General features: G+C 45.8%; 29 protein-coding genes (1 of these 29 running past the window's edge). 2 read left to right on the forward strand and 27 right to left on the reverse strand.

What is annotated here, in order from left to right:
* Positions 1-246 precede the first annotated feature (246 nt).
* From cobO to EPO18_RS17790, 10 genes are all read right to left on the reverse strand, one after another.
* Positions 247-783, reverse strand: coding sequence for a cob(I)yrinic acid a,c-diamide adenosyltransferase (gene cobO / locus EPO18_RS17745; protein ID WP_292435650.1), 537 nt, complete (start codon positions 781-783; stop codon positions 247-249).
* Positions 784-1,275: 492 nt separating this feature from the next.
* Complete coding sequence (locus tag EPO18_RS17750; RefSeq protein WP_292435652.1) at positions 1,276-1,572, reverse strand: hypothetical protein; 297 nt, start codon at positions 1,570-1,572, stop codon at positions 1,276-1,278.
* Positions 1,573-1,644: 72 nt separating this feature from the next.
* A complete protein-coding gene (locus EPO18_RS17755) occupies positions 1,645-3,987 on the reverse strand; it encodes a methyl-accepting chemotaxis protein (RefSeq protein WP_292435653.1) in 2,343 nt (780 codons plus the stop codon).
* A gap of 133 nt (positions 3,988-4,120) precedes the next feature.
* The gene (locus tag EPO18_RS17760; protein ID WP_363331525.1) at positions 4,121-4,312 is read right to left on the reverse strand and encodes a (2Fe-2S)-binding protein; all 192 of its coding nucleotides are present in this window, start codon (positions 4,310-4,312) and stop codon (positions 4,121-4,123) included.
* Between the two features lie 496 nt (positions 4,313-4,808).
* On the reverse strand, positions 4,809-5,441 hold the full coding sequence (locus EPO18_RS17765; protein ID WP_292435656.1) for a response regulator: 633 nt from the start codon (positions 5,439-5,441) through the stop codon (positions 4,809-4,811).
* Positions 5,434-7,674 carry a hybrid sensor histidine kinase/response regulator gene (locus tag EPO18_RS17770; protein WP_292435658.1) on the reverse strand — a complete coding sequence of 747 codons (2,241 nt, stop codon included), beginning with the start codon at positions 7,672-7,674 and terminating at the stop codon, positions 5,434-5,436. Before EPO18_RS17770 ends, EPO18_RS17765 begins: the two co-directional genes overlap by 8 nt.
* Positions 7,675-8,083: 409 nt before the next feature.
* Positions 8,084-8,596, reverse strand: a complete 513-nt coding sequence (gene fae / locus EPO18_RS17775) for a formaldehyde-activating enzyme (protein ID WP_292435732.1) — start codon at positions 8,594-8,596, stop codon at positions 8,084-8,086.
* 229 nt (positions 8,597-8,825) lie between these two features.
* Entirely contained in the window at positions 8,826-9,194 is a 369-nt protein-coding gene (locus EPO18_RS17780; protein ID WP_292435661.1) for a hypothetical protein, read from the reverse strand.
* Positions 9,195-9,546: 352 nt separating this feature from the next.
* Positions 9,547-9,864: a hypothetical protein gene (locus EPO18_RS17785; RefSeq protein ID WP_292435662.1), complete on the reverse strand. Its 318-nt coding sequence runs from the start codon at positions 9,862-9,864 to the stop codon at positions 9,547-9,549.
* A 105-nt stretch (positions 9,865-9,969) separates the two neighbouring features.
* Positions 9,970-10,251, reverse strand: a complete 282-nt coding sequence (locus tag EPO18_RS17790) for a hypothetical protein (RefSeq protein ID WP_292435665.1) — start codon at positions 10,249-10,251, stop codon at positions 9,970-9,972.
* A gap of 906 nt (positions 10,252-11,157) precedes the next feature.
* Between EPO18_RS17790 and EPO18_RS17795 the strand changes: the two genes are divergently transcribed.
* Together EPO18_RS17795 and lon are read left to right on the forward strand one after the other, a co-directional pair.
* Positions 11,158-11,559, forward strand: coding sequence for an Hsp20/alpha crystallin family protein (locus EPO18_RS17795; RefSeq protein ID WP_292435667.1), 402 nt, complete (start codon positions 11,158-11,160; stop codon positions 11,557-11,559).
* Between the two features lie 9 nt (positions 11,560-11,568).
* The gene (gene lon, locus EPO18_RS17800) at positions 11,569-13,974 is read left to right on the forward strand and encodes an endopeptidase La (protein WP_292435669.1); all 2,406 of its coding nucleotides are present in this window, start codon (positions 11,569-11,571) and stop codon (positions 13,972-13,974) included.
* A 282-nt stretch (positions 13,975-14,256) separates the two neighbouring features.
* On the opposite strand, the gene EPO18_RS17805 is transcribed toward lon, so the two are convergent.
* The 17 genes from EPO18_RS17805 to EPO18_RS17885 all read right to left on the reverse strand — a co-directional run.
* Positions 14,257-14,601 carry an exosortase system-associated protein, TIGR04073 family gene (locus EPO18_RS17805; RefSeq protein WP_292435671.1) on the reverse strand — a complete coding sequence of 115 codons (345 nt, stop codon included), beginning with the start codon at positions 14,599-14,601 and terminating at the stop codon, positions 14,257-14,259.
* A 170-nt stretch (positions 14,602-14,771) separates the two neighbouring features.
* Positions 14,772-19,556 (reverse strand): type I polyketide synthase, encoded by a 4,785-nt coding sequence (locus tag EPO18_RS17810; RefSeq protein ID WP_292435672.1) that lies wholly within the window; start codon positions 19,554-19,556, stop codon positions 14,772-14,774.
* A gap of 30 nt (positions 19,557-19,586) precedes the next feature.
* Positions 19,587-21,473 (reverse strand): adenylate/guanylate cyclase domain-containing protein, encoded by a 1,887-nt coding sequence (locus EPO18_RS17815; protein ID WP_292435674.1) that lies wholly within the window; start codon positions 21,471-21,473, stop codon positions 19,587-19,589.
* Between the two features lie 28 nt (positions 21,474-21,501).
* On the reverse strand, positions 21,502-28,122 hold the full coding sequence (locus tag EPO18_RS17820; protein ID WP_292435676.1) for a type I polyketide synthase: 6,621 nt from the start codon (positions 28,120-28,122) through the stop codon (positions 21,502-21,504).
* Between the two features lie 2 nt (positions 28,123-28,124).
* The gene (locus EPO18_RS17825) at positions 28,125-37,937 is read right to left on the reverse strand and encodes a type I polyketide synthase (RefSeq protein ID WP_292435680.1); all 9,813 of its coding nucleotides are present in this window, start codon (positions 37,935-37,937) and stop codon (positions 28,125-28,127) included.
* Positions 37,938-37,999: 62 nt separating this feature from the next.
* On the reverse strand, positions 38,000-38,200 hold the full coding sequence (locus tag EPO18_RS17830; protein WP_292435683.1) for an MbtH family protein: 201 nt from the start codon (positions 38,198-38,200) through the stop codon (positions 38,000-38,002).
* A 78-nt stretch (positions 38,201-38,278) separates the two neighbouring features.
* Positions 38,279-38,959, reverse strand: a complete 681-nt coding sequence (locus EPO18_RS17835) for a thioesterase II family protein (RefSeq protein ID WP_292435686.1) — start codon at positions 38,957-38,959, stop codon at positions 38,279-38,281.
* An 18-nt stretch (positions 38,960-38,977) separates the two neighbouring features.
* Positions 38,978-39,661 carry a 4'-phosphopantetheinyl transferase family protein gene (locus tag EPO18_RS17840; RefSeq protein ID WP_292435688.1) on the reverse strand — a complete coding sequence of 228 codons (684 nt, stop codon included), beginning with the start codon at positions 39,659-39,661 and terminating at the stop codon, positions 38,978-38,980.
* Between the two features lie 825 nt (positions 39,662-40,486).
* A complete protein-coding gene (locus EPO18_RS17845) occupies positions 40,487-41,539 on the reverse strand; it encodes an ABC transporter substrate-binding protein (RefSeq protein ID WP_292435690.1) in 1,053 nt (350 codons plus the stop codon).
* A gap of 113 nt (positions 41,540-41,652) precedes the next feature.
* The gene (locus EPO18_RS17850; protein WP_292435691.1) at positions 41,653-42,474 is read right to left on the reverse strand and encodes a prohibitin family protein; all 822 of its coding nucleotides are present in this window, start codon (positions 42,472-42,474) and stop codon (positions 41,653-41,655) included.
* A 134-nt stretch (positions 42,475-42,608) separates the two neighbouring features.
* Complete coding sequence (locus EPO18_RS17855) at positions 42,609-43,097, reverse strand: YcjF family protein (protein WP_292435693.1); 489 nt, start codon at positions 43,095-43,097, stop codon at positions 42,609-42,611.
* 423 nt (positions 43,098-43,520) lie between these two features.
* Complete coding sequence (locus tag EPO18_RS17860; RefSeq protein ID WP_292435696.1) at positions 43,521-44,633, reverse strand: hypothetical protein; 1,113 nt, start codon at positions 44,631-44,633, stop codon at positions 43,521-43,523.
* Positions 44,634-46,298: an ATP-binding cassette domain-containing protein gene (locus EPO18_RS17865; RefSeq protein ID WP_292435697.1), complete on the reverse strand. Its 1,665-nt coding sequence runs from the start codon at positions 46,296-46,298 to the stop codon at positions 44,634-44,636.
* Positions 46,299-46,321: 23 nt separating this feature from the next.
* Entirely contained in the window at positions 46,322-47,218 is an 897-nt protein-coding gene (locus tag EPO18_RS17870) for a cupin-like domain-containing protein (RefSeq protein WP_292435699.1), read from the reverse strand.
* A gap of 30 nt (positions 47,219-47,248) precedes the next feature.
* Complete coding sequence (locus EPO18_RS17875) at positions 47,249-54,448, reverse strand: amino acid adenylation domain-containing protein (protein WP_292435701.1); 7,200 nt, start codon at positions 54,446-54,448, stop codon at positions 47,249-47,251.
* 16 nt (positions 54,449-54,464) lie between these two features.
* Complete coding sequence (locus EPO18_RS17880; RefSeq protein WP_292435703.1) at positions 54,465-56,813, reverse strand: condensation domain-containing protein; 2,349 nt, start codon at positions 56,811-56,813, stop codon at positions 54,465-54,467.
* A gap of 10 nt (positions 56,814-56,823) precedes the next feature.
* Positions 56,824-57,671, reverse strand: partial view of a carbamoyltransferase family protein gene (locus tag EPO18_RS17885; RefSeq protein WP_292435705.1) — the 3' end only. It continues 1,144 nt past the right edge of the window; 848 of the gene's 1,992 nt are visible here — the last part of the coding sequence; its start codon lies off the right edge, out of view — the gene reads right to left on this strand; the stop codon is at positions 56,824-56,826.

Consider the following 57,671-nt stretch of genomic DNA (forward strand, 5'->3'; position numbering starts at 1 on the left):
GCCGACCATTACAAAGCCTATTAAAAAAAAACCAACAACAGCTATCATGATTTTCTGGACTTCAGACATTTTTCTTCTCCTCGTTGTGACAAATTACTAACCATTTTACAGGTTGCCCGGCGCATTTACCTTAAAATTCTGTATACACTATTTCAGCCTCAGCAGCTTATGCCATACTGTTTAGAATGTAGAACTTTTTCGCCAGTCCAATAATACCTATAAATAACTTATCAAGTGCAATACTTTTTAAAACTCAATCCCCTGCTCAGCCTTGATCCCCTGTTCATAAGCGTGCTTTATTTTGACCATCTCGGTCACAGTATCGGCAATTTCTATAACTTCGGGCGCAGCATTGCGGCCAGTTAAAATCAAATGAAGCCAAGCCGGTTTTTTATCACGAATAAAGTCGGCAATTTCCTGGCCGGAAATCCAATCATAGCCGCAGCAGTAATTGATCTCATCCAGCAACACCACATCGAATTCTTCAGAAAGAATTTTAGTCTTACTAAATTCCCAAATTTCCCGACTGGTTTTAATATCCTGTTCCGGATTTTTAGTGTCCCAGGTAAATCCGTCGCCTAACGCATGCCATTCAATATTATCGAAACGTTCCGAGGCTTTTTGTTCGCCGGTTTGCCATTGTCCCTTGATATACTGAATTACACAGACCTTCATATTCCAGCCTGCGGCACGAAAAACCATGCCCAAAGCACTGGAAGATTTCCCCTTGCCTGAGCCTGTATTAACTAAAACCAGCCCTTGTCGCCTATCTCTGGATTTCATAACGCCCTATTCCGTAATTTAAGTACATGCTAATTCTTATAGCGTCCGGCATTATCGCTTGAATCAACTTCAAAACAAATGAGCGGTCTTGAGAAAAAACGACGCGTACTTCAAGATTTTGAACACGATGAGGTTATGGGCAGAAATTATTATGTTTTCGCCTCACTCTACGGAAAAGATTAGGCGTCAAGAATACAGATGCGTGGTATGAACAGATGGCATTGACATCGGCATTTACATGCGACTTTTTCTGAACAAGATGAAAATGACTTGCACGTCAACTTAGAATCTCTCGATTGACTTTACGTTACACACAGTTGAATTTTTTTTATATTTTGGCAATGTCAAACAACAGCGATTGAATGGCAACGCCACAAGCTTTATACCTTGTGGCGTATTTTATAGGTGCAAAGAGAAGGCTGATCTTATTCTCTAAGAATTTTAATTTGACTCGAGTATTGTGTTGCTGTCGTTTCGTCAAAAATTTTCTATTTATTTTGCATCACGAGCGCTTAGTACCTTAAACTCGAGTTTTATTGCTCGTTTCATCCATTCATCACATGCTAGTTTAAGTTTCCAATTTTCCTGTACCAACGCATCGTTACATTCGATTGAATATTTCAAATTGGCTTCTATGACCTTAAGCAGATTTTCAACCTCTCCAAGCGTTTTAATGCTACTTTTCAGTTTTTGATGCAACAAAAATTGAGCTTCTAAACTTTCGTTTAATTCGTTTTTTTGGTCCATTTCATTTCTAATTTGCGCTATTTTTATTAAAATTCTCTCCAATTATCACCCTATGAGTGTGGTCTACCATCACAATCGCAGTGTCTTTTGGAATATGGCTATTTTTCATCACGATTAAAACTCTTCCCATTCGTCGTCACTAGCGCTTTTAGACTTATTCGACAAAACGGGGGCTGAATGTTTTTCTGTTGCTATTGCTCTTACTGAGGCTACCGGGACTATAGTGTGCTCGATAGTTTTAATGGGCGCGGCCTTTCCTTTCGAATTTACTTTAAAAAAGCTGAGTAATTTGGTCATACTTGCAGATTGTTCACTCATAGCAATGCTGCCCGCTGCCGCTTGTTCTGCCAATGCCGCATTTTGCTGAGTAATATCATCCATTTGAGCAACAGCCTGATTGACCTGATCAATACCTGCCGTCTGCTCTGCGCTGGCGTTTGCAATATGGGAAACAATTTCGCCCACTTGCGCGACGCTGTTAACGATTTCAGTTAGCGCCGCTCCTGTTTCATTGACAAATGCGGTTCCGGCACGCACTTTTTGTACGCTGTTCTGGATCAGGTCGTTACTTTGTTTGGCGGCATTCGCGCTGCGTTGCGCCAGATTACGGACTTCGGTTGCAACAACCGAGAAGCCACGGCCTTGCTCCCCTGCCCTGGCCGCTTCCACAGAAGCATTCAACGCCAGCAGATTGGTTTGAAAAGCGATTTCATCGATCACACCAATAATTTCAGCAATTTTATTGCTGCTGTCATTGATTTCCAGCATTGCAGTTATCGCTGAGTTAACGACATCACCGCCTTTTTGCGCCAATTGACTTGCCGCATTAACAACCTCGTTCGCATGAACCGTATTCTGGGCATTATTTTTTACGGTGCCGGCAAGCTCTTCCATACTGGCCGCAGTTTCTTCCAGACTGGCCGCTTGCTGTTCGACACGACTGGCAAGGTTGTTATTGCCGCTGGCCATTTCCTGTGACGAGCCGTCTATAAAATCAGCCGCATCCCTGATTTGAATAATAAATTCGTTCAATTTTGTCAGCGTGCGGTTGATATTGTTCTTGCACTCAGCATAAACACCCTGGTAGTCGTTAGTAATCGAACTGGTTAAATCGCCTTGGGACATGTTTTCCATGACCTTGTTAATGTCGTTAAAAACGCTTTCAATGACATCCGTTAACTCATTGATGCCTGACGACAAGGTTTTGGTAAATCCTTGCTTATCGCCCATGTTAATACGAGTACTCAGATCGCCCGCTTTTGCATCCTGCACCAATCGCCCAATCTCTTGTTCAATTAAAACCTCGTGGGTTCTATTTTGCCATTCCGCAACAAAACCGATGCGTTCCCCTTCATCATTAATAACTGGGCTGGCAATCACATGCATATGTTGATCCGCAATAAGCACCTCTGCACTGTGCGCTTCCTTTAAGTTTTGCAACAAGCTACGTTGATGAGCTGGATTATTGTGAAAACTATCGATATTTGCGCCCATTAGTTTATCGGCATCAAAATTCGGCAGCTGTTTACGTATATCATTCTGTGCAGCTTTAAACATACGCTCAACGCTATCGTTTACATAAATAATTTCAAGATTAGTATTAGCCACCATCACACCGGATTGGACATTATCCAGCGCCTGATTAATTTGCATAGCTTTTGCAGCATCTTCCCTGGCTTGTGATAAATCCAGGCTCAAATTCACTTCCATTGAGTACAAGGCGCGCAGAAAATCGCCGATCAGGTCATTCCGGGTTAAATCCTGCACATTGCCAAACCTTTTCTCGGCCAGACGATAAAAGGTACCGATGGTTTTGTTTAAAAGCGTAGTGAAGCTTTTGATGACGTTGAAACTTATCGCCGATGCGATCATGACTGACGCAGCAACACCGGCCAAGACCAGATAATCTTGCGCTAAAAATAATAGGTACATCAAATAAAAAATGGGGATCAGCAGCACTGCCAACGCCGCGGTCATTTTTTTCCAGACATCCATTTCTTTGATTGATTTAACTCTTGCAGCTAGACCCGTAGGTCTTATTGTTGCTTTCCGCGCGCTCAGCTGCTGGTATAATTTCTCTGCCTTTTCAATCTTTTCCCGGCTTGGAGCGCGCCGAACAGAAAGGTATTCATGAACCTTTCCATTTTTAAATATAGGCATTACATTCGCCTCTACCCAGTAATGATCTCCTGATTTGGTTCTATTTTTCACCATGCCATTCCAAGGCCTAAGCGATTTTAACGTCATCCATAAGTCTTCAAAAGCATCTGGCGGCATGTCGGGATGACGGACAATATTATGCTCAGCACCCATCAGCTCATCACGGGTATACCCGCTGATATTGATAAATTCATCATTGACATAAGTAATAACTCCCTTTAAATCAGTTCTTGTAACCAATAACCCGCCTTTTTTCATTTGGATTTCTTGGTTAGTCACAGGCATATTTACTTTCATTTAAACTCTACCTCACGAATTGAAACATTCGTTTTATTATTTTGGCTCTCATCTTGATTTAAGCTTGATGTGAGGATATGTTCAGGGACAAAATTGCGTTGATTAAGCAGCCCTTACAGATTTATTTAGCTGATTACAATGGCCACAAAAAATTACGGATTTTTTTCTTCTCTAAGATTTCCTCGACACGTGCGATACAGCCTCCGCAATGGCTGCCGATCTGTATATACTCAGACAGTTTTTCTATTGAATCGTGACCCTCTCTAATAGCCTTTTTTACTTCTGACTTTGAAATATCTAGACACAGACAAATACGCATATTCATTTTATTTTATCCGTTAAATTGACTTGTGTTCTTGATTAGCAGAGACCATCAGCTTATCGAAAGTACTAATTTGCTTTTCGCTCTAACATTCGGAACGGTAGAAAAATAGAGATCAAAGATTACAATTCGACTCAGGATTCTTTACTAATTAGAAAGAAGATGAAAATATTCTCGCAAATGCTTTGTCAAACTATGGTTTCTATCCATATTATTTAAATGACATCGACATGGAATATCGCAACTTCACGAGGCATCCACAAAATGATTCATCCAGTGTCCAGAATTCATTATGACCCAAATCATGGCCGTTAGAAATCAGTCAAACACTATCATATTAATAAGACTTACAGGAAATCGGATGTAGGACTGCTCCTACACGAACTAAAGCAATTGACTAACTGTCAATCAGTGTGGCGGCACTATGGTAGGGCGGGAGATAGATACAGAGAACGTAGCGAATCGCTGTCAGGGGGCTTCGACAAGCAATGCGAATAATTTAATCAAGCAAATCGTTCTTAAATGCGTAATGAATGATTTCGGCATTTTTGGACATGTTCATTTTTTTCATGAGGCGGGTGCGATAGGTACTGATAGTCTTGACGCTGAGAGCCATCTGCTGGGCAAGATCGGTAATGCTTTTACCGGCACAAATACCGCTAAAAACCTGAAACTCGCGGTCGGTTAGCATAGTATGCGGTGGTATTTCCTGGTTTGGATTTAATTCCGCAATCAGTTTTTCAGTCATTGCCGGGCTAATATATTTCCCTCCCTTAGCAACTTTCCGAATCGCGGCCACCAATTGCTCGGGGGCACTCTCTTTGGTCAGATATCCGTCCGCGCCCGCGCGCAGCATTCTGATCGCATATTGATCTTCCGGATACATGCTCAGTATCAGGATCGGCAGGTGCGGAGACTGCTGCTTTGACAATTTTATCAATTCCATAACATTTTTGCCTGGCATGGCGATATCGAGCAGCATGATTCCCCAACCTTCGTCCCGGATAAGCTTTAAAGCCTCATCGCCCGAACCCGCTTCAGCGAATACCTCCATATCGGAAATATCGGCAAGAATTTGTTTTAGCCCTTGCCTGACGATGGCATGATCATCGACAATTAATATTTTAATCATGAAAAATCTCCCCCTTTGACACAGGGGCTGAAGGCGATTTTAAATGCATATTTAACACGAGCGTAGTCCCTTTTCCCGGCTCACTGACGATTTCGACTTCTCCTCCGAAATGGCGTGCGCGCTCATGCATGCCCAAAATGCCGTATTTACCGCTTTTTTGCATCTGCGCTTTAGTCATGCCGCACCCATTATCAGTCATTTTCATCATCAGACTGTTCTCACTTGTTTCAACATCAAGCGTTACATGAGTGGCTCTGGAATGTAGAGCAATATTCGTTAAGGCTTCCTGCATAATCCGGAAAACAGCGATATCTCGGCCTTCATCCATTACGATATTATTTTCCGGTGCAGTCAAAATGCATTGAATATCATTTTGTTCCCTAAATTCATCAATCTTCCAGTCTATAGCGGCTAATAACCCAAGATGATCCAGAATAGTCGGCCTAAGGTCGGCAATGATTTTTCTAACAGATCCAATCCCATCGTCAAGGTACCGATTCATCACAGCTATTTTTTCATGACATAAAGACAAATCCGCCAATAATTGTTTATTCAACCAGCTTAAATCCATTTTGAGCGCGGTCAGAAGACTGCCCAATTCATCATGAATCTCCCGAGCAATCCGGGTTCGTTCATCTTCGCGAACCTTCTCAAGATGACAGGAGAAATCCCGTAGCGCTTCTTCAGCTTTTTTGCGCTCGGTAATATCATGTGCCGTACCGATAAAAAAATGACGCTGATCAACATAGAACTCACTGACCCCCAGTTCCATCGGAAAAATAGAGCCGTCTTTTCTGAGTCCGTTCACCTCACGTCGGGTATCGAGTATTTTAGCTTTGCCGCTGCTCAAATAGTGTGCTAAATAAGAATCGTGCCGGTTCCGGTCGGACTCAGGCATCAACTTGTTAATATTATGGCCGATCAATTCTTGTGCGGAATAGCCGAAAAGCTTTTCGGCAGACGGATTGAGTTTTTCAATAATTCCATTTTCATCAATAATGATAATGCTATCGGATACATTATTGAAAACAGAGCGCATCCTCGTTTCGCTCTTACTCAGCGCATACTCCATTTCGACACGATGAGTCACATCGTTTTGCACACCTATGTAATGAGTGATTCTGCCTTGTTGATCGTGTATAGGCGAAATATAAATCTCGCTCCAGAACAGACTGCCGTTTTTGCGATAGTTGCGCAAAACCGCATGGGTATCGTGATTGTTTTGCAAAGCGGTGCGTAATCTGGAAATATCCGATTGATCCCTATCATTATTTTGCAGAATACGGCAGTTTTGTCCTAACAGTTCCTGCATGGAATATCCGGTGATACGCAAGAAAGCTGCATTGGCGTAAATAATGGCGTAATCCGTATCCGCTAGGCCGGTAATTATAATGCCATTGCTACTGGAATCGATTGCATGCTGCATCAGGTACAGTTTTTCTTCAACTTTACGGCGGGCGGTGATGTCTTGCATAACGCCATATAATTGCATGACTTTGCCATCAATGGGGTCACGAACCGGCAAGGTGTGATCACTGAAATAGCGAATTTCACTCTTATTAATAATGACCCGGTACTCACTGGTGTCCTCGGATCCCGTTAATAATTTCTTATATCGATGCTGAACTATGGATATATCATCCGGATGAATCGGCAATACCCAATCGCGATTCTGTTCTTTTGACTCGCCATGGAATGCTGCATTGTTGATAAGCTGTTTTAAAGGCTCCGTGACCCATTCAAATATCAGCTTGCCATCCGAGGGAATGCGTATGAAATAAGCGAAATCCCGTGTAAATCGGGAAATAAAAGGATCCCTTCTTTCGTACAGTTGGAATTTATTATCTATATCTGGGCAAGTCCTTCTTTTTTTTGCCTCAATCAGGCTGCGATCTATCTCGTCTAATAAAGTATGCCGATTGCGCTTAACAATATAATTTGCCATGCCGCTTTTAATCGCAGTAACTGCTATATCTTCGTTTCCAGAGTTAGTCAGCATGATGACAGGCAAACAAACAAAGCGTAGTTTAATTGCCTTAAATAAGGTCAACCCGTCTGTCCAGCCGAGCTGATATTCTACAATCGCCAGATCGAAACCGGCTTCGGCAATTTTTTCGTCAAACGCCTCGCGACTGCCAACTTCAACAATATCCGAATCGGCAAACTTAACGCGCAGTGTTTTTATGGTTAGGGAACGCTCAACGGCATCATCGTCAATAATCAGGAATTTCATACCTTCCCTTGTACTTCACTTTGTGATTGATCTTTTTAATATACCGGGGAGTCGCTATTTTTGCGAAAGCTTTTTTGGACATCCCTGCCTAACAAACGACAAAAACTATCTGAGCGCTAATGCCCGCGGCTACCCCAGCTATCCAGCTTCGCTCGTTTTATACCCAACAAGGGGGTATAAAATTTAAGTGCTCAATAACTCGCAGCTTTCGCTCCTGCTCATTCTAAGCACCTACACTCTGTATACAGCGCGATGTCATAAAACCTGCACTTTCGCTATTGAGAACTGCTCGGCTCCAGTCTTGCAGCAACTGCAAGCAATTCCAAAATATAGTAAGGGCTTTCGTTTTACGCAAACCCTTTGATGTTATAAAACCAGTGATGAGCTACGTTTGCTGTTACTTTGATGACTAATCATGCGCAGCGAGCGGATGATGCTGTACGTTTTCTTGAGCAATCGCTTCGCTGGGCGTCGGCTCTCCTGCGACAGCGCGTTTAATCGCCAGCTTAGTGGCTTCATAATTCCAATCCTGGATTTTGTTGTTATCATTGGCATCCCAATGAATAAAAACGCCTACGCAGATAAATATATCGTTGGCCTCTTCCAGAGGTATTACACCTTCTTTGACACTATCGACTACTGCCTTAGCCACACCACGCTCAGCCGGCCCGAACATTTGAGTTGCCTGTTTCTCGTTCTTGATTTCAACTTTGTTGAACATGACAGTATTCGGCTTAGCCATCAGATTCGGAGCAACCAGCGCCAGTAAGGAATTATCCCCCCGTTTTTGGTTAGTCAGAGTAATACAAAATGCAATTTCTGCGGCGCTGCCACGCGGCCCCATAATCAAATCAATATGGGCCACTTCATTACCTTCACCGACCAACGCTTCACCTACCATTACTTTATCGATTTTGGGCATTTTCATTTTGGTTTCTCCTCTTGAGTTTTCAAATCAATTCTTGATTTATGGATTCAGTGGACAACAAACAGCCTCCCATCGTTTTCAGTTCCCGCTAACAGCAACTATTTCTTTATCTTAAGTTGATAATCGCGTTGGAATACGAGCATAGCCAGCTACCGAATTGTTCACTCCTATTCCGATTATTCCCTACTTCATTCCCGTCTGATTATCTGCAGAAATAGCTACGTTACTTCGAAGGCTTCATAGATGGCCCCGTTTGAGTCGGCGCAGGCATATTTGGAGGTGGAGGCGGATACCATCCCTGCTGAGCGCTATACATTAATTCCTCGGGCACGGGAACTCGATGCCCTTTGCCGTACATACATTGGATGTAGCCGATGTCATAATTCTGCTGAGCCTCCTCTTTGGAATCGGGTTCCTCTTGCAATGTTGAAATCTGAGTATGGACAAATTGCCTGCATGCCAAATCGTCATTATGAAACACATTAAAGTTTTTATCCGTGCCCGGCAGCGCCAATACACCGGGGCCACTCGGCATCGTCGAACAAGCGTCGAGCAAAAAAACAAAAATCAGGACTGTCAGAATTTTTAACATTTGGCACGCCTCCGTTAAGGAACAACTTTCTGCCACATGGCCGAACATTCCCTGATATAGGGATAATAACCGGCGGGATCGGCACAGTAATACCAATAGCCGGGCTCCAGACCTGAAGGCTGAGATTCAATTCTCTGCCATCCTGTCGGACATTCTTTCACATGAGGATAATAACCTTCAGGATTTGGACAATAATTCCAGTTTTCCGACTCAAGTGATCGGGCTTTGGATACAGTACTTTGTTCTATATAAACTGTAGGGGCAGAGGGCACTATCAGAGCCGGTGAAGAGTAATAGCGAGGATAGGAATAGTAAGGCCGATAATAATAGGGAGACCAGAAAAAGGGGTTTCCTACAAAAAAGCCAAAGCCACCATGAACATGATGATCGAATCTTCTAAAATGATCGTCCTCAAAATGCCTTCCTCTGAATCCGCTTCCAATATGCCCCCCTCTGAAGCCGGGTTCAGCATGACTTCCCCTGAAGCCGCCTCCAATATGCCCCCCTCTGAAGCCGGGTTCAGCATGACTTCCCCTGAAGCCGCCTCCAACATGGCCTCCTCTAAAACCGCCTCCAGAATGACTTCCCCTGAAGCCGCCTCCAACATGGCCTCCTCTAAAACCGCCTCCGGAATGACTTCCCCTGAGATACCCCCCTCCGAAACCACCACCGCGTCCACCTCCATCGCGGGCCATAGCACTTGGGCTAGTTAACGACGCAATAAGGACCGTGAGTATAATTAACAGCCTTTTAGACACCATTACCGTTTCCTTATTTACCGAAATCGATCAAGGAGAGCTTTACCCGAACAAGTGATTTGTCGCATATCTTCGGTTTCAACGCCAACCATGTCGCCGCCAACCATGGCCTCGCCAGCCGTGACCCGACCAACCGTAACCTGGCCAGCCATGTCCGCGCCAGCCATATCCTCCCCACCCGCCACCATAGTAGCGTGGCCTAAACCTGTAATAGCCATAAACCCCGCCATACGGGTACGGACCATAATTGTAATAAGCGCCAACATGAGGATACGGCGAAGCTGAGACCGCGCAGCCATTCATAATAAGCATGATTCCTGCAAGAGCGACTGCTAACGCTAAGCGTTTCATTGTAGGTTCCCCTCAAAATGCTATCGCATGAACAGCTCAGTAAAATATCTACATTTCCTGCATAATCTTTCGATCTACTAGTCCTGTTTCCCATATTTCCGGACGAGAGAAAACATTAAATTTAGTGAGATCTATAGTCACGACATACACGTCCTATTTCTCCATCATTTCAAACTTACTGGATACGTATGAAATAAATATTGAACATCTCTGTTCAGACCATTTCTTGAAAATCTCTCAAAATAGCCGGATCCGCTGTCCGATAATGAATGCGATAGAACCTTACCTGTAGTTTAGTTTGCTATTAGCAAACTGATAAAAACCTTCATAGTGCGTATTGTTTCAGTGCCGGCCAACTTCTTAGTTTAAGAACCAACTGAATGATCAAAGCAATTAAAGATTAGAGAAACTAAATCACTTGCACAATTAGTAGAAATACCAATTCAGCAACGCCACACTGATTTATACATCTGCCGATTTATCTCATCATCAAAAAACCCTTTTTATAAGTAGCAGTACGGATTGCTCAAAAATAAGAGAATCTTCATTATTAATCTTTAATAGTGCTCAAAAAAAGTTTTCATGAAGCATCTGAACGCATATATACATGGCTGATATGTGAGAATTCACCCAGATAAAAATGACTGGAACCGATCACCTAAAATTGAAATACAAACTTTAGTAAATAACGCTCAAAGCCATAACAGCTCTGACACCGACATTATAAATTTAACGAGGCTCAGACGGACGGCCGAAAGCTTTATTGTCATAGAAGCCGATCTTAACTTTGCCCGTACAAACTATTGTGCGTACGGCTTAGATCATTAAACAGAGACAAACTGGAATAACATATTATGCCATTACATAATCTTGAAACCTGGATGTGGACGGAAGCTTGCGACATACTGGATCGGGCCGACCGGCTGCATCGTCAATTCTTTAGACCGTCGGTTATGAACGCCAAAAAGCCCACTTGGGAACCGCCTATCGATGTCTACGAAACCAATAGCGAATTCAAAATCATGATTGCATTACCCGGTGTTGCTCTGGAGCAGGTGAGCATAATACTGGAAGATGACTATTTGCTTATTGGTGGACAAAGACATCTGCCGAACAGCGCCCAGGCGCATATTAGACGCATGGAGATTCCCTATGGAAGATTTGAACGGCGCATTGAACTGCCCATCGGGCGTTTTGAAATCGGCGCTCGTGAATTTGTGAACGGTTGTTTAATTATTTCACTGCAAAAAATATAAAGGCCGCTTATGCACATCAAGGATCTGAAAAATGCACTGCTGGGATCGACGCCGGATACGGAAGAGTCCTCTTCAGAGTTAAAGCAAGAGGCTCTTTTACAGTCCCCACCTATTCCCAATGATGCACTTATTATTCTACCCATGCGCAGCACCGTACTGTTCCCGCAAAACGTTGCTCCGCTGGTGATAGGTCGTAAACCCTCTATTGCTGCTGTGCAACAGGCGGTACGTTCCGAGAAGCCGATCGGTTTGCTGATGCAGATGCGAGACAAAGTTGAAGAACCCAACCGCGATGATCTCTACACGGTCGGTACTGTGGCGGAAATTTTGCGTTACATCACCTCTCCTGACAGTACACATCATATTGTTTGTCAGGGGGTACAACGCTTTCGTGTGCAGGAGTTTTTACCGGGTTATCCGTTTCTTGTCGCTCGGGTTGAGCTGTACGAAGAGCCTGAACTACATACCAAAGATGTCGAAGCGCGAGTAATAACACTCAAACAAAAAGCGCTGGAAGTGCTGGCTCAATCAAAACAAGCGCCTGACGAGCTGATTAATGCGATTCAATCTATCGCTTCACCAGCAATGCTATCGGACCTCATTGCCAGTTATCTCATTTCAAAACCTGAAGATAAACAAGAGGTACTTACTCTATTTAATATTCAGGAACGCATCGACAAGATTCTGGAATTACTCAATTACCAATTCGAAGTGTTAAAAATTTCCAACAAAATTAGCGAACAAACCCAGGAAACCATGGGGCAGCGGCAGAGAGAGTTTGTTTTGCGGGAACAAATGAACGCTATCCGTAAAGAATTAGGCGAAGAAGAAGGCAGTACTGCCGAAATTGAAGAAATCAGCAACGCGATTAGCGCCGCTAAAATGCCTGAAGAAGTGGAAAAACAAGCGCGCAAGGAACTCGCGCGCTTACAGCACATGCCGGATGCCAGCGGCGAATATTCGATGATTCGGACTTATCTAGATTGGCTGACGGAACTACCCTGGTCGATCGCAAGCACCGGCGTTATCGACATAAAAAAAGCCAGGGAAATCCTTAATGAAGATCATTACGGCTTGGATAAAATCAAACAGCGAATATTGGAATTTTTGGCTGTGCGCAAGCTGAACCCGGATGGCAAGAGCCCTATCCTATGCTTTGTGGGACCTCCAGGAGTCGGAAAAACCTCATTAGGACGCAGTATAGCCCGTGCAACCGAGCGCGAGTTTGTGCGCGCCAGCTTGGGCGGCCTGCATGATGAAGCCGAGATTCGGGGGCATCGGCGCACTTACATCGGCGCATTGCCGGGCAACATTATCCAATCGATACGCAAGGCCGGCACCAATAATCCGGTATTTATGCTGGATGAAATGGACAAACTCGGCTCAGGGTTTCATGGCGATCCCTCATCTGCATTCCTGGAAGTATTGGATCCGGAACAGAATTCGACCTTTCGCGACAATTATTTAGCCGTACCGTTTGACCTGAGCCATGTCATGTTTATCGGGACTGCCAATGTACTGGACAGCATCCCCGCGCCTTTACGGGACCGAATGGAAGTAATTGAACTAACCGGTTATACCTCTGATGAAAAACTCCAGATTGCCAAACGCTATCTGGTACCCAAGCAGTTGGAAAATAACGGCTTAAAAGCTGAGCAATGTTCACTTACCGACAACGCCATACTGACCATTATTCAGGACTACACCCGCGAAGCCGGTTGCAGAAATTTGGAGCGTGAAATCGGCTCAGTATTTCGCCACGTCGCCATGCGCATTGCCGAAGATATTCCCGTTAATGAGCAGATCGACAGCGAACATATTCCGGGCATTCTGGGACCGAAAAGGTTTTACAGCGACGTAGCCATGCGCACCAGCGTTCCGGGCGTTGCTACAGGACTTGCCTGGACCCCGGTCGGCGGCGATATACTTTTTATTGAAGCCACCCGTCTGCCCGGCGAAGGCAAACTGATCCTTACCGGTCAGTTGGGCGAGGTCATGAAAGAAAGCGCCCAAGCCGCATTAAGCCTGGTGAAATCGCACGCTCATGAATTGAATTTAAACCCGGAAATATTCAAAAAAAGCGATATCCATGTCCACGTACCGGCAGGCGCCATCCCTAAAGACGGCCCCAGCGCTGGAGTTGCAATGTTTACCGCATTATTTTCCGCATTTTCCGAGCGCACCGTGCATAGCGATGTGGCAATGACCGGAGAAATCAGCCTGCGAGGATTAGTATTGCCGGTCGGCGGAATTAAAGAAAAAGTCATTGCTGCGGCCAGAGCGGGGCTAAAAACAGTCATGCTTCCGACACTCAACAAAAAAGACTTTGAAGAAATACCCGAAGCGGTCAGAAATCAACTCCGATTTATCTGGCTGGAAAAAGTAGATGATGCGTTAAAATATGCCGTGGAATGACCTGAACCTAAAAAATCAGTTAACCAAAGCGCTGTGAACTGATTCTTTAGGATCATTGGTTGCGCCGCTTATCAAATTCAAATCGAACTTCTTTCATGGATTAAGTAGGTTGCGCCTGTAATCGAGACCATTTCTGACAGCCATCAAAAAGTCAATGGCGTGTATTATGAGAGCGATACGATTTAGCCCTGCCGCCCCCAAAAAACTTAGGCAACTTATAAAATATTGCGCTTCGGCGTACTCATCAAGAACAATTGCTGTACTATCGATTTGAAATATCTCTTATTCAAAATAATCCCACGGATACTCGGGAGTTAAAATAGGCCGAAAACCCGATGGAACCGGAAAAGGAGCGGAAATAAATTCATAAACGCCAACCAGTTCACGGGTTACCGTCATCCCCAAACCGGTAGCAAGGCCGATAGGAAAACCTACAGCCCCCTTAGCCTGTGTTTCCTTAACAATATTACCCGGTATCTCAAGAAAACCGGTGGTCATTCCCGCCAATCCTCTGCCAAACTTCTGCGCCGATGTATGAGCAGCCGATGAGTGTGCATAAGCATTAGAAACAGAAAAAAATGTTAACGCCGTAAAAGCTGCCAATAAATAAAAGTGTGATTTTTTCATGTACTATTTTCCTTTATTTCTTTTAGATGAAAACCTTATCTTAACCTGCGATGTCGATATTAATAATTGATTTTTTGCTATTGTTGTAAATAAGAAAATCGGATAACAGTTTTCGTCACCCAGCATTTCGGCACTCCATTGCTAATCAAGATTTTTTTAGCAAACTATGATTATTCATCTTGTGTTTCAATAAGCAACCTCTCTAATTTTTCACTAATTAATTTATCTAATTCCTGCTCAGATAAGTTTTGTACTTCTGCCGAGGCATCCGGTTGATCTGGCTCAGGGGCTCCGGCTCGCTCCTCTGCCTTGCCATATTGTTGGACTAAATACCAACTGGCGTCAGCCACATTGGCATAATCGAACAACAAAGTCGCGGGTAAAGAACACGCCAAGCGATGCTCCAGGTTTTCACGCAATTCCACCACCGTGATTGAATCCAGGCCCATATCAAAAAATCCCTGATGACTATCGACTGGTTTATCCGCATCCAGGTATAACACTTGCTTTAGCGCCTGCTCCACCTGCGTTTTAGCAAACTGATAAGCATCTTCTTCATTCAACTCAGACATTTTTTGCACAAAATCGATAGCAGCCCGAGTATTAGCCAGTCCGGCAGTAGCTTCTGGTTCTACCCCATCCATTATCTGCCAAAATGATTTTGTCGCTGCCGAAGACTGCGCCTGCTTAAACACCGGCCAATTAATATCCATAATAATCTGTTGGCTGGCATTACCGGCAATGGCTTGCTCCAATAAGACCTGAGCAACTTCCGGTTTTATCGCCATAACGCCGCTGGATTGCATACGCTGTTGATCAACCCTATCCAAATTGGCCGCCATACCGACCTCAGCCCAAGCTCCCCAGTTAATCGTCAATGCCGGTAAATCCAATGCCTTACGGTATTGCGCCAAACCATCCATCGCCGCATTGGCAGCTGCATAGGCTGCTTGACCCATGGAACCCAACACGGAAGCGGCCGATGAAAATAGAACAAAAAAGTCCAGCTGTAAGTCTTTTGTCGCCTGATGCAACAGCCAAGCACCTTGCACTTTGGCCGACAACACTTGTTTAAATGACTCTGTATTCAGGTTTTCCAAACGACCATCCTGCAATACACCGGCTGCGTGGATCACACCTTTCAACCGGCCGCCTTGCTGTTCTATTTGAGCCATTACCGATGAAACCGCCTGACCATCGGCAATATCGGCTTGTAAACAACGCACATCGCCGCCTTGTTGACGCAATTGCTCTATTTTCCGCAACGCCTCCCCTTTAGCTATGCTACGTGACAGCAACCATACCCGCCCGGCATTATTAGCCACTAACCACTGCGCAACGACCAGCCCCAAACCGCCCAGCCCGCCGGTAATAACATAATCGCCTTGCTGATCTATTTTTACGTTTAATGCCTGAGATGGGCATTGCGTTAATCTAGCAATATAATTGCCTTCCGCCCTGATCGCAATTTGCTCGCCTGTTGGCTCTGCCGTAACAATATCGGCAAGCGTTTTAAGCTGCTCCGCGCCAGAACCGGACAGGTCAACTAAACCGGCAAATAACTCCGGCTGTTCCAACGCAATAACGCGGCCTATTCCCCAAGCCGCGGCACTTAACCAACCGCTCGCAGAATCGCTTTCGCTAACTGCCTGCGCATTTTCAGTGACCAGCCAAACCGGAACGCGGTTAGCTTGTTTTTTCAGCACCCGATAACAGACAGCTACATTATTTAAAGCTTGGCTGAGGGACTCTATGCCGTGTTCATTACGGCTCAAATCGCACAGGCTGAAATTAACACTCGCTCGCATCGACTCAAGGCATTCTGCCGGAATGTCTGCCAAACAACGCTGCCAGTCATCTTCACTTTCAAAGCGTAATTGATAATGCTGAGGCGATAGTTTTTGATACGTCGCGGCTGGCTCTATCAAAACGGCTGGAATATTGATTTCCGACCAATAGTTAAACAAGGCTTCAGCCCTGCCCTGTTGATCCGCTATCAATAGCCAAATCCCCTTAACCTTAGCTTTGGGCAGTTCATAGGCTTGCCAGCTTATTTGATAAGCGCACTGTTGCTGCGCTTCCTGATAATGTAATCGACTCAGACTTTGCAATATTTGCAGCGTTAGTTTTTGCTCTGCTTCATCCGGCGTTTTTCCTTGCCATAGCGACCGCAGCAAGCTCTCAGTCTCGCCTTCCGCTAATGCCTGCAAAATCTTTGAGCTGGCTTGGGCGATATTGTTTTGTTTTTTGTTACCGGCTTGATCAACCCAATAATATTGCCGTTGCCAAGGGTAAGTCGGCAATTTAATTTTTCCGGCTCCGCCGCTCAAAACCTGCCAATCCAAATCCAGACCGGCTTGATATAACTGCGCCAAAGCCTGATAAACTTCCATTCGGCTATCGCCCTTCCCTGTAAGGTTAGGAATGCACTGTTTTTTGGCAGTTTCATCAATCTGTTTAGCCAAACCCGAAAGCACCGGTTTGGCGCCAATTTCAAGCAGCATTTCCGCCCCCTTGCCAGCCAATTGTTGCATCGCCGGATAGAACTGCACCGGCTGACGGATATGCTTAACCCAGTAATCGGCCTGAGCCATTTCGTGACTAACAGTTTGACCGGTCAGCGTTGAAATAATAGCGATTTCGGGTGAATGATAAGTAACGGTGTTAGCTACATCGGCAAAAGCCTGTAATGCCGGCTGCATGGACGGAGAATGAAAGCCATGGGCGACATTCAATTGCGTATAAGACAAAGAAGCTTGATCCAAAGCGGCCATAACGCCTTTTAATCCGGTCCACAAGCCGGAAATGACAATACTTCTGGCCGTATTAATTACCGCAGTGCTAACTTGATCGGCAAACGGATTGATAAGCGGCTGTACTTTATCGACATCGGCAGACACAGCAATCATGCCGCCCGGTAGCGCATATTCATTGATGCAACGGCTACGGGCACAAATTAAATTTAGCGCGTCCTGCAACGAAAACACTCCGGCATGACAAGCCGCAGCGTATTCGCCAATGCTGTGCCCTAAAACAAAGTCCGCCTTAACGCCCCAGTTTTGCCATAACGCCAGCAATGCATATTGAAAGACAAAAATGGCGGGCTGCGCCTGGATTCTCAGCGCTTGCTCATCCAGCTCATCGCACAATAAAGCCTTAACGGAATAGCCTGCCTGCTCTGCGATAAGAGACTCACACTGATCGACAGCCGCGCGGAATACCGGTTCGGTCTGATATAAATCCCGGCCCATTTGGACATATTGGCTGCCTTGTCCTGTAAACAAAAACGCCAGTTTCGGCTTTTTCCATTCCGAACAAGATGCAAGATTATTCAGCAAACCAGGATCGAGTAACTGCTTGATCAGGCCTTCCGCATCATTTGCCACCACAGCCGCGCGGTAAGCAAAATGGCTGCGGCAAGTATTTGCGGTAAAGCAAAAGTCAGCGGCTTGGCTATTGGATAAATTCTTCAAAGCCTCGGCATATTGGCTGCACATCGCCTGTAAAGCCGCCTCTGTTTTTGCCGACACCGTCAATACAAAAGGCGCTTTGTCTTGCACCGGCTTAACCGCTTGCTCTGGTCCTTGTTGCAAAACCACATGCGCATTGGTGCCGCTCATACCGAATGAACTCACGCCCGCATAACGTTCTTCTGCGTTATTGGGCCAAGGGGTTAATTCAGTCGCCACCTTTAAATTAAACTGCTGCCACGGAATATAAGGATTGGGCTGAGTGAAGCCCAAACTGGCAGGAATCTGCCGATGCTTTAAAGTTAGCGCGGCTTTAATCATACTCACAATGCCCGCCGCCGCTTCAAGATGGCCGACATTGGTTTTTACCGAGCCGATATATAATGGATTATCCGCAGCCCGATCCTGGCTATAAACCATGCCCAAAGCTTCCGCCTCAATCGGATCGCCTAATACCGTGCCGGTACCATGCGCCTCGACAAAGCCCACCTGCCCGGCCTCAATTTTGGCCTGATTTAAAACCTGCTTGATCAGCTTTTGCTGAGCCAAACCGTTCGGAACCGTCAAGCCGCTACCGGGGCCGTCATGATTAACCCCACTAGCCCGGATAACCGCAATAATATCGTCGCCATCCGCTTGCGCATCGGACAGCCTTTTTAACACCAGCGCGCCGCAGCCTTCCCCACGGCCATAACCATCGGCGCCGGCATCGAAGGTTTTACTATGACCGTCCTCGGCCAACGCACCGACACGGGATAAAAACAGCGCCACATTCGGTGTCAACATTAACTGGACACCGGCCGCGATGGCTACCCTGGATTCGGCTTTACGCAAACTTTGGCAAGCTAAATGAACGGCCACTAATGAAGATGAACAGGCGGTATCGACCGAAAGACAAGGCCCTTGCCAACCCATTACATAAGAAACGCGTCCCGAAGCAAAACAAAACCCGTTGCCGCTGCCGTCATAGGTGTTAATGCGTTGATAATCGTCCGCATACAGTTGCAGCAGGCCATAGTCATTCTGGCCTATGCCCAAAAACATGCCGGTATCGCTGTCGCGTAGCGAGTCAGGGACAATATTGGCGTGTTCCAATGCCTGCCAGCAGACTTCCAGCAACAAGCGCTGTTGCGGGTCCATGCTCTTGGCTTCACGCGGCGAAATGCCAAAAAACTCGGGATCGAAATAACCCGGCCGGTCGATAAAGCCCGCTTTACGGGTATACATTTTTCCTGGTGCGCCGTGCTGCTCGCTGTACAAGCGATCCATGTCCCAACGATCATCGGGCACATCGACAATCCCATGTTCAGCCCTGCTTAATAACTGCCAAAACTGCTCCGGCGAATTAACGCCGCCCGGAAACCGGCAACCCATTCCGACAATCGCAATCGGCTCATTCGACTTGGCTTCCTGGTCGAGCAAACGCTGCTTCATCTTTGCCAAAGCAATTGAGGCGCGTTTTAATTGGTCTTCATTATCTGCCACGTATCTACCTATAATAAAACATAAAACGCATCATACGTCCGCGTCAGCGGGAACTGCATTCATAACGTTATTGGATATATTTTCAATTATTAAGCTTAAATAACGAGGCGGCTGATTAAAATGATCGTTAATTAATGCTGAAGCTGTTTGAAAATCTCCTGCCAAGTATAACTGTACAGCTTGATTGGCTATTTCAATTTCTGTTTTTTGCTGCTCAGATAAACTAAGTAAGTCATAGGTTCGATAAATAACTACGCTGGTTTCACGTCCCTTCACCAACGTTTTATCGATAATCCGGCAAAAATAGTCTGGCTCCAACTTCGCTACCGTTTGCTCGCTTACCAATAAACTCTCGTCATAGTATTTACATAATGATTCAATGCGCGAAGTTAAATTCACCGCATCGCCTATAGCTGTATATTCGGTTCTGTTTTCTGAACCGATATTACCGATTAATGCCTCGCCGGTATGAATTCCTATGCCGATTTTCGTTTGCGACATATGTTCCTGATTGAATTCTTCTAACCTAAGCAATATTTTATGAGCCGCATCGACTGCTTGTTTAGCACTGTTCTGCAACGGCTCAGGCGCTCCAAATAACGCTAGAAAACCATCACCCAAGTATTTATTAACATGCCCATGATGTTCGGTGATAATCGCTTCCATATTTGTAAAAAAACTATTCAAATAAACAACCACTAAGGAAGGGTCTTTATTCTCCGATAAACTTGCAAATCCTCTGATATCGCAAAACAAAATTGTAATTTCTTTTTTATCGCCGCCTAGTAACTTATTTCCAAGCAGCAGCTCAGTGACAATTTCATGCGGAATATACTTACCGAAAGCGCTACGAATGATCTCGCGTTCTTTTAAACCGCGAGCCATTTCGTTAAAGCTATAAGTCAAATATCCAAGCTCATCGCGGCTCTCTATCGTCATATGCTGATCGTAATGACCGGCACTAATCTTTTTGGCGCCAACAACCAGTTGCAGAATAGGTTTGGCTAACACCGAGCTAATTAAAATTAATGCCAAACCAAGTACAACCAAGGTAACAACCAGGCCAGCAATAAAAAAACCAATTAACTTATGTAGAGGGTGAAGTATTACCGACGGCGGTAAATGAAAAACCAGATACCAATCCGCTATAGAAACTCTAGCTATAACAATATGATCATCCAGGTTAAATATATTCAGATTTTTCTTGGAGTTGACGGCCTGTAAAAACACCTCTCTATCAGGCGTGTCTTTTATATTTGCTCCTGGTTTACTATTTTCGCCGACAATAAAATCACCATTACCAGAAACGAGGCGGACATTATTGAGCTCATTCAAAGTAAAATTATTTACAATGCTATCAATATTCTCGATGACTACATCCATTGCCAATACACCAATTAAACCGCCTTGATCGTAGACTGGGTGAGCAATGGTAACAACAATTTTAGAACTGGCTTCATCACGATAAGGGGGCGTAAATACGGGTGACTTACTTAAGACTGCCTGCAAATACCACTCTTTTTGCCTAGGATCATAAGTTTCCGGCGGAATCCAACCACTACCATCAACAAATTTGCCATTGGCAAACCCCATATAAATACTGAGTGCATCGTGTTTTTTCATAACCTCTTTAATAAGGCCTTCACTTACAACCTGATCAGGATTTTCCGATATAGTAGCTCCAATAATTTGAAGAAAGGACAGCTTAGATTCCAGCCACTTATCAACCTTAGTCGCCGCCAGTTCGACTTTAGCCTCGGATTTTTCTGTCATTTCCTGCATAAACAATTCGTATGTAAAGAAAAAAACCCCGGCACCTAAGATAATAAAAATCGTAAACGTGATCATTAATATCCATAACAGATATTTATTTCTTATTTTTTTAGTAAACAGCTGTTGATTATCGTTATTACTCATTTAGTTGATCACTTTTAGAAAGCTTAACTTATTCTTTATATAGAGACAGACAGTCACCATCCAAATCCAAAAACCTATCTATATCGGCCAATTGTTCTTCCAATGAAAAACCGGCTTCTTGGATGGTTATAGTGTTTGAATCCTGCTCTTTGTAATTTTGCGACGTAGCCACTGCTTTTACAATTTCAGGCTTTTTGCTTTTATTAATCAATACGTCTAATAAATGCTCCGATAATGCTGATACTGAGGGGTATTTAAAAGTTAACGTAGCATCCAGGGTAATATCTAACTCGCGCTGCAAACGGTTGCGTAATTCCATTGAGGTTAGCGAATCCATACCCAATTCAAAAAAGCCTCGCCTTGGGTCGATTTCTGTTGAAAGCCCTAATACTGATCCGGCCATCTGGCTGATGTGATTTAGCATTAGCTCTTGCTGCTGATCAGGGGTTTGTTGCAGGAGTGAGTATATTGATTCGGTTTGTTCGCTGTTTTTGGACACTTGGTTTGGCTGTGGGTTTAGCACGTTTTGAAAAAAGTTTTCGCTATTGCCTGCATCCTGACTGTTTACATAGAGGTTAAAATCGATGTCGACAATGGCCATATTGGCTTCATCAGAGCCTACGACGGTTTGCATTGCATTCAGTGCGGTTTCGGCTTGCATCGGCCTGACACCCATCACTTGCCACTGCCGCCGCCGTGTATCGTTTACTGCTGCGGCCATGCCGGTATCTTGCCATACGCCCCAGTTGATACTGTGCGCGGGCAGGTTTTTCTGTTGCCGGTAAGCGGCCAGCGCATCGATAAAAGTATTGGCGGCGACATAATTAGCTAAACCGCTGGCGGCTAATAAAGAAGCCGAGGACGAAAACAGCACGAAGTAATCCAGCTCCGCTTTAAGCTCTGTACCAAGCCGATGCAGATTCCATGAACCTTGTACTTTGGCCGGAAAGACCTTACTGAATATGCTCCAGTCATAGTCCTGCAATAAACAATCTGCAAACACCCCGGCACTATGAAAAATACCGGCCAAAGCTTGCCGGCCGTTACAGTACTTATCAACCGCTTGTTTAAGAGCCTGATAATCACTGATATCGACGGCATCCACATTGATATTAATTCCGTTGGCTTTGGCCTGTTCCAGCCATTGTCCAATCGATTCCGAAGGTGCAGTTCTAGCCAGCAATATTAAGTGTTTAGCGCCTTGCTCTATCAACCATTGCGTCACTTTAAAACCCATGCCGCCAAAAGCGCCGGTGACTAAATAAACGCCTTGATTCTTGATAGCTAACGGCTTGCTGTTATCAATCGCACAAGCTGCCAAGCGCGGCACAAAAAGCTGCTGATCCCGCACTGCGCCCTGTAACTCATTGGTTAAGCCCGTTTGGCTGAGTTGTTTTAGTACCGGGGCACTTAGCGCCGTCTCGACCTGAATATCCAACAGGCGGCAATGGAACTGCGGATACTCTTTGGCAACCACTCTGACCATACCCCACAATGCGGCCATCGCGGGTTGCAGTTGATCGCTTTTGCCAATTTGTTGAGCCCCTTGCGTTATCACGTTAAATGCTTGCAGCACTACATTCTGAGCGCCTAAAGCTTGCACCAAATGCAAGGTGCCTGCACAAAGCTGACCGAGCGTTTCTTCTACATCCTGGCTTTGGCTGGCCTCAGTTATTTTGGCATCCAGCGGCCAGCAATTCAGTACGGCGCGTTTAGCCGGTTCGGATTGCTCAAGCCAATGGCTAACCAACCGGTTAAAATCGTCTTTCTGCAATGGATCGACAGTCCATACGCCATCGTCGCTCTGAGTATAATTTTGACCGTAACTTACCAAAGTACAGGTATCGCCCTGCGCTGTTAAGTAAGCGGCTATGGTGTCAGCCAAGCCTAGCCGATCTTTTAAAACCAGCCAGTCAATGGCTTTGGCGGTATTAACAGGCTGAGTCAAAATCACGCTTTGCCGACATAAGCGTTCGGTTGCATCCAGTTTTGCAGTGATTAAGGCGGGATGATTAAATCCTGTCCGGGTTAATAGCTGCTGCCAGCCTTTTTCATCCAGTAATGGATAATTTTGGTATATGCGATGATCGGTGAACGCCCACCAGCCGTCAGTCAGGCCAAAGATCAAATCAACCCATAACTGCGGTTTTAAGCCTTCCAACAGCATTAACACGCCGTTGGCTGATAGCAACTGATGCACATGAGCCAATGTTTTATTCAAGTCTGCGGTGGCATGAATCACATTGGCAGCAATCACCAAATCAAAATCATGTTCGGCAAAGCCTTGTATGTTTGGGTTTTGGCTGATGTCCAATGTTTGGTATATGAGCTGGTCGTAATCGGCAAAATTCGTTTCCGCCTGACTAAAAAATGCAGCGGACAAATCGGTATAGGCATATTCAAAATCAACCGTTTCAGCCAATAGCGGTAAAACATGCCGCGTGGTACCGCCAGTACCGGCACCGATTTCCAATACTTTTAATTTCCGGCCTTTAGGCACTAAAGCCAACCAGCCTTTTAATGCCTGGACTGCACTGCTATTCAGGAGCTTAAAACCTTCCGCTTGGCTGTATAAAGTCGCTGCGGATATATCGCTGTTTTCAGGGAACAGTAGCGGCAGAAAATCGGCCTTTCCGGTTAATACCCCCGCTAAAGCCTGTCCGCATTGATTTAGCAATTGCATCTCGATGCTGCTGTCAATCGCGCTGTGCTGAGGATTAACCGCCAACGGCTTCACCAGCCGCCATTGCTCTTGTTGCTTGGTTAAGTAGTCAGCTTCGGTTAAGGCTGTTAAACAGCGGTCTAGCAGTTTTGTGTAACGCGGCAATACGCCTAATTGCTGTTGGCATTGCTGTAAATTAAAAGACTGATCAAGCTGATAGGGAAAAGCCAAATCCAGCAAAGCTTGCATCACATGATTTAGAGCCTGGCTTTCCAGAACCGGCAAATATTCAATATCCGTATTGCCCTGGTTTTGCCAGTATTGCTCCGGTGTTTGTGCAATATGCTCCAACCAAGCGGCAGTTTTGGCAGAATCGATATCGTCCGATAATAAGCCCAAAGACTGCCATTGTGTTTTATAAAAAAGACTGTCCGGTTTGCTCAGCTCTATCTTCTTTAAACACATCCCTTTTATTTGAACGATAGGCAAAGCGCCCTCGCCCAAAATATCAATATCGAAAACCGGTTGATCCGTATCGCAGCCCTCTCTCAAGGCCGCATAAGCATGAATGTCGCCTTGGCCCATAGCGCGATAGAAAGACAATGACTCCAAGCCCATTTGCACATAAGTCGCTTTATCTTGCTGCGGCAACAAACTGCCCGTCACTTGAAAGCAGGCATCCAGCATCGGAGGATACAGGTAATAGGCGCCCTCTTTTACCGTTTTGATCTTGCCTTGCACCTGTCCGTCTTGCGCCGACAAACTTTCCAATAACCGATAGCACGATCCAAAGTCGATACCACGCTCGGCCATTATTTGATAAAACTCATCAACGCTTAAGGCTTTATTCAAAGGCGATGTATTCAATAGCGGTTGAGCCGGTTCTGTCGACGCTTTAATCCGGGCATTAAAATGACATTGCCAAACGGATGTATCCGATAAAGGCCGTGCAAAAATAGCGCAATCGTAACCGTCTGCAAGCGCTGTTAAGATCAATTGCAGTTGCACTTCTTGATCGCTGTCCAGCATCAAAGGAGCGGGGTAGCTGACCTGCGTTATTTGGCAAGCTGTACCGCCAAAAGCGGCTATTGCCATTTCCAGGTAATGCGCGGCCGGAACCAGTATCTTGCCGCGATAGCGGTGATCCTGATGAAAAGCCGGACTCTCGGCATTCAACAGTGCGGTAAAAACCTGCTTACCGGCCTCGCCCGCGAGTTCAAGCTTGCTGTGTAATAAAGGATGCAATGACGCGATTTGCTCTGGCAATGCTGTCCTGGTGCTACGCTTAAACCAGTATTTTTTCCGTGTAAAAGGATAGCCCGGCAAGTTTAAATACCGGCCTTTAAAGCTTTGGTAATAGTTCGGCCAATTTATATTCAGGCCCATTTGATAAAGCGCAGAAATAGTATGCAACAACTCGGCTCCGCTATCCTGGCCGTTGATTGAACTGACCGCCTGAATCGTATCGCCAGCATATTCGCGTTGCAGTAGTTTAGTCAGTACATTTTGCGGCCCGATTTCCAAGGCCAAATTCACTTCCTGAGTTTGTAGTTCCGCCAAGGCCTGGGTAAACAAAACCGGCTTGCTAATCTGATCAACCCAATAATCTGCGCCGGCAATTTCATTGCCGATCAGCTTGCCGGTTTTAGTCGAAATAATGTTTTTTGTAGGAGCTTGATAGTTAATGCTCTGGGCGATGGCCGCGAAGTCTTCCAACATCGGGGCCATTAACGGCGAATGAAAAGCCCTATCGACTTTCAATTCCACATAAGCCAGCCCTTGTTGATCCAGGTAGGCGCCAAACCGGGTTAATTCATTCGTAGACCCGGACACAACCGTATTGGTTTTGCCGTTATAGCCGGCAATGCACAACTGGCTGGCGCTTGCCTGCAATGCTTGATTAACTTTTTCGGCACTGGCTAACACAGCCATCATTCCGGCCGGTTCGGTCAGGGACGTCATTAACCGGCCACGATGGCTAACCAACTTTAAACCATCTTCAAAACTGAATACGCCAGCCAAACAGGCGGTAGCATATTCGCCGACGCTATGACCGATAAAGCACTCAACTTCAAGCCCCAAGGCGAACCAGGTTTCGGCTAGCGCAACTTGAAAACAATATAAGGCAGGCTGGGCATATTGCGTTGCCAATAACTGTTTTGCGCCCTGCTCGGTAAATAAAAGCTCTTTTAACGAAACGCCCAGTTGTTGTTTAAACGCCGGCTCGCACTGGTCAAGCTTTTCGGCTAACAATGGCAAGTAAGCGGCAAAATCATTCAGCGCGCCGTTAAAAGCGCCCTGTCCGGTAAACAACATCGCAATACGCTTTTCCTGAATAGCCGCGCCGTCTTTTATGTTCCGCAAGCTGTTAATTGCCTCAGCTACGGTCGCGCAAGAAAAAGCGGTTCGGTATTGGAAATGATCCCGCCCGGCATTGGCCGCATAACAAAAATCAGCCAAATCGGTATTCGGATAAGCTATTAAATAATCGCTATAAGACTGTACTAAATGCTGCAATTCATGCTGGTCATTTGCCGATACGGTTAACAGCTGATGCGATTGTTTGCAGCTTAAATAAGACTGATCCTGCTCGGGCGCTTGAGCCACCAGAACATGGGCATTCGTGCCTCCGAAACCGAAAGAACTGATTCCGGCAATACGTTGCTGACCGGGCTCTGCCTGCCAATCGCTCAGTTGCTGATTGACCTTCAAATTCATTGCCGGCCAATCAACATGCCGGTTAGGCCTGTGAAAATGCAATTGCTTGGGTATTTTGCGATGTTGCAGCATTAAAACGGTTTTGATAAAACCGGCAATGCCGGCCGCGCCTTCCAAATGGCCTATACTGCTTTTGACAGAACCGATAGTTAACGGCGTTTGCCGCCGGCTGCCGTAAACTGCCTGCAATGCTTCAATTTCAATCGGATCGCCCAGGCTGGTTCCGGTACCGTGCGCTTCAACATAACTGACTTGATCGGCTTTAAGCCCAGCTGCCTGCAAAGCCTCGACCAATACCTGACGCTGCGCGCTGCCGTTGGGTGCGGTTAAGCCGCTGCTGCGCCCATCCTGATTGGTTGCCGAGCCTTTAATTACGGCCAAGATATTGTCGCCGTCGCGTAGCGCATCGGACAATTTCTTTAATACAACGACGCCGCAGCCTTCGCCGCGCACATAGCCGTCGGCGCTGTCATCGAAGGTTTTGCAGCGCCCTTCCGGCGACAACATTCCCGCACGAGAAAAATTAATGCTGAACTCGGGCGACAGCAAGGAATTGACGCCACTGGCTAAAGCCAGCTCGCATTCCCCTGCGCGTAAACTTTGGCAGGCCAAATGTATGGATACTAAGGACGAGGAACAGGCCGTATCGACCGCAATGGCCGGGCCTTGCGTGCCCAGATAAAAAGCCAACCGGCCGACAGCGGTACTATGCGCGGTGCCGGAAGCCATATAACTGTCAATTTCGGTATAAGCCCGGCTTGCCAGCAGATGGTAATAATCGTTGTTGCAAATACCGGCAAACAATCCGGTTTGGCTGCTCATTAACGAGGACGGTAGAATCCCTGCATGTTCCAATGCGCGCCAATGATTTTCCAGCAGCATGCGTTGCTGCGGATCTAAGCTGTCCGCTTCGCGCGGGGAGATAAAAAAGAACTCGGCGGCAAATTGATCGATGTCGTTAAGATAGCCGCCTTGGGTACTGATTATTTTGCCGGCGGCATCGGGATCGGGATTATAAAATCGCTTGCTCAAACGAGCTTCCGGCGCTTCCTTGACCGCATCGACTTCATTAACCAGCACTTGCCAAAATGCATCGAGATCCTGAGCGCCATCCTGACCTGTCGGAAACTGACAGGCCATGCCGATGACAGCGATTTCTTCGAGTGCTTTGCTTTGTTCCAGTTCAGCAATTTTCGCTTTGAGTTTGCGAATTTCAAGTAACGAGTTTTTTACTAATTGCTGGTAATCAATTGCTTCGTTATTAGCCATAATCATCCCAATTCTTTAGCCAATAATTCCGCTGCCTGTTCCAGTGAAAGATCGTCCAGATCATCGATCCCCGGCTGCTCCAGTTCCTCTGGCGGAACATCGATTTCATTCGTCAACATCGTCATTAAATGTGCAGTCAAAGCTTGAATGGTCGGATAATCGAAAATCGCAGAAGCCGGCAAATGTATTGCCAGAGCATGATTAATTTTGTTTTTAAATTCCACCGACGTTAAGGAATCCAAGCCCAAATCAAAGAAGCCGGAATGGCGTTGCGTTAATGAGTTTAATTGTTCGATTTCCATACCCAGCACAGCGGCCAGTTCCGTTATTAAAAAGTTTTTAAGCTTGCGGCTTCGCTCGCCTTCATTCAACTGGGCCAAGGCTTCTTTGTTCAGTTGATTGATTACAGGGGCGACCGTTGCCTCGGCTACGATAACAGCAGGTTTAAAGGCCTGATAAAACTCCTGCATCGGCGCATCGGCCAGGAATGTCGGCCAATCCATCGGCACCGCTGCCAATTGGGTGTCATCGCGCAATAACGCCGCCGCCAAAACCAGGCCGCCTTGCTCGGGGTTGATATCCGATAAACCTTTACGGATCTTATCGCTTAACTGAAGTTCAGCCGCCGAACCGATTTCCGACCAGCCGCACCAATTAATACTTTGCGCCGGCAAGCCTTGCGCTCTCCGGTAACCGGCAAATGCATCCAGAAAGGCATTGGCCGCCGCATGATTGGATTGCCCTGCACTACCCAGCAATGAAGCCACCGAGGAATACATCAGGAAAAAGTCCAAATCGTCTTGTCGACTAAGCTGGTGCAACAACCATGCGCCTTTTATTTTCGGCTCCAATACAGCTTTGTAACGCGGCCAGTTTTGCTGCAACAAAGTACTATCGTTAAGCACACCCACTGAGTGCACAATGCCTTTCAACGGAACGCCTGCTTGATGTATCCGGGTAAAAGCAGCTTGCATAGCGGCTTCATCATTGACGTCGGCAATCAGGGTAATGACTTCGACGCCCTGCGCCTGCAAGTCTTTTATCTTCGCTGCATTAGCCTCTGTCGGCACGGAGCGTCCCAGCAAAAACAAATGTTTCGCGCCTTTTTCCGCCAACCATTGAGCGCTATATAAGCCTACGCCTTTAAGGCCGCCGGTGATTAAATAACAGGCATGATCGTCGCAAACGAATTCGCTGTAATTAGCCCGGTTGGTCAAAACGATTTTGCCGATATGCCTGGCTTGCTGCATATAACGAAAAGCTTCTTGCATTTGCGGCCAGTCAAAGCTGGTGTAAGGCAATGCTGTATATTGTCCCTGTTCAATACCGGCTAATACGCTTTGCAACAGTTGCTGGATTTTTCCCGGTTGGTTTTGGGAAAGCTCCCTGACATCAACAGCGCAATAATGAATATCCGGTGCGATTTCTGCCAGTTGCTCTTCGCTCAGCAATTCACGCTTGCCGATTTCCAAAAAGCAGCCTCCGGTTTTCAGCACGCTTAAACCCGCGGTAATAAAATCGCCGGTCAAGCTATTAAAAACAACATCAACGCCCTTGCCGCCGGTCAGTTTCATGACCTGATCGGCAAAAGACAAGTCACGGGAGTTCATGACCTGTTTGACGCCCAGCTTTTCCACCTGAGGCCATTTTGCTTGACTGGCTGTAGCATACACTTCGGCACCCGCCGCCAAAGCGACTTGTACAGCGGCCATGCCGGTGCCGCCCGATGCGGCATGAATCAATACCCGCTGCCCCGGCTTTATTTGTGCCAACTCGTTTAACGCGTAGCTGGCGGTGATAAAAGCAACAGGCAACGTGGCGGCGGATAAAGCCGGAATAGTTTCCGGCAGCGCGGCAACGCATAAAGCATCTACAATCACGTAATCGGCAAATGCCCCTTCCGCCAACGCTACGACTCGCTGCCCTTCTTTAAAACCTTGAACGCCATCGCCACACCGGCTGATCACGCCCACGCATTCCATGCCCAAACCATTACGCTCGAACGGCAGCAACCCCAAAACATCCATCACGTCGATAAAATTAAGCCCGGCTTGCTGCACCTTAATTTCTACCTGACCGGGTTTTAGCGTAGCCCTGGCTTGAGAGGTTAACTGCAAGGCACTGATCGAGCCTGATTGCGTTTGATCAAGCTGCCATAAGCGGTTGACTTCCGGACTGGCGGATTCGTCCACAGCGGCTAATCTGGGCACAAAGCGCTGACCTTTGCGATAAGCTTGTTGCGGTTCAAGCTCATTCTGTAGCAAAGTCTGTATCAACAACGCAATGCTGGCTTGATCATCATCCAAATCGGCGATAGCGCTGTTTAATTCGGGATGCTCCAATGCGGCGACTTTATTCATGCCCCACAATACCGCAGCTTCCGGGCATTGACCGCCGTCTTGCTGATTAACGCTTTGCGCGGCTTTGGTGACGTGGCACAGCTTGATTTTCGTCCGTTCAGTCGCTAACAGCGCTTGCATTAAATATAAAGCACTGCAACTGAGAAAACGGGTTCTTTCCAATAACTGCTCGGCAGTCAACTGCTCATTTGCCGACAAAGATAATGGCCAGCAATTGACCACTGCATCAATGCGACGATCATGTTCAATGCTATTAATCAGCTGCCGATAATCTTCGGCTTTATCGGCATTAATTTGAAACCGATGCGACGACAGTTGTTTAAATTGCTCCCCGGCTATTACTTGAAAGCAATCTACGCCTTGATCATCCAGCGCCTTGATTAATTGATCGGCAACGCCTTGTTGATCATCCATAATCAACCAAGACTGCGCTATCGCATCAGGAGCCGAGGCCAGTATCAACGCCTGTTTGAAAGGCGCATCGTCATTGTCCAACACCAGCATTTCGGCATCCAGACCCAAATCATGCAAAGCGGATTGCCATTGTTGCGGGGTTAATAACGGGTAGTCCTGACGCAATGCATCATTAAACGCCCACCAGCCTTCAGTCAGGCCGAATACCGTATCGATCCAAGGCGTTGCTTGCACGCCTTCCAGCAAAATCAATTGCCCGCCGTCCGCTAATAATTGCCGGCAATGGATTAAAGCTTGCTGTAAATCGCTCGTGGCATGCAACACATTCGAGGCAATAATAATATCGTAACTATGCGCTCCAAATCCTTGGGCTTGCGGATCAGTGGAAATATCCAGACTTTGATAATCGACAAAATCATAGTCGCTAAACGCCTGCTTAGCCTGCTGGGTAAAATAGCGCGATACATCGGTAAACGTGTAACGGCAAGGCCTTTGCTTTAACTGCGGCAGGATATGGTAAGTGGCGGAACCTGTACCGGCGCCGATTTCCAGAATTCGGCAAGGCTTTGTTATCGATGCGGTCCTTGTTAAATCGGCAACGGCAACCGCCAACAATTTATTTAAGGCTGCAAAAGAATGCGAATGCCGGTAAAAGTCGGCGGTTGCAGTAGGGCTGTTCGCCGGAAAGATTAGCTGTAAAGGATCGACCCTACCCTGCCAGATCGGCTTTAAATTCTCGCCGCAACGCGCAACCAAGGCTATTTCCGATTCCAGTTCGGGATAGTCAAGCAACAATTGCTTGGCTAGGGAATTGGCCGGTTGAAATGGGGTTTGATTGATTTGCCAGCTTGCATCCGTGTATTTAGCCACGCCTGCTTGCTCTAAAATAGCCAACACGCGTTTGAACAATCGGGTAAAGCGCGGCTCGACTGAGAGGCTTTGCATTAGGGTTTGTATGTCAGGGTAAACCTGTTTCGGGTCTACGCCCAACTCCAACAAACCTTGGCAAAGATAAGCTGTTGCCAATTGATTCAGCAGTCCGGCTGAACCTTGGATCGCTTGAAACACCAGCGCTTCATTAAAATCCTGCTGCAAGCCTGACACTACCGCCTGACTGCTGATCGATACGTCCTTAAGCTGCCACTCGATACGATGCAATAAACCGTCAATTGCGGATTGGGTTTTAACCGGCTGGTCGGTTACCTGCTTTAGCATTAGGCCTTCAACACAGGCAATAGCCAGTCCGGCCGGGTCGTAAATGTTTATATCTACCAGCACTGCATCCTGGTACTGTTTGATGACCTTGGCATGACTCCAAAGCTCCGAATCCGCCTTGCCCGATAAAGCAAAACGTTCGATGCTAAACGGGATATAGCTATGCGGAGTATCGGGAAGTACCGCTAACGAGCATTGCACGGCGGCATCCAGCAATACCGGATGAATACGATAGCCACCGGTTAAATTGGCGCATTGAGCATACGCCAATGCCTGATCCGGGCTTTTATAAATCTGTTTTAAACTGCGAAAATCGCCGCTGAATTGATAACCGCGCTGCGCTTTTTCTGCATAAAACTGCTCGGTAGAAATCGCGGTTAATTGCCGTTGCAGTCCCGCCAAATCCAATGCTTGACCGGATGATTGCAAAGTTGCGGTACGACAGCAAAAATGCTGCTGCCAGCTACTGTCATTTTGGCTGTATATCGTAATGTTCTGCTCTTGCTTTACCGTGTGCAGGGTTAACGTTTGTTCAGATACCGAACACGGTTTTGCGATCACAATATCTTTTAACTCAAGCCCGGAACCTGCCGCTGTCAGCGCCATTTCGATATACGCGGCCATTGGAAAAATAACGGCGCTGTTGATGACGTGCCCGGCTAACCAATCCAACTGCTCCAAACCGATCATCGCCTGATATTGTTCGGCTAATGGCGATGGAATCGCCTGACCTAATAAAGGATGCTGATTTGCTTGGCTTGCTAAAAGGCGCGGCTTGGCCTGATAAACGTCATCGAGCCAATACCGTTGTCTTTGGAAAGGATAGGCCGGCAAAGAGACTTTATTAAACGGCAACGTGCCGTAAACTGCCTGCCAATTAATATCCAAGCCTAGTTCGTATAAGCGGCCAATATTTTCGGAAACCCGCAGGTTATCGCTCAAGCCGGGGTCTAATGCAGGCAAGAATACAGTGTTTTCAGTTTGACGTATTTGTCTGGCTAGTCCATTCAATACGGTTTTGGGGCCTATCTCCAGCAAGACTTGGCAAGTGTCGGCTTGATGCAGCGTGTTAATCGCCCCGGTAAAATCAACCGGCTGGACAATTTGTTCCAGCCAGTAATCGCCCCGGCTCATCTGGTCTGTCACGTCCAGCCCCGACAAGGTGGAAATGATGCGAATAGCAGGTTTGTTGAATTGAACTTGTTTCAATGTCCTTCTGAATTCGGGCAAGGCTTCGGCCATTAACGGCGAATGAAAGGCGTGAGATACGTTTAACTCGGTGCTTGAAACACCGGCTTCGATTAAGCGTTTAAGCAGTTCATCTACACCAATAGCCGAACCTGAAACAACCAAACGTTCAGGCGCATTAAAGCAGGCAATCACCACGCCTTCGATATTTGCAAGATACTTTTCTAATTGCTGTTGACGGCAATTAACCGCAGCCATTTTGCCGTTAGCCGGCTGCGCCTGCATGACCTGACCGCGCGTCGCCACCAGCATAACGGCTTGATCCAGATCAAACACGCCCGCCAAGCAGGCTGCGGCATATTCGCCGATACTGTGGCCGATCAATACCTCAGGCTCAACGCCCCATTGCTGCCATTGTTTAGCCAGCGCATACTCAAGACAAAACAAAGCGGGCTGGGTCAGGCCGGTTTGCTGTAGCTCTTGCTCGGTACTGTGTCCGTCGAATAATAAATCCGTTAATGACCTGTCGAGATAAGGTTCGAACAAATCGGAACATTGGTCGAAAATTTGCCTGAAATAACTGCGGCTGCAATAAAGCTCTCGCGCCATTCCTAAGTACTGCGCTCCTTGCCCGGTAAACAGAAATACGACTTGCGGTTTTGATGCGCTGTTTATTTGTTGCGGGTGAGCAGCCTGTAATTTTTCGATTAGCTGTGCGGTATTGGCCGCGGCAACAGCCAGACGGCAAGTAAAGTGCTGCCGGCCTGTTGCGGCTGTGGCGGCAATATCCAGCAAATTAGAGTGATTGTCCCCACTTAAATGCTGTTGATAACGCTGAACAAGTCCCTGCAAAGCTTCGGGCGTTTGCGCCGATAACGGCAATATGCAGGCTAAATCAGGACTCTCCGGCTGATTAACTTCCGTAGCTTCGGCAACAATCATATGCACATTGGTTCCGCTAAAACCAAAAGCGCTGATTGCGGCGGTTCTGGGTCTATCGGTTTGTTTCGGCCAAGCCATGCCGTTAACCGGAACCGTAGCCGGTATTTTCGCCAACGGAATGCGCGGATTCAGTTGCTTGAAATGCAGATGCGGCGGAATGAATTGATGTTTAAGCGCCAAGCTCAGTTTAATCAATCCTGCAACGCCGGCCGCTGCCTCGGCATGGCCGATATTGGTTTTAACCGAACTGATCGACAAGGGATTAGCCGCTGTCCGCCCTTGGCTGTAAATCTGTGCAACCGACTCGATTTCAACCGGATCGCCGAGCGGCGTTCCGGTTCCATGCGCCTCTAACACCGAAACATCTTCAGCCTTGACGCTGGCGTTAGTTAAAGCCTGTTTCATTAGAGCTTGTTGCGCCAAGCCGTTGGGCGCGGTAATGCCATTGCTGGCCCCGTCTTGATTGACAGCGCCGCCTTTTATCACGGCAAAAACCTGATCCCTGTCCCGAATCGCATCGGTCAGCGGCTTTAACAGCACTAAACCGCAGCCTTCGCTACGCACATAGCCGTCCGCATCGGCATCAAAAGTTTTGCAATGTCCATCGGCCGCCAACATGCCGCTTTTAGAAAAAGCGATTGTCAAGTCCGGCGCCAACATTAAATTCACACCGCCCGCCAAAGCTAATCGGCAGCTTGACTGGCGCAGGCTTTCACAGGCTTGCTGTATTGCCAGCAAAGACGAGGAACAAGCGGTATCGATGCTGATCGCAGGGCCGTTAAAGCCGAAGAAATAAGCCAAGCGCCCCGCCGCCATTGCCGCTGAATTGCCAATCGCATGGTAGACATCGAAGTTTTTATCCTGATTTCTTTCAGCCGCCAACAACTCATAATCATGCCCGGACAAGCCTACAAACACACCGGTTTGCTTGGCTTGTTCGGGATTTATTCCGGCCTGCTCGAAAGCTTCCCAGGCTGTTTCCATTAACAGCCGGTGCTGCGGATCGATCAAGCGGGCTTCGCGCGGGGTTAATTTAAAAAAGCCCGGATCGAACTGATCGACATCTTTAATAAAACCACCGTAAGGGTTAGCGCCATCTTGTTCATAAAGCCGGTAGTCCCATCGTTCTAAAGGTACTTTTTCTATACCGTCCCGGCCGGATTGCAAATATTGCCAAAAGCTTTCCGGCGAGTCGATTCCACCAGGGAAACGGCATGCCATCCCGACTATTGCAACATCGAAATGCTGATCCGGCGATTTTGCTTGGTCGGCCTGCGCAAAGTCGGCCACCGGTAAAATAGACCGGTCAAAGCTCACGCTTGCTTTATTTTGCTCGCCGTTAAAATAAGCTTTGATTGCATTAGCTGTGCCGTAGGAAAAAAAGAACATGGGTTCCAATTGAACGCCTAAGCGACGGCTCAACAGACCACGCAACTCTAATAAATCCAATGAATCCAGGCCTGTTTCCATCAAGGCCCGGTCTGCGGAAAACAGGTGTTTCCTGGACTCGCCCAAAATGGTCAATATGGCTTCATCAATGACCTTGCTTCGAGCGGAAGCATCGGCCAACAGTCCGGCTTGCTCCGTACTGTTTCGACCGGCCTCGGTATCCGCCATTGGGTACCGGACCAAAATACCGAAACCCAGATTTTCAACATCGTCAGGCCAGTAATCTTTAATCGGCTTAACGATTTGTGCTCCATGATGAACATGAAAATTAAGCACCGTATCCCACTGGCCGGTGTCCCGGCATTTCTGGAGATACTGATCCATGCTTAGATCGACTTGTTCGGCAAACTGCTTACACCGGCTAATGCCCAGCACCGTATCGCAGTTGCCATTCAGGCTGCTGACGTATAGCAGAAAATCTAAAACTTGATCGCCCAGGCCTAAATGCTGAAAGCTGGGTTTAATGTTCATGCCCAAAATCTGGATAATCGAGCCTTGCGGATCATGCAGTTCGGGCAACCGATAAAAAGTCGTCCGATCCAGACTGGCCTGGTCTTTAATTCTTTGGGTATAGAGAGCGCCGATCACTTCGCCCTGTTGCTCAACGACATACTGGCCTTGCGGGTAACGCTTAAGCCGCGCACTGATGATTTCTTTCCCCGCCCTTAAATTCTCCGGCCAACAATCATGATCTAAAGCTTCCAGCGCGGCTAAATCCTGTATTAATGCTGGACGTAAGCGGTAAGTTCTTTTTTCAAACCAGTTTAAGGTAATCCGGCTGAAGGGTAAGGTTTGCGGATAATGCCTGGCATAGTCGAGACGCGGAAATAAGCCGCTTTCTGCCGCTGCAAACAAAAACTCATCGGCGTCCGACAGCATTTGTCCTGAAAAAGCATGATAGGCATCGAAATGCAGGTTTTCACATTGATCAAGATAACGGGCGATTACTTTGGGCGCCATACTGTGCACCTCGAGAAACATCGCACCGCTATTGCCTATAATTTCCGACCAGCGAGTCAAATGCTCAACCAGGCTCTGATAGACAACTTTGGCAGGAATTGATTGACCGGTGTTATCGATATAAACGCCATGAACCTGCCCTTCAGCTCTTTGTTCCAGTTGAGTCAAGTCTTTCGGCGCTATGTAAGGCCGGTCGTGATCAAGGAAAGATCGGATATGCAGAATTTTATCGGTATTTTCTATGCCGGCGGACCGTAAATCCTGTAGGAATCGTGCCGGATTGCCGATATCGGCCTGAATGGTTTTATGTGGAATTTCCACCAAGGTTGCAGCGGTTGCCGATAAAGCTTTCTGATTATAATCAGCGCCTATTAACACTAACGGGTATTTATCGAGTTGCTCGCCCCGTTTGGTTTTCGTTTGAATCAACTGATATACGCGTTTTAATAAAGTGCCGTCGCCGCAGCCCATATCGGCAATATAGTCGGGCTGGTTTTCAATCGGTAATTGATTGAAGATTTCAACGATTATGGACTGGCAATCTTTAAAATAACGCTCATGTTGAAAACCGCTGGCCTGGACATTCAACAGCCTGTCCAAATGGTTTTCATGGCCCTCGTCATCACGCTGGAATACTTTGCTTGCATCGCCGAATATCAGCTCTGTCATACCCCACAGCATGGGGCGATATGAATATACTGTACCGGCAATAAAAATCCGTTCGCGTAAATGCTTTCCAGCCGAACTAAAAACGCTTCGCCCCTCCTGATATTTCACCCAACCCTTGTTTAAAAAGCATTGCTCGAGCTTATCCTGATCGGCTAAAAACTTAAATGTTTCGGCGAAATCCTGCGATCCACTGTCTGTCTTTGACCTTTGAAAAAATAACGGCAACAGCCATAAGCCATCCAGAAAATCCGCTAACATCTGATCGTCAGTAGACCAGCGGTTTAATGATTGGGTCAGCCAATAATCTATTGTTTCTTGCCGATCGTTAGAAAAATCTAATTGCAGTAAAGATTCAAGGTTGTCAGGAAGCAGATCTAACCAAACAAATCGAGGGCCTGGTTGATAATAGGTTTGGTCGAACTCCAGAATTTCGAGAGACTCAAGTAATCTGAGGGCTGTTTTTAAATGGCCTGAATTGGCTTTATGCAGATTAAGCAAGTAATCAACATCAATGGATTCTTCCTTTTTAAATGCATTAAAAAATCCCTGTTTTTGTAAACTATGGATGACAGGAAATGCAACAAAACCATGACAATACCGATTGATCAGATCTAACATTCAATCTATTCCAGCTAAAAAAGGCTTTTAATGGTGAATAAAAAAATTATTTTAAATTCAATTTATTGATCCATCGCTTGCCTGAGACTTAGCGGCCGCATATCCGTCCAGACTTTTTCAATATGCTCCAAACAAACCTGTTTAACCCCTTCAGTACCGTCTTCTTTCCAGCCTGTCGGCAAGTCCCGATTTTTAGGCCAGATTGAATATTGCTCTTCATGATTTAGCACTACTTTAAATATTGTATTTTCATCGTCAAACATGAATAACTACTCCATTGCTTATAATTATTTTTGTATCTATATATCGAACAATTAATATATTTGTTTCTACCTAAAATATTAATTAATTAATTCTTCTGTTATCTTTTGCGCCAATAACGAACAGTCTTCTTTAAAATAGAAATGTCCACCATTAAAATAAGTAATATTTATCGGATGGATTGTTTCTTTTTGCCAAGCATTAGCCTGATCGGAACTGATATTATCATCTCTACCTAAAAACAAATGAACAGGTATATCCAGAGCATCTTGTTGTTGGTATGAGTAAGTTTCTATCAACTCAAAATCTGATCGAATAATCGGCTCAAATAAAGCCATAATCTCCTCATCTTGCCAGACAGCATCGGGTATTCCACCCAACTCTAGCAACATTTTTCTAAACTGCGCATCAGGCATCTTATGCTTAAGCTCATCTTCGCCGACCGACGGGGCTTTGCGTCCCGATAAAATCAGCGAATTAGGCATCGGCATATTCTCATTGCTGATCTTTCGGCAGAGCATATATGCAATAAAAGCCCCCATGCTATGACCAAATAAAGCGTAAGGCTGATATAAACTGTCTTTAATCTTCGGAAAAAGGTAGTTCACCATTTCTTCAATGCGGGAAATGCAGGGCTGTGAAATTAAACTGCCCCGTCCGGGTAAAGGTTGAACCCTTAAATTAATACCCTTTAAACTATTACTCAACTCACGATAACAATGCTCACTACCTCCTGCAAATGGAAATGCAAAAAGTTCCATCAATTTCCCCTGTAATAACTAATTAATTCGAGCATTAATTTTATAAACATTAACTGCTGTTAATAGGTAATTTTGAGTTATAGCCGAAAAAATATCACCTTCAACTAAACAACCGGATACTTTAAATAATATTTTATCCGCATAAAAAATTTCAATTAACCGCATATCGATAAAATCATCCAAATAAAAAGATAATGCTTTTATTATTGACTCCTTAATACTAAATAATAAAAGTGCAGGCTCAACCGCTAAATTCAATTTATCGACCGCTTCCAGCTCCAGCATATTAGCCATGATCATGGATTCCAGGCCATCCAGCTTACCTGCCCGTTGCGATAAAGCGACGAGGTCAATACCAATACCGAGTCCGCTAAAATCCTGTTTTTTTACTAAGACCACGGCACAACAATCGACGTCATGACTAATGGTTCCCAGCACTGAATCCGGCCACAGTGGATTCCTTAATTTCCCCATTTTAATCGGCTGTGGTGGAAAACCAAATTGCTGAAGCCCTTGCCGGGCTAACCACCGCCCGGTTGAAAACTCTCTTTGTCTGCTTATTACCGCATTCGCTACCAATGTCATTTCCGCATCTAAAATTGGATAAAGCCCGATTTTAGATACTTTTATAAAAGCCTGTTCGTAAAACCACGATTTTAAAATCTCCTCTATTGCCGCCACATCCTCGTCAACGTCAGTCATAATAATTTTTAATTTTCTTCATCACAATTTTCATCTTGCTGTTAATCATACCGTCTAAAGTAAAGCGCTCTTGTAATGCGTTTATCGGGATGGAATCCTGTTCCCAGTCTATTAAAGCAGATTGTTACAACCATGCTCACAAAGGCGTGGTTATTGATTAAGCGGCTTTAATTGTTCTCCAATGAGTGGATCGGATAATACTGGAGTTAGTTTTCAATAAGTCCGAAGTCAGTTTAAGCAGAGTTTTCGATTTTTCAGTATTAACTACCTCCATCTGATAAAAATAGCAAACAGAGGCCATACATATTGAGAGCGATGAATATTGCTATGAAAAGGCATTATTGACGGATTGAACTTCTTAGTAGCTGTTGAAGATATTGTATACGGTTTCATGAAAGAGCGATTTAAGCCTGCTTCGTCTCAACGAACTGGAACAACATCAGGCCCATAATTAGCGCCCTAGTGTTGGCTTTAAAATATTCGTTGGCCAAGATCAGGCCGAACAATAGCAGCCAACTATCTGGTTGAGCAATTTATAGATATTTTCTTGCCTTTAACCGATACAAACATAACTCATTAAAATTAAGCGCATTATCCTCTTTTATTTTGTGGCCGGGATACAACCTATAGAGATGATTGTTTTTTGATAGATTCTTTACGTTTTACAGTATCCGAAGCACACAATAAAACTGCGCCGATAAATGGTGTAAAGAGCAAGGAACCAAAAAAATACCCCCAGAAGCCTAGCTTTTTTCTGATTCCCAAAAAGCCAATGAAAAGGCTAACGACCACATAAATTACCGATATCATCATAAAATATTACCTCTACTCAACGAGGACAAAACGCCCATCAACTATTTGTTTGATATGAATTTTTTTATTGCTGGCCAAGCCATTCTTATCGAACAAATAACCGCCGTACCCTTGCGTATAATTGTATTTTAAAGTTGAGGCCACTTGAATAGGATTACTGCTTCCTGTTCTCTGAATCGCATCAGCCAAAACCCTGACAGCTTCATAACCCTGGTAAGCACTATAACTGCCATTCATACCATATACTTGTTTGAATTTATTATTAAATTCATTATTTTCGGGAAAGACAGACGCTACGTAAGTCTGATTAGCAGCTTTCTCCGACCAGTCCCATATTTGCAGAGTATCCAGACCATCGCCGCCTATGATCGGCTTGTTCACTCCCATGTCGCGTAGTTGCTTAATCATTTTGGCGGCGTTTTCTTCAGCGGCCGCCAAAACCACCGCATCAAAATCTTTATTCATCAGATCATAGATCAGTCCTTTGTAATCGGAATGTTCAACAAAAAAAGATTTCGCTTCAACAATTTCTAACGGAGGTTGAACCTGCGCGGCAAAGCGTTGATACAAATTCAAGCCATACAGATTCCGGGAAAATATCACTAAAAGTTTGCGCCAATTTCTTTCCTTAGCAAACTCAATTAATTTGCCGACAAAAGAATCATCGGAAGGAATGATGCTAAACGTATAAACAAAGTCATGCCCTGTTAACAGCGGGGCAGTAGCTACCGGGGATAAAAACAGAATACCGTTATATTCATAGGTAATCGATGCCGGTATCGCTGATGATGATGAAGAGTGTCCTATAACGGCAACAATCTTATGATCGTCAGCAATGCTTAATCTGGAGTTCTGTGCATTTTCATCAGTGGAATCGTCGAACTCATGTATAACAAAGCGTGCTTTAATTTCTTTATCACCCGATTTAAGAATAATGCCTTGTTTATTGACTTCCTCAACGGCCAGATTAACGCCGTCCGTAAATCCTCTGTCGCTCTTTATCCAAACCGATGCGACATGGATATCCTCTTTATTCTGCCCGGCAATCTCCGAACGTTTTTTCAAAGAATAGTCATAGGTCAAACTATAAGAAAAAAAACTTCTGAAAACCCAAAAAGCAATAAGTGAAAATAAAGCAACTTGGAAAATAAGCCGAAAACTAGCCTTTCTACGCATCTTTATTGCCCAGACTCACCACCAATGATGATAGGCAATTGATTACCACCATTACCGATAACTACAATTTTTGCGTTGTTTGATCCTGCTAGAGCCTGAGTCGCCTCTATACCCTTCCACTTCAAAACATCTTTAGTTAATGATTGGCTGATTCTGGTGTTGTAATCATAAATTCCATCAGCTTCTATCTTTCTTCTTTTCGCTTCTTGCGTTTCTCTAGCCAATTTGTATTCGTAAGCTTCGGACAACTGCTTCTGTTCGATTTTTGCTTCGATGGCAGCTTCCACCTGTTTAGGCAAAATAACTTGCTGCAAAACGACATCCTGAATATAGATATAGTTTTTCTCAACTTCAGCTGCTGCTTCAACGATAATATTTTGTAAACTCTCGCCTTTAGTAGTGTATATATCGTTAACAGACGCTTTTCCTGAATAAACACGAAGAATATGGTCTACTTCAGGGATAACAATTTTTTCAAGGTAATCGGGACCTACCTTTTGGTGCAGGATGCCAACCGAATCGACCTCAGGGTAGTAACGAATAGACACGACGAGCTCTATTCTTAAACCTTCTTGAGTTAGTACAGATAATGAATGGCTTTGCTGCTGGACCCGAGTGTTGTAAATCGACATTGAGTTCCAAGGCAAAATAACGTGAAAGCCTTCTTTATAAACGCGGTCAGTGACTGTACCGCCGGCAAACCGCTTGTATAAAACACCTGCTTCACCAGCTTTGATCGTAATAAACATTAATGGATAAAAATAAACAACGATCAATAAAACAATAATCGTGGAGGTGATCACAGCAGGTAAAAAATGCTTCATGAATTAGATTGAGCTTAATTTAGGCAATAAAGCCATTGATTTAAAATGAAAATACAAAAAATGAGTCAACCACAGCTAGCTACGAATAGCCAGCTGCAATGGTTGCTCATAAATTTTATTTTAAAACTAAAAAATCAGGCAGTTGCTTTTTTAGTATCTACCGCAGCAGCAACAGCTTTGCCTTCTTTTAATTGCTCAGCATAGTAAGTACGAACCTTTTCCGGATCGAAAGTAAGAAAAGTGCCGCCTGATTCAAAATGCTGAATGAATACTTTTCCCACCGCATAAGTTGAAGCGCCTGAAATCAACGGCAAGCTTATTGCGCCAATAGTTGAACCGATAATTGGAACCATTTTGACTAGGCTAACAACAAGAGGAGTTACCGAGGTAGGGAAGCTGCCGCCAATTAAAGCCGCTAAAGCATTTTTACCTTTGCCTTCCATAAAAGTCACACCGTAAATATGACTTAACCTTCTTAACATTTCCAGTTGTATACCGGAAACCGCTAAAAAGTCAAAAACAGGTACAGGCACTAAGCCTGCTGCCATCGAAGCATACATGCTTTTCTTTACTAAATCCTGAGCAGTATCTATAGTATTATCAGTTTTCATTAATTCTGTCATTACACCACACCTCATAGTTCGCTTAAAAAAATCAACCTTTACCGCTATTACACGATAATCATAGACTAATCAATATAGATATAACTGGCAAGTAAAATAATATTGAGCAAATGAATTACATCGCTCAATAAAAATACTTACAGCATTTAGCCATATTTAAAAAAATTCAATGACTTCGCTGACTGCAATATAAGTACCGGCTTACGTTAAATAGATAGCTTGTCACACTGTTTATAACAAGCTATTTCATTAAAGTTTGGATAATCAATATTTATTATCAATAAACGTTTAAAACGATTTTCCAGATAAACAATTGACTATTTAACTTGAATAATACAACTAACAAGCTTTTAATCATTATATATACTGGATTAATAGCTAAACTGCTTATTTTTTAATCCCATCCTTGGGATATTTGTTTAATTAGAATACCTTTATCAACTGCTGCACCGGCATTTCTTTAGGATCCAATGAAACAATCGTAAATAAGTCATTTAAAATTCTAAATGAATCCCGGTTCCAAGTAGAATATTGACCATCATCAAGGTCGGCAACTTTATAGCTCTCTCCTAAATATTCGACTTCTGAGACAGATGGAGTCAATTCTTTATCTCCATCCCACTGCATCGTTAAAGTTGGCCGACGTTCACTTGCGGGAATATCACTTAATTTTTGGCCTGATGCCAACCAACGCTCAAAATGTCTTTGCGATTGCCCCAATGCACCTAATACTCCGTCAAAAGGCCGCATAACAAAAGAAACTTGCGGAACACCGTCATTTACTCCAATTTGGACAGGACTATCTTCCCAAAAACTATACTCCTTAGAAGAATATAATTTTGCTAACAAAGGCGTAGCCTCGGGCGGTATGGTTAAAACATTTTGACCATTAACCGTATCAATTCTAAGCACCTGTTGCAGCTGCATTTCCCTGGAAAGTCCGGCCAAGCGTAAAAAGTTCCTAAAATTTTTAGGCTGACCTTGATCGGCAGTATTGTTTAAAACCAGCCTTTTTCCGGAAGGATAATCAAGAATGACCGAAACAACCAAAATACGCATCAGTTGATTAACCGGTACTCCTTGTCTTAACTGCTCAAAGAATATCTTGCTATCAATAGGGGTATAAGCTGTTTTAGCAAAAGAGGCACCACTTAGCGGGGCAAAAGAGAAAGTTGGTGATTCTGTTGCACTTAATCCCAAAGTGCCTGTAAAACTAAACACTTTTGTAGCAAATTGAGCCAAGCTACTCAACGCGGCAATCCACGGCATAGATGTATTTGTGTGGGTAGTCGTGGTACCAACACTTGCCCCAAAAGAAAATGACGCATTAACGCTGGACATTTGCAAAAAATGCGCTGGATTGGAATTCGCCCGACGCGCCAAGTTCACCAGCATTTGCTCATCGGAAAGTGTAGCGTGGTTTTCGGAAATATCTCGAAACTCATTCTTCAGTGCAGTCCCCCCACATCCTGAGATAGCTATGGATATAGCTAGCAACGAAACTAATCGAAACGATTTTATTTTTATAACTCTCACTTAATCTCTCCTAAATTTAAATTTGATTTTTTCTTCTCTCATTTGTCCCATATCCATAACCAACAAACGGTCACAATGATTAAAGTACTTTTCATCATGGGTAACCACAATCACTGTCTTTTGCTTCTGTTTGAGTTTCTGCAGAATAACGTCATAAAAAAACTGACGAAACTCAGGATCTTGATCCGCAGCAACCTCATCAAACACATAAACTGCCTTGTCTTCCAACAGTGCAATAATTAATGCCAAGCGTTTTTTCTGTCCTGTCGATAAATTAGTATGCGTAAATCGGCCGTTTTTAAATCCCGTTTTCTTCTCCAGGCCCATCAATACCAAATATTCATTAACCATTTCTACATTGACATTTTGTTGGCCGTAAAATCGATCGAACAAGTGAAAATCGGTAAAAATAATAGAAAAAAGATTTCTGTAATTACCCAGCAATTCACTGTCTATGGTTTTATTATCTACAACTATCGCGCCTGAATTCGACTCATATAAGCCTGTGAGCAATTTAAGAAAAGTTGATTTACCGCTGCCGTTGCCGCCACGAATAAAAATCAGCTCCCCTCTGGCAAAACTCAAATCAAAAGGCCCCACTGAGAACTGCCTTCCTTGATCCTCTACTGGATAACTGAAATACAATTGGCTAATTAAGATTCGGTCGAAATAATGCGGCGCAATGAATGTTTCCTGAGTTGAAAATACGTCTTCTTGGGCGGACTGCAATTGCGATTCCAATCGCTGCAAATAATCAATCGCTACATTTGCTCTAGCCAGACTCGGAAACATGTCGATTATGAGCACGATAGGCCCCATAATAAAAAAGATAATGGTAGTAATCGACATGATCTTATCAGCGGTCAATGTACTCAACTGAGGCAATAAAAAAACAACCGACGCCATTAAGATATAAAAATAAAGCTGGGCATAAAGCTGTAAATTAACATTACTAATATCGGTTGAAATATTTTTTTGCCTGGCCTCTTCAGACACTTCTCCCATATAGTTGGTATACAGGTCGTTTACTTTTTCCCGGTTTATTTTTAGCTCATTAAAGCCATCCAATACATGCTGCATATAAGCAAAATATTCATTATCTTTTGCCATTGCCTGCTGCATGGAAATACTGATCGACTGAACTAACACATAAATGGTGACCATTGCCCCGGCGATACAGATCAAAGCCATAGCTAAAGCCATTTTGGAAATGGTCGCCATATAAATAAAGGAGCAAATCAGCATCACCATGGCCGGAAAACCTTCGGCAAGCCGATGAGCACCCTGCGAGATTAATTCTGTTTTTTCCGATAACATCGAAAGAATCTGCGATTTGCCTATGGCTTCATAAGACAGGAGTTTTAAACCTCTCAGTAAGTCTAAAATACGCCCCCTATAATTAAAAATACCGCCTTGGACCAACTCGGTAATCCGGTGCGTCACATAGCGTTTTGAAATCAAATACAAGGACACACTCAGTACAAATAAAATGAATAAACGCTCATCTAAATCGGGCTTATCGAAATCTTTTGCGGCAGTATTTAGAATAACCAGCGTCAAGGCATTAATAATCCCCGAGACTACAGTTGCCGAAGCTAATAAGAATTTATCTTTTTGGCTTTGTATATCTATAAAATCCAGCAATTTAGGTCTTATGAGACCCACTTTATCTATCATTTTGTTATTGACTATTTTTTGAATTGATAAATGAAACGATTAAAACGTAATACCCAGTTCCAAGGCAACAAATTCATCGAAAATAAAACAATGCCTCGTAAGCTTTGAAGCTTTCGCCACCACGGCTTAACTTTCCAAAAATGATTACAGGAACACACATAACCTTCGCCTTCTGCAATCACCTCATGCCACCACTGGGTGGGTATAAACAACACTTGACCAGAGCTTAACACCACCTCATAACGATCCTGTTCCGTCTTGTTAAAGTTGGGGTATTGTTTAAGATCGGGTTCTTCAATATTTACCTGGCTAACCCAAAAGGGTAAAACGTCATAAAAGCCGAAAGGATACAGATTCGAGCTCTGCTTGGGTGGATATAAAATGACTCTTTTTTTGCCATGCAGCATCATCAAAGTGCCATCGCCCGGATCGAAATGCAACGGTTCGGCATGACCGGCAGCACCCAGCCATAAATTTAACGAGGCTTCCGGAATAATCGGCTCAAAACCCAGCGTCTGGGTTAAGAACTGCATTTCACCGGCAATTGATTTAAGCGCTTCCGTTTCTCCAATCGGATTTTGCGCCAGATAGAGATTTCTTTTCTTTGCGCTGCCATCTCTAATATGAGTAGCAAAATCATGAATGGTCATCTGGACATGATCGCAATATTTTGTCCATTCTCGTCTGGGAGCATCAAAATGGCCTTCACCATAATCGCGCACTAAAAACTTGCCATCACCTAAATTTTTACACAAAAAGTCCAGATCCCAATCCACTGAGCTATCAAGAAAATCGGTAACTACGAGCGGTTTCCCTGGAATGCGATACTCTTTATCGAATTTTTCAGTTGTTAACTCAGCAACGGTTAATTGATCAATCGCCTTTGGAGTACCGGCATTATCTTTCATAACTTCTCTCATTCTATTTAGGTTTTACAATCAGCTTTTTATTTTTATATTGATAAGATCTTCGACTACCTGCGCTATTTTCCCAACATGAGGCTGCTCCATCATGTTCTCATGTTGCCCCGATAACCAATGCAAAGTCATATTCAAACCGGATACTTGCTGCCAAGTTAGATAATCATCCGCCGTAATACGCCGGCTGCCTTCCTGCGCCCTGATCAAAGTAACCGGAGCATTGATTTTTTGCGGCCGATAAGTCATCTGCAACATACTGCGACAGACATTGAAATATCGCTCAATCGCCTCGTCATCCATCGCTCTTGGCACTAGTCCGGCCTGTTTGGCCCTGCTAAACACTTGTGTCAACTGCTCGGACTTTGGCAAAGTTCTTAATAGCTCAGCAGTATAACCCAAACCGGGAAACAAGCTAACCAACAACTCAGCATCATCGGTTTTTGCCGCACCATGTGCTGTCAGTTCAGGATGCGCGGTATCTAGCAAGCCGACAAAATCCACAGTATCGCCCATCGCTTCAAGCTGTCTGGCAACCTCATAAGCCAGCAATCCTCCGAACGAATAGCCCAATAGCCGGTAGCCGCCTTGTTTTTGGATAGTTTTAATAAACTTCAAATAATAAGCAGCCATTTCAGGCAGTTGGGTCATGATGGATTGATCGGATTCCATGCCGGGCGCGCGTAGACCATAAACCGGTTGATCATCAGGCAGCGCTTTAGCCAATTCGTTATAACAAATCACATGCCCGCCGACAGGATGGAAGCAAAATAACGCAGGAGCATCGCCTTTAGTTTTCAAAGACACCAAAGGCGTCCATTCGGCCTCTTGATGATCCTTATCGATCAACTGGCTTAATGCTGAAATGGTCGGCGCCTGGAAGATAGCGGCCAGCGGCAGCGTTTTCCCCAAAGCGACCTTAATCTGGGTCATTAGATCCAAAACCAGCAGGGAGTGCCCGCCCAGTTCAAAAAAATCGTCATCGACTGAAATAGCTTGATCCAAAGCCAAAATTTCCCGCCAAATCCCAACCAGCGTCTGCTGAACAAAACCTACAGGCAAAACTTGCGTTGCTTTTACGCTATTCAGTTCCGGATCCGGCAAGGCTTTTCTATCCAGCTTGCCATTAGCGGTTAGCGGCAGACGCTCTAGAATGACAATCGCCGAAGGCACCATAAAACGCGGCAACTGCTCTTTGACTATCTGCATTAAATTCGCTTCCAAATCAGTATACGAGTGCTCAGCGGAAGCGCTCACATAAGCCACCAGCTTACGATCACTGGCTGCCGCCTCGCCTACTGTCAACACCACGCAATCGTCAACGCCGGCTACCGATTTTAAAACAGCCTCTACTTCGCCCAATTCAATACGGTAGCCTCGAACTTTAACCTGATGATCCAGCCGTCCCAGATAAGTCAGCTCCCCTTCTGCACTGTAACTGACCAAGTCTCCGGTTCTATATAATCTTTCTCCCGCTTGCTGGCTAAACGGATTGGGCACAAATTTTTCCGCGGTCAATGCCGGTCTGCCGTGGTAGCCCCGCGCCAGTCCCATGCCCCCCAAATATAATTCACCCGGAACGCCCGGCGGCAACGGCTGCAAATAAGCATCCAACACGTAGGCGCTGCTATTGCTGATAGGACGGCCAATGCTGGGCTGCGCATTCGCCTGCCGCAGGCAATACGTCGAATACGTGGTATCTTCCGAAGGCCCGTATAAGTCATAGACTTTTTCGATATGCGCTTTGGCATACAGTTTGTTAACCAGTTCAGCAGACAGCGGCTCACCGGCCAAATTAACCGTTTTTACCGATTCAGGTATTGCATTGACTCTTAGTAACTCTTCCGCCGCGGAAGGAACGGTATTGATCAAACTGGGAGCGCAATTCGGCTGTTCCGCTAATTCAAGCACATTACGCAACAGCACCAAAGTACCACCGGTGGCAAGCGTCAGAAAAATCTCAAACACCGATAGGTCAAAACAAATCGAAGTACCGACCAGCATCCGGCTTAGCTGTTCGGGTTGATAAACGCTTTGCGCCCAGCCGATCATGGCCACCGCATTGGAATGGGTTATCGCTACGCCTTTGGGTTTCCCTGTCGAACCTGAGGTATACAACACATAAGCCAGATTACTCGGGCTTTGCGGCTGAAATACTTGTGCATCGGTTTTAGGCCAAGGCTGATCCAGCAATATTTTCGGCACAACTGCCAACCCCGCATGCGCCGCTGCCAAATCCGATTCGGTCAATAACAATAAAACCTTGGCATCCTGTAAAGTGTGCTCCAGTCTGGCGCTCGGATAATCCGGGTCTAAAGGCACATAAGCCGAGCCGCTTTTAAGAATTGCCAGCATCGCGACAATTAGCCGGGGCGTGCGCTTTAAGCACAAACCGATTAACACTTCCGGACCTGCGCCGCGAGCCGCAAGCACATCCGCCAATCGATCAACCTGATCGCTCAATTCCTGGTACGTTAGTTGGGTTTCGCCCTGCGCCACGGCTATTTTTTCGGCAGCACTACCGACACGCTGAGCAAATAAATCATATATGCCGCTTTGCGCGGGCACCGGTGCCGAGTTTCGGTTCCAGTCTACAACCACTTGCCGATACAAGGCATCATCGACTATTGAAAAATCGCCTATCCGCTTTTCCGGTTTGCGTGTCAATTGCTGTAATAGATGAGCAAACCCTCTGCACATGATTTGAATCCGTTCGGCTTTAAACAGATCGGCATTGTATTCAAAAGTACCGACCAATTGGCCGTCAAGCTCATGCATCGCCAAGGTCAAGTCAAACTTGACTTCTTTACTATCCAACGGCAGAGGCTCGATTTCCAAACCTGTTAACCGGGGCATCTGGGATGCCGCATTGTGGAACAGAAACATCACCTGAAAAAAAGGCGTATTCGAAAGATCGCGTTCCGGCTGCAAAGCTTCGACCAGCTTTTCAAACGGCAGTTCCTGATGCGCAAAGGCATCGATTACCGTGTCTTTAACCTGCGCTAAAAATTCCAGCCACAAAGGATCGCCTTCAATGCGGTTGCGCAACACCAAGGTATTAACAAAAAAACCGATTAAATTTTCCGTTTCCTGATGGTTGCGATTGGCGACAGGCGTGCCCACGGCAAAGTCATATTGGCCGCTGTAACGCGCCAAAAACAAATTAAACCCGGCCAGCAGCAACACAAAAACGGAGCAATGCTGTTGCTCGGCAAGTTGATTTAACGCCAAAGTCAGCTCGGCATCCAAACTAAATGTTTCGCTTTGTGCACTAAAGGTTTGTACCGCCGGTCGTGCAAAATCCGTCGTTAAATTTAACGCAGGCGGCATATCCGCCAATGTGCTTCGCCAATACGCCAACAGTTGTTCCAACCGTTCCGAATTCAGCAACTGCCGTTGCCAGACCGCATAATCCACATATTGCACAGATAACGTCGGCAGCTGCGCTTGCGTTCCGAGAATGGCAGCCTGATACAAGCTCAGCCATTCTTTCATGAACACGCTTTGCGACCAGCCGTCGGACATGATGTGGTGATTGTTAATGACCAGCACATGATCTTGCGCGCCCGTTTTTATCACCTGCACTCGAATCAGCGGCAGTCTATCCAACCGGAAAACGTAGTTTGTTTCCTGCTCCAGCAATTGATCCAGCTTGATTTGTTGCGTCTGCGAATCGTCAGCCGACCAGTCCAAGTGTTCAATCGGCAACTGCGAAACATCCAGGATTTTTTGTCTTGGCCGGGCATTTTTCAGCACGAAAACCGTGGTTAAGACACTATGCCGACTGATAATCCGGTCAAAGCAAGCCTGCAAGCAATCGACATCCAAAGGCCCGGTGATTTTCAACGCAGTGACCATGTTGTAAGCGCTGCTGTCCGGGTACAATTGCTGCAAAAAGTACAGGCGTTCCTGGGAAAACGACAAGGGATAATCGTCCGCTTTGGCAGCGGGGCTTAGTATAGGGACAGCATCGTTTCCACTCGCGTCGATGGCCTTGGCCTGTTCCCGCAAAATCGATTTTTCAAACAGCTCGCGAATCAGCAACTTAATGCCAAAAGTATTCTGGATACGATTCGCCAGTTGCATCACTAAAATAGAATGCCCGCCTAATAAGAAAAAATCGCTGTCCCGTTTAACCTGGACGCCCAATAACGGCTCCCATAACTGTGCCAGTTTGATTTCGGTATCGGTAACAGGCGGCTCTGAGACTGTTTGATGATAATGTTCCGAATTCGGTTCGGGCAAAGCCTTTTCATCAATCTTACCGTTTGGCGTCAACGGCAAATTCGGCACTGAAACCAAAGCGGCAGGCACCATATAATCGGGCAAAGCCGATTGCAGGTGCAGGCGCAATCTCGGTACATCGACCTGTTGCTGCTCCCTCGAGCTAAAATAAGCGATCAGGCATTTACCTTGCCCGGCAATGTCCTTAACCCGTACATAGCTTTGTTTAACGGAAGGATAAGCATTAATCACCGTTTCAACCGCGCCCAATTCAATCCGAACGCCTCTTATCTTCACTTGGTGATCGACACGGCCGATAAACTCAATCACCCCGTTATTATTCCAGCGCACTATGTCGCCGCTACGGTACATTCGCTCGCCCGGCTGCTTGGAAAAAACATCAGGCACGTATTTAGCCGCCGTTTCGATTGGCTGATTGATGTAACAAGGCGACAAGCCCTCCCCGGCAATATACAGCTCACCGCTGACGCCTACCGGCACAGGCTTTAATTGCGTATCCAGTATATATAAGCGGGTATTGGCCAACGGCCAGCCGATAGGCACGGTTAATGCTGTATCGCTAACCGAATCAATCTCATACCAGGACGCAAAAGTGGTACTTTCGGTCGGCCCGTAGATATGTAAAAAGTGCTCCGGCTTACCGTGTTCCAGCACTGTTTTAACCTGTTCGGGATCGACTTTTTCGCCGCCGAACAATACATAACGCAAACCTGCGAAAGCATCGGGCTGTTGCCGGATAATCTGGTTAAATAATGCTGTCGTTAACAGCAATATTGTGATTTTTTGAGTCCTTAAAAAACTCACAAAATCAGTCACGGATAAGCTGGTTTCGCGTTCTGCAATCGCTAAGCAAGCGCCGTTCAGTAAAGCGCCCCATGTTTCAAAAGTCGAGGCGTCGAATGCAGTATTGTTGGCCTGAGCCACGCGGTCGTTTGGATTTAGATCGATATAATTAGTATCCAAAACCAAGCGGTTAATCGATGCATGCGTAATCCCTATCCCTTTGGGATTGCCTGTAGAACCGGAAGTAAACATTACGTAAGCCAACGCATTGGCATAGCTACATGATGGATCGATAGTGGAATAAGACTGCTTGTCTAATTGATCGACGGCCAGTATTTCAGTCTGTCCGAACACTTGTGCGCTTGCCAGCAAGGACTGTTGCGTCAGCGTGATTGCAATGTCTATTTGCCGATGCATTAACGCCAAGCGTTCCAGAGGATAAGCCATATCCAACGGCAAATAAGCCGCACCGGCTTTTAAAGTCGCCATCATAGCGATCACCAAATCGCAACCGCGTTGTAGATACAGCGCGACATAATCTCCCGCTTTCACGCCATGCTTGATCAGCACATGCGCCAGTTGATTAGCCTGCTCATTCAATTGCCGGTACGTTAATTGCCGCTCACCATGAATCAACGCAATGTGCTCAGGCCGTTGCTGAACCTGTAACTGAAATTGCTGAGGAACTGTCCGATGGCGAGGAAAATCAGTCCGGCAATCATTCCAATCGTAAACGATACGTTGATAATCCTCGGCCGATAACAAGTCTATCTGTTCGATTAACACATCCGGCTTTGAGACAACGGCCTTTAGAATATTCAGGTAAGCCGTCATCATCCTTTCTATGCTGGCTTGCTCGAACAAATCGGTGTCGTATTCAACCAGTCCGCTTAAAAGCCGATCCTGCTCTTGTATCGACAAAGTTAAATCAAACTTTGCGCTGGTTCTTGCGCTCGGAATCAGCTGTACAGACAAATCCGCTAAAGCGTCGGCATTGGCCGCTTCATTAATGTAAGTAAACATCACTTGAAACAAAGGGCTGTACGACTCATTCCTTTCCGGTTGCACAGCATCAACAATTTTCTCGAACGGGACTTGCTGATGGCTGCTCGCCGCAAGAAAAGACTGCTGCGTCTGCTGTAAGACTTCAATAAAAGATTGCTTGCCTGAACACTCGGCTTTAATCGGTAAGCTGTTAACAAAAAAACCGATCAGATCTTCCAGCTCTTTATAATTTCGTCCGGCAAAAGGCGTACCTATCAATAACTGGCGCTGGCCTGAATAACGCGCCAACAACACGGCAAACGCGCTTAACAGTAAGACATATACGGATACTTGTTGAGTTTTGGCTAATGCCGATAGCGACTGCTTACAGCCGCTCTCAATGGTAAATTCATACAGCGCTCCTTGATGCCGCGCTGTTTTCGGACGTTTAAAATCGGTCGGCAACTCTAAAAAGTAAGGCACATCTGTCAAATATGCCTGCCAAAATGCTAAATCCTGCTCGCCTGCGCTGGAAGCTAAAACCTGTTGCTGCCAGACCGCATAATCGGTAAACTGGATCGGCAAAGCCGGCAAAACGGCCGGTTCCTGTTTTAGTTCGGCTTGATAAAAAGCCGCAAAATCGCGCATGAACACATTAACCGACCAGCCGTCGGTAATAATATGATGCGCACAAGTCGCCAACACATACTCATCTTGCGCCAGTTTAATCAGCCGTAGCTGGATTAACTCACCCTGCTCCAGGTCAAACGAGTAATCCGTCATTTCTTGCAACACAGCTTGCAAACGTTCGGCTTGCATTTCAATGCCGGTCAAATCAATCGCATTCAGCTTGAACGGTTCGGCTGCGTTAAGCTGCTGAAAAAAACCTTCATCGGTTTGGTAAAAACGCGTTCTTAATAGCTCATGCCTTTCAAAAACTTTGGCGAACGCTTTTTCCATGGCCTGCCGATTAAGCGCGCCCTGCAAGCGCAAAAAAATCGGCATATTGTACAAACTGCTCGATCCGGTATAACGCTGCAAAAACCATAAGCGTTGCTGAGAAGAAGTCATAGGTATCAAGCAGCCTTCCGCTCTGACAGGCACCGTATGCTTGGGCTCGGAGGTAAGATTTTTAGCTGCTAATTTTTTTAATAGCAGCGCTTTTTGCGCCGGCGTTAATTGAGCCAGTTTGTCTTGCCGATTAGTCATAAACCGAAAATCGCCCTTAAATTAAAGAGTCCAGCTCGTCATCCGATAGCTGAGCCAATTCATCGAGAAATTGCTCCTGCTCGTCGTCATCAAGCGCGTTAAACTGAGTCATTAAAATCCATTCGGCTAGCTGCTTGATGCTGGGTTTTTCAAAGATCGTCCGCATCGGCATATCCAAACTAAATTCCTGTTTGATGCGGCTGACAATCTGGATCGCATTTAAAGAATGCCCGCCTAAATCAAAGAAATTCTGCTCTGTGCCAATTTCAGTCAGCAATAGTACCTGCTGCCAGATATGCAACAGTTTTTCCTCTATTTCATTTTCAGGCGCTTGCAATGGTTCCTGACCGAGTCCTTGATCGATACTGCCTTGTAAGGCCGGACGATCAATTTCGCCATTTATAGTTAAAGGCAGCTCAGCCAAGAATTGCCATTCTCCAGGCAAGATATAATCCGGCAACCGTTCAGCGAGATATTCGGATAACTCTGCTAATTCAATATCCTCGTTCCGGCTAACAATATAAGCGGTCAACACGCTGTCTTGCTTGTGATCGACTCCGGCAACTATCGCCGCTTCCTTAACCGCATCATGCGATCTTAATACCGACTCCATTTCACCCAAACCGACACGAAATCTCTTCCCTGCACCTTGCTGGTCGCTATGATAGATAAACTCAAAACCCTGTTCCGGTGTGAACTTAACTTTATACCCCGTTCGGTATAAACTAGCGCCCGATTGATTAGCGAAAGGGTCCGGCAAGAGGCGTTCCGAGCCATGCGGATTTTCAATCAGGCAAGTCCCGCTTAACCCGCCCACGCATAACTCGCCGGGCAAACCGAACGGCAAAGGATTCAAGTCTTCATCGGCAACATACAAGCGGGCATTACCCGTCAGATAAGTAGCCTCTGAATCCATCGGCATCCGGCCTATCGCGGCCATCACGCTCCGCTCTACCAGTTCAACAGTCTGGCTTTCCTTCCAAGCATTGAACACAGTGTGGTAGTCGGCAATTTCCAATAACGGAATTGCCTCAGGCTTTAACTCGGGGTTAACCGAAACCGCCTGACAACAATTAACAAAATGATGCGCCAATACTTCAATGGTTTCAGGTTTGAATAAGTCGGTGTTATAGCTAAATTCCAGGCTAATATCGTTTGCATTTTCCGAAGCCATTAAGGCCAGATCGAACTGCGCATTGTCCCGCTGCAATTGCAAATGGCTGATGCTGACACCAGGCAGTTTAAAGACTTGCTCCGGCGCATTTTGATAAGTGAATAAAGCTTGAATTAACGGCGAATAACTTAAACTGCGCTTTTGTTTTAGTTGATCCACCAGCTGTTCAAATGGGCAATCCTGATGATCAAACGCCGCCAGGGCCATTGCTTTAACCTGTTGCAACAACGCGCGAAAACTCAAGTGCGGTTCAATGCGAGTTCGCAAAACCAGGGTATTCACAAAAAAGCCGATTAACGGTTCAAGTTCATGCTGATTGCGGTTGGCGACCGGCGTGCCGACAACCAGGTCCTGCTCTTGGCTATATCGATGCAGCAACACAAAATAAACCGTTAGCAGCACCATATTCATGGTTGCATTTTCTTGGCTAGCTAGTGTTTTCAATGCGGCGGTGGTTTGCGCCGGCAGCTGAAGCATTGTCGTTGCGCCCTGGAATCGTTGTATTGGCGGGCGCGGATAATCGGTCGGCAGCGATATTAAAGGCGGCATACCGGCTAGTTGTTTTTGCCAATAGTCCATTTGCTGCGCCCGGATATCGCCGGTAAACCATTCGCGCTGCCATAGCGCATAGTCGCCATATTGAATTTCCAGCTCGGGCAAACCAGCTGCCGCCTGCCCCTGTTGATTGGACGCATAAAGCTTCATTAGCTCATCGACAAACACGCCCATGGACCAGCCGTCGGAGATAATATGATGCACGACGGACAGCAATACATATTCACCCTCAGCCAGGGTTAAGAGTTGCAGCTTCATCAGCGGACCTGTTTCCAGATCAAATACAAAACCCGCTAACTGAGCCGCCAGTTCGCGGCAGACTTGTAATTGCTGGTCCAAGCCGGCTTTTGCCAATACCTGTTGCTCCAATATCAATTTTGCGCCGGGTTCCACCCACTGGCTCGGCTCGCCCTGAACCTGGCGGAATGTGGTGCGCAAAATCTCATGCCGTTGCACAATTTGCTGCAAGGCCTGCTCCAACGCCGCAATATCCAGCCTCCCGGTTAAACGCAACGCGCCAGTGATGTTATAAGCCGCGCTGTCCGGCTGCATTTGCTGGAACAGCCATAAACGCTGTTGCGCAAAAGACATCGGGAAGTAATAAGCTTGCTGATCTTCCTGCGGCGCTACGTTCATGGTCATGCTCTTAGATAGCCGATTGCGGTGTTAAGGTGATAAATCGCGATGACCATAATTCCAGCAATGGCTCATTCACGCCGGTTTCTATACCTGCTTTTGCGATTAATTCTGCTAGCGGGGTAGCGCCATCGGCCAGCTGTAAAATCCGGTGCAGCGCATTCGGTATGATGTGACGCGAGCTTCCGCCATAATTCCATTCGATATGGCTTTGCACAGACCGGTGTTGGTTGTCCCGGTAACAATCCTCCTGAATCAAGCGCGCGGCTTTAGGCAACGCGGGTATTAACGTATTTAACTCGGCCTCGCCCCAGTTGCGTTTAGTGATTAAATAATCGCCGACCACCAGATAATCCAGGCCGGACGTCAAATAACATACGACCCCATCATCAGCGCTATCGACAATCGGTTCGGCATGGTTATTAAACGAGGTGTTCAGCAGCAGCGCTACGCCGGTTTTTTGCCTGAAAGTATCGATCAACTGCCAATATTCCGGGTTATGGATTTTGCTTACCGTTTGCAGTCTGGCGCTGCCGTCGACATGCGTGATCGCCGCCAATTGTTCGCGGTGCGCTTGTTTGACCGGCAACACGAAAGACATGAACGGAAAGTCCTTCTCGTCTTCAGGCACCTCAAAAAAATCGCACACATATTCTTCCAATACCGAAGGAGCAAAAGGCCGGTAGCTTTCGCGCATTTTGATCATTGCATTGATGGTTTCCTTATGCGAACCCAGGCGCGGATCGGCAATAATGCTGCGATTGCCCAAAGCCCTGGGGCCGAACTCGGACCGTCCCTGCATCCAGCCGATTACCTTGCCCTCGATCATTAAATCGCTGACCCGATCGGCGCGGTTAT

The organism is Methylobacter sp. (assembly GCF_004322395.1).
Classification (GTDB): domain Bacteria; phylum Pseudomonadota; class Gammaproteobacteria; order Methylococcales; family Methylomonadaceae; genus Methylobacter_A.

Excerpts from the sequence above, each read along its gene's own strand:
- cobO (WP_292435650.1), bottom strand. The coding sequence starts at position 783 with ATGAAATCCAGAGATAGGCGACAAGGGCTGGTTTTAGTTAATACAGGC.
- EPO18_RS17755 (WP_292435653.1), bottom strand. The coding sequence starts at position 3,987 with ATGAAAGTAAATATGCCTGTGACTAACCAAGAAATCCAAATGAAAAAA.
- EPO18_RS17760 (WP_363331525.1), bottom strand. The coding sequence starts at position 4,312 with ATGAATATGCGTATTTGTCTGTGTCTAGATATTTCAAAGTCAGAAGTA.
- EPO18_RS17765 (WP_292435656.1), bottom strand. The coding sequence starts at position 5,441 with ATGATTAAAATATTAATTGTCGATGATCATGCCATCGTCAGGCAAGGG.
- EPO18_RS17770 (WP_292435658.1), bottom strand. The coding sequence starts at position 7,674 with ATGAAATTCCTGATTATTGACGATGATGCCGTTGAGCGTTCCCTAACC.
- fae (WP_292435732.1), bottom strand. The coding sequence starts at position 8,596 with ATGCCCAAAATCGATAAAGTAATGGTAGGTGAAGCGTTGGTCGGTGAA.
- EPO18_RS17780 (WP_292435661.1), bottom strand. The coding sequence starts at position 9,194 with ATGTTAAAAATTCTGACAGTCCTGATTTTTGTTTTTTTGCTCGACGCT.
- EPO18_RS17790 (WP_292435665.1), bottom strand. The coding sequence starts at position 10,251 with ATGGCTGCGCGGTCTCAGCTTCGCCGTATCCTCATGTTGGCGCTTATT.
- EPO18_RS17795 (WP_292435667.1), top strand. The coding sequence starts at position 11,158 with ATGCCATTACATAATCTTGAAACCTGGATGTGGACGGAAGCTTGCGAC.
- lon (WP_292435669.1), top strand. The coding sequence starts at position 11,569 with ATGCACATCAAGGATCTGAAAAATGCACTGCTGGGATCGACGCCGGAT.
- EPO18_RS17805 (WP_292435671.1), bottom strand. The coding sequence starts at position 14,601 with ATGAAAAAATCACACTTTTATTTATTGGCAGCTTTTACGGCGTTAACA.
- EPO18_RS17815 (WP_292435674.1), bottom strand. The coding sequence starts at position 21,473 with ATGAGTAATAACGATAATCAACAGCTGTTTACTAAAAAAATAAGAAAT.
- EPO18_RS17820 (WP_292435676.1), bottom strand. The coding sequence starts at position 28,122 with ATGGCTAATAACGAAGCAATTGATTACCAGCAATTAGTAAAAAACTCG.
- EPO18_RS17825 (WP_292435680.1), bottom strand. The coding sequence starts at position 37,937 with ATGTTAGATCTGATCAATCGGTATTGTCATGGTTTTGTTGCATTTCCT.
- EPO18_RS17830 (WP_292435683.1), bottom strand. The coding sequence starts at position 38,200 with ATGTTTGACGATGAAAATACAATATTTAAAGTAGTGCTAAATCATGAA.
- EPO18_RS17835 (WP_292435686.1), bottom strand. The coding sequence starts at position 38,959 with ATGGAACTTTTTGCATTTCCATTTGCAGGAGGTAGTGAGCATTGTTAT.
- EPO18_RS17840 (WP_292435688.1), bottom strand. The coding sequence starts at position 39,661 with ATGACTGACGTTGACGAGGATGTGGCGGCAATAGAGGAGATTTTAAAA.
- EPO18_RS17850 (WP_292435691.1), bottom strand. The coding sequence starts at position 42,474 with ATGAAGCATTTTTTACCTGCTGTGATCACCTCCACGATTATTGTTTTA.
- EPO18_RS17855 (WP_292435693.1), bottom strand. The coding sequence starts at position 43,097 with ATGACAGAATTAATGAAAACTGATAATACTATAGATACTGCTCAGGAT.
- EPO18_RS17870 (WP_292435699.1), bottom strand. The coding sequence starts at position 47,218 with ATGAAAGATAATGCCGGTACTCCAAAGGCGATTGATCAATTAACCGTT.
- EPO18_RS17875 (WP_292435701.1), bottom strand. The coding sequence starts at position 54,448 with ATGACTAATCGGCAAGACAAACTGGCTCAATTAACGCCGGCGCAAAAA.
- EPO18_RS17880 (WP_292435703.1), bottom strand. The coding sequence starts at position 56,813 with ATGAACGTAGCGCCGCAGGAAGATCAGCAAGCTTATTACTTCCCGATG.